Source organism: Pseudomonas sp. SWRI111, from assembly GCF_014268555.1.
GTDB lineage: Bacteria > Pseudomonadota > Gammaproteobacteria > Pseudomonadales > Pseudomonadaceae > Aquipseudomonas > Aquipseudomonas hamedanensis.
In genome coordinates, this window is sequence record NZ_JABWQQ010000021.1 from 57,672 (window position 1) to 102,137 (window position 44,466).

At 60.0% G+C, this 44,466-nt stretch carries 45 protein-coding genes (1 of these 45 cut by a window edge); 25 read left to right on the forward strand and 20 right to left on the reverse strand.

Translation table 11 applies throughout. The features are described from left to right. A protein-coding gene (locus tag HU755_RS21790; RefSeq protein ID WP_186636402.1) for a catalase crosses the window boundary here: on the forward strand, positions 1-632 show its final stretch. It extends 802 nt beyond the left edge of the window; only the last 632 of its 1,434 coding nucleotides appear in the window; its start codon lies off the left edge, out of view; its stop codon occupies positions 630-632. A 102-nt stretch (positions 633-734) separates the two neighbouring features. On the opposite strand, the gene HU755_RS21795 is transcribed toward HU755_RS21790, so the two are convergent. Next, entirely contained in the window at positions 735-1,310 is a 576-nt protein-coding gene (locus tag HU755_RS21795; protein ID WP_186619113.1) for a TetR/AcrR family transcriptional regulator, read from the reverse strand. Positions 1,311-1,450: 140 nt separating this feature from the next. Here HU755_RS21795 and HU755_RS21800 point away from each other — a divergent pair, with 140 nt between their 5' ends. Continuing rightward, positions 1,451-2,152, forward strand: coding sequence for a glutathione S-transferase (locus tag HU755_RS21800; protein WP_186636404.1), 702 nt, complete (start codon positions 1,451-1,453; stop codon positions 2,150-2,152). A 39-nt stretch (positions 2,153-2,191) separates the two neighbouring features. Here the strand turns inward: HU755_RS21800 and HU755_RS21805 are convergent, their stop codons facing one another. Beyond that, complete coding sequence (locus HU755_RS21805; protein WP_186546502.1) at positions 2,192-3,202, reverse strand: NAD(P)-dependent alcohol dehydrogenase; 1,011 nt, start codon at positions 3,200-3,202, stop codon at positions 2,192-2,194. Positions 3,203-3,351: 149 nt separating this feature from the next. On the opposite strand from HU755_RS21805, the gene HU755_RS21810 reads away from it, so the two are divergent. Further along, positions 3,352-4,266, forward strand: coding sequence for a LysR family transcriptional regulator (locus tag HU755_RS21810; RefSeq protein WP_186636406.1), 915 nt, complete (start codon positions 3,352-3,354; stop codon positions 4,264-4,266). Between the two features lie 28 nt (positions 4,267-4,294). Here the strand turns inward: HU755_RS21810 and HU755_RS21815 are convergent, their stop codons facing one another. Together HU755_RS21815 and HU755_RS21820 are read right to left on the reverse strand one after the other, a co-directional pair. Next, positions 4,295-4,645, reverse strand: coding sequence for a carboxymuconolactone decarboxylase family protein (locus tag HU755_RS21815; RefSeq protein ID WP_225922835.1), 351 nt, complete (start codon positions 4,643-4,645; stop codon positions 4,295-4,297). 112 nt (positions 4,646-4,757) lie between these two features. Then, positions 4,758-5,144 (reverse strand): MerR family transcriptional regulator, encoded by a 387-nt coding sequence (locus HU755_RS21820; protein ID WP_186636408.1) that lies wholly within the window; start codon positions 5,142-5,144, stop codon positions 4,758-4,760. Between the two features lie 375 nt (positions 5,145-5,519). Here HU755_RS21820 and HU755_RS21825 point away from each other — a divergent pair, with 375 nt between their 5' ends. Next, positions 5,520-6,488, forward strand: coding sequence for a DMT family transporter (locus tag HU755_RS21825; protein ID WP_186636410.1), 969 nt, complete (start codon positions 5,520-5,522; stop codon positions 6,486-6,488). Between the two features lie 9 nt (positions 6,489-6,497). Here HU755_RS21825 and HU755_RS21830 read toward each other — a convergent pair whose 3' ends face one another. Continuing rightward, positions 6,498-7,472, reverse strand: a complete 975-nt coding sequence (locus HU755_RS21830; protein WP_186636412.1) for a LysR family transcriptional regulator — start codon at positions 7,470-7,472, stop codon at positions 6,498-6,500. A 495-nt stretch (positions 7,473-7,967) separates the two neighbouring features. Between HU755_RS21830 and HU755_RS21835 the strand changes: the two genes are divergently transcribed. From HU755_RS21835 to HU755_RS21855, 5 genes are all read left to right on the forward strand, one after another. Next, a complete protein-coding gene (locus tag HU755_RS21835) occupies positions 7,968-8,618 on the forward strand; it encodes a response regulator transcription factor (RefSeq protein ID WP_186546519.1) in 651 nt (216 codons plus the stop codon). A gap of 316 nt (positions 8,619-8,934) precedes the next feature. Continuing rightward, positions 8,935-10,395, forward strand: a complete 1,461-nt coding sequence (locus HU755_RS21840) for a sensor histidine kinase (RefSeq protein WP_186546521.1) — start codon at positions 8,935-8,937, stop codon at positions 10,393-10,395. A gap of 40 nt (positions 10,396-10,435) precedes the next feature. Further along, positions 10,436-11,128 (forward strand): AraC family transcriptional regulator, encoded by a 693-nt coding sequence (locus HU755_RS21845; RefSeq protein ID WP_323790885.1) that lies wholly within the window; start codon positions 10,436-10,438, stop codon positions 11,126-11,128. A gap of 151 nt (positions 11,129-11,279) precedes the next feature. Then, positions 11,280-11,801: a hypothetical protein gene (locus tag HU755_RS21850; RefSeq protein WP_186546524.1), complete on the forward strand. Its 522-nt coding sequence runs from the start codon at positions 11,280-11,282 to the stop codon at positions 11,799-11,801. Between the two features lie 25 nt (positions 11,802-11,826). Continuing rightward, a complete protein-coding gene (locus HU755_RS21855) occupies positions 11,827-12,201 on the forward strand; it encodes a response regulator transcription factor (RefSeq protein WP_186619102.1) in 375 nt (124 codons plus the stop codon). A gap of 118 nt (positions 12,202-12,319) precedes the next feature. Here the strand turns inward: HU755_RS21855 and HU755_RS21860 are convergent, their stop codons facing one another. After that, a complete protein-coding gene (locus HU755_RS21860; protein ID WP_186546528.1) occupies positions 12,320-13,288 on the reverse strand; it encodes an MBL fold metallo-hydrolase in 969 nt (322 codons plus the stop codon). 388 nt (positions 13,289-13,676) lie between these two features. Here HU755_RS21860 and HU755_RS21865 point away from each other — a divergent pair, with 388 nt between their 5' ends. The 5 genes from HU755_RS21865 to HU755_RS21885 all read left to right on the forward strand — a co-directional run bounded on the left by HU755_RS21865 (position 13,677) and on the right by HU755_RS21885 (position 17,482). Beyond that, entirely contained in the window at positions 13,677-14,066 is a 390-nt protein-coding gene (locus HU755_RS21865) for a hypothetical protein (RefSeq protein ID WP_186636414.1), read from the forward strand. A gap of 179 nt (positions 14,067-14,245) precedes the next feature. Beyond that, positions 14,246-15,265, forward strand: coding sequence for a GlxA family transcriptional regulator (locus tag HU755_RS21870; protein WP_186546532.1), 1,020 nt, complete (start codon positions 14,246-14,248; stop codon positions 15,263-15,265). Between the two features lie 145 nt (positions 15,266-15,410). Beyond that, positions 15,411-15,785: a response regulator transcription factor gene (locus tag HU755_RS21875; RefSeq protein WP_186546533.1), complete on the forward strand. Its 375-nt coding sequence runs from the start codon at positions 15,411-15,413 to the stop codon at positions 15,783-15,785. 229 nt (positions 15,786-16,014) lie between these two features. Then, complete coding sequence (locus HU755_RS21880; RefSeq protein ID WP_186546535.1) at positions 16,015-17,217, forward strand: NAD(P)/FAD-dependent oxidoreductase; 1,203 nt, start codon at positions 16,015-16,017, stop codon at positions 17,215-17,217. Positions 17,218-17,236: 19 nt separating this feature from the next. Then, positions 17,237-17,482: a transmembrane sensor/regulator PpyR gene (locus HU755_RS21885; protein ID WP_186636472.1), complete on the forward strand. Its 246-nt coding sequence runs from the start codon at positions 17,237-17,239 to the stop codon at positions 17,480-17,482. 100 nt (positions 17,483-17,582) lie between these two features. Here HU755_RS21885 and HU755_RS21890 read toward each other — a convergent pair whose 3' ends face one another. Both HU755_RS21890 and HU755_RS21895 read right to left on the reverse strand, forming a co-directional pair. Continuing rightward, positions 17,583-23,066 carry an AAA family ATPase gene (locus HU755_RS21890; RefSeq protein ID WP_186636475.1) on the reverse strand — a complete coding sequence of 1,828 codons (5,484 nt, stop codon included), beginning with the start codon at positions 23,064-23,066 and terminating at the stop codon, positions 17,583-17,585. Between the two features lie 262 nt (positions 23,067-23,328). Continuing rightward, a complete protein-coding gene (locus HU755_RS21895) occupies positions 23,329-23,883 on the reverse strand; it encodes a TetR/AcrR family transcriptional regulator (protein WP_186636416.1) in 555 nt (184 codons plus the stop codon). A gap of 126 nt (positions 23,884-24,009) precedes the next feature. Here HU755_RS21895 and HU755_RS21900 point away from each other — a divergent pair, with 126 nt between their 5' ends. Both HU755_RS21900 and HU755_RS21905 read left to right on the forward strand, forming a co-directional pair. Next, entirely contained in the window at positions 24,010-24,630 is a 621-nt protein-coding gene (locus HU755_RS21900; protein WP_238350027.1) for a DJ-1/PfpI family protein, read from the forward strand. A gap of 115 nt (positions 24,631-24,745) precedes the next feature. Further along, positions 24,746-25,276: a DUF2867 domain-containing protein gene (locus HU755_RS21905; RefSeq protein WP_186636419.1), complete on the forward strand. Its 531-nt coding sequence runs from the start codon at positions 24,746-24,748 to the stop codon at positions 25,274-25,276. A 51-nt stretch (positions 25,277-25,327) separates the two neighbouring features. Here HU755_RS21905 and HU755_RS21910 read toward each other — a convergent pair whose 3' ends face one another. After that, complete coding sequence (locus HU755_RS21910; RefSeq protein WP_186636420.1) at positions 25,328-26,557, reverse strand: NADH:flavin oxidoreductase/NADH oxidase family protein; 1,230 nt, start codon at positions 26,555-26,557, stop codon at positions 25,328-25,330. A gap of 234 nt (positions 26,558-26,791) precedes the next feature. On the opposite strand from HU755_RS21910, the gene HU755_RS21915 reads away from it, so the two are divergent. Continuing rightward, positions 26,792-27,541 (forward strand): type 1 glutamine amidotransferase domain-containing protein, encoded by a 750-nt coding sequence (locus HU755_RS21915; protein WP_238350028.1) that lies wholly within the window; start codon positions 26,792-26,794, stop codon positions 27,539-27,541. A 107-nt stretch (positions 27,542-27,648) separates the two neighbouring features. After that, positions 27,649-28,575, forward strand: a complete 927-nt coding sequence (locus HU755_RS21920) for an acetoacetate decarboxylase (ADC) (protein WP_238350032.1) — start codon at positions 27,649-27,651, stop codon at positions 28,573-28,575. A 16-nt stretch (positions 28,576-28,591) separates the two neighbouring features. On the opposite strand, the gene HU755_RS21925 is transcribed toward HU755_RS21920, so the two are convergent. Then, on the reverse strand, positions 28,592-29,071 hold the full coding sequence (locus HU755_RS21925; RefSeq protein WP_186636423.1) for a MerR family transcriptional regulator: 480 nt from the start codon (positions 29,069-29,071) through the stop codon (positions 28,592-28,594). Between the two features lie 217 nt (positions 29,072-29,288). Between HU755_RS21925 and HU755_RS21930 the strand changes: the two genes are divergently transcribed. Continuing rightward, complete coding sequence (locus HU755_RS21930) at positions 29,289-30,119, forward strand: alpha/beta fold hydrolase (RefSeq protein ID WP_186636425.1); 831 nt, start codon at positions 29,289-29,291, stop codon at positions 30,117-30,119. Between the two features lie 94 nt (positions 30,120-30,213). On the opposite strand, the gene HU755_RS21935 is transcribed toward HU755_RS21930, so the two are convergent. The 4 genes from HU755_RS21935 to HU755_RS21950 form a co-directional block, all read right to left on the reverse strand. Beyond that, a complete protein-coding gene (locus HU755_RS21935; RefSeq protein WP_238350029.1) occupies positions 30,214-30,948 on the reverse strand; it encodes an NADPH-dependent F420 reductase in 735 nt (244 codons plus the stop codon). Between the two features lie 17 nt (positions 30,949-30,965). Continuing rightward, a complete protein-coding gene (locus HU755_RS21940) occupies positions 30,966-31,838 on the reverse strand; it encodes an oxaloacetate decarboxylase (protein ID WP_186636431.1) in 873 nt (290 codons plus the stop codon). Positions 31,839-31,863: 25 nt separating this feature from the next. Beyond that, positions 31,864-33,171 carry a C4-dicarboxylate transporter DctA gene (gene dctA / locus HU755_RS21945; protein ID WP_186636435.1) on the reverse strand — a complete coding sequence of 436 codons (1,308 nt, stop codon included), beginning with the start codon at positions 33,169-33,171 and terminating at the stop codon, positions 31,864-31,866. A 102-nt stretch (positions 33,172-33,273) separates the two neighbouring features. Beyond that, a complete protein-coding gene (locus HU755_RS21950) occupies positions 33,274-34,443 on the reverse strand; it encodes a mandelate racemase/muconate lactonizing enzyme family protein (protein WP_186636438.1) in 1,170 nt (389 codons plus the stop codon). 98 nt (positions 34,444-34,541) lie between these two features. Here HU755_RS21950 and HU755_RS21955 point away from each other — a divergent pair, with 98 nt between their 5' ends. Next, on the forward strand, positions 34,542-35,417 hold the full coding sequence (locus HU755_RS21955; RefSeq protein ID WP_186546549.1) for a LysR family transcriptional regulator: 876 nt from the start codon (positions 34,542-34,544) through the stop codon (positions 35,415-35,417). 61 nt (positions 35,418-35,478) lie between these two features. On the opposite strand, the gene HU755_RS21960 is transcribed toward HU755_RS21955, so the two are convergent. Next, positions 35,479-36,369 carry an MBL fold metallo-hydrolase gene (locus HU755_RS21960; protein ID WP_186636449.1) on the reverse strand — a complete coding sequence of 297 codons (891 nt, stop codon included), beginning with the start codon at positions 36,367-36,369 and terminating at the stop codon, positions 35,479-35,481. A 126-nt stretch (positions 36,370-36,495) separates the two neighbouring features. Here HU755_RS21960 and HU755_RS21965 point away from each other — a divergent pair, with 126 nt between their 5' ends. Both HU755_RS21965 and HU755_RS21970 read left to right on the forward strand, forming a co-directional pair. Continuing rightward, a complete protein-coding gene (locus HU755_RS21965; RefSeq protein ID WP_186636451.1) occupies positions 36,496-37,479 on the forward strand; it encodes a GlxA family transcriptional regulator in 984 nt (327 codons plus the stop codon). Positions 37,480-37,605: 126 nt separating this feature from the next. Further along, positions 37,606-38,058 (forward strand): thiol-disulfide oxidoreductase DCC family protein, encoded by a 453-nt coding sequence (locus HU755_RS21970; RefSeq protein WP_186636453.1) that lies wholly within the window; start codon positions 37,606-37,608, stop codon positions 38,056-38,058. On the opposite strand, the gene HU755_RS21975 is transcribed toward HU755_RS21970, so the two are convergent. Next, on the reverse strand, positions 38,041-38,538 hold the full coding sequence (locus HU755_RS21975; RefSeq protein WP_186636454.1) for a DUF2269 domain-containing protein: 498 nt from the start codon (positions 38,536-38,538) through the stop codon (positions 38,041-38,043). The genes HU755_RS21970 and HU755_RS21975 overlap by 18 nt on opposite strands. A 1-nt stretch (position 38,539) precedes the next feature. Continuing rightward, entirely contained in the window at positions 38,540-39,667 is a 1,128-nt protein-coding gene (locus tag HU755_RS21980; protein ID WP_186636455.1) for a saccharopine dehydrogenase family protein, read from the reverse strand. A gap of 163 nt (positions 39,668-39,830) precedes the next feature. On the opposite strand from HU755_RS21980, the gene HU755_RS21985 reads away from it, so the two are divergent. Beyond that, the gene (locus HU755_RS21985; RefSeq protein WP_186528194.1) at positions 39,831-40,046 is read left to right on the forward strand and encodes a PLD nuclease N-terminal domain-containing protein; all 216 of its coding nucleotides are present in this window, start codon (positions 39,831-39,833) and stop codon (positions 40,044-40,046) included. 258 nt (positions 40,047-40,304) lie between these two features. Further along, the gene (locus HU755_RS21990) at positions 40,305-40,781 is read left to right on the forward strand and encodes a hemerythrin domain-containing protein (protein ID WP_186619213.1); all 477 of its coding nucleotides are present in this window, start codon (positions 40,305-40,307) and stop codon (positions 40,779-40,781) included. Between the two features lie 472 nt (positions 40,782-41,253). On the opposite strand, the gene HU755_RS21995 is transcribed toward HU755_RS21990, so the two are convergent. The 3 genes from HU755_RS21995 to HU755_RS22005 all read right to left on the reverse strand — a co-directional run bounded on the left by HU755_RS21995 (position 41,254) and on the right by HU755_RS22005 (position 43,845). Next, the gene (locus tag HU755_RS21995; RefSeq protein WP_186636457.1) at positions 41,254-42,180 is read right to left on the reverse strand and encodes a LysR family transcriptional regulator; all 927 of its coding nucleotides are present in this window, start codon (positions 42,178-42,180) and stop codon (positions 41,254-41,256) included. Beyond that, positions 42,177-43,151, reverse strand: coding sequence for a quinone oxidoreductase (locus HU755_RS22000; protein ID WP_186636459.1), 975 nt, complete (start codon positions 43,149-43,151; stop codon positions 42,177-42,179). Before HU755_RS22000 ends, HU755_RS21995 begins: the two co-directional genes overlap by 4 nt. A 199-nt stretch (positions 43,152-43,350) precedes the next feature. Continuing rightward, positions 43,351-43,845: an anti-virulence regulator CigR family protein gene (locus HU755_RS22005; protein WP_186636468.1), complete on the reverse strand. Its 495-nt coding sequence runs from the start codon at positions 43,843-43,845 to the stop codon at positions 43,351-43,353. A 129-nt stretch (positions 43,846-43,974) separates the two neighbouring features. On the opposite strand from HU755_RS22005, the gene HU755_RS22010 reads away from it, so the two are divergent. Continuing rightward, complete coding sequence (locus HU755_RS22010) at positions 43,975-44,142, forward strand: DUF2986 domain-containing protein (protein WP_186636470.1); 168 nt, start codon at positions 43,975-43,977, stop codon at positions 44,140-44,142. Positions 44,143-44,466: the final 324 nt, after the last annotated feature.

Consider the following 44,466-nt stretch of genomic DNA (forward strand, 5'->3'; position numbering starts at 1 on the left):
CCTATCCAATCAATCCATTCGATTTGACCAAAGTCTGGCCGCACCAGGATTACCCGTTGCTCGAAGTCGGCCTGCTTGAACTCAACCGCAACCCGGACAATTACTTTGCCGATGTTGAACAGGCGGCGTTCAACCCGGCCAACGTCGTGCCCGGCATCAGTTTTTCGCCGGATAAAATGCTCCAGGCGCGTTTGTTTTCCTACGGTGATGCACAGCGCTATCGCGTCGGCGTCAATCACCACCAGATTGCGGTGAATGCGCCCCGCTGCCCGGTCAACAGTTTTCACCGCGACGGCCAGATGCGCACCGACGCCAACGCTGCCAGTACCCTCGGCTATGAGCCCAACAGCTATGGCGAATGGGTCGAGCAACCTGACTTTCGCGAGCCACCGCTGGCCCTGCACGGCAGCGCCGGGCATTGGAACCATCGCGAAGACACCGACTACTTTTCGCAACCGGGGGCACTGTTCCGCCTGATGAGTTCCGAGCAGCAAAACGCGCTATTCGACAACACCGCACGTGCGATCAAGGGCGCGTCGGCGCAGTCGATACAGCGCCATATCGAACACTGTACGCAGGCCGATCCGGCCTATGGCGCCGGTGTTGCCCTGGCAATTGAACGCTTGAGTTGAGCCCCCGCGTTAAGCGCAAGCAAAGCGAGAGGCGCGGCGCGGGGCCAGATTCCGAGGCCGCGGCTTTGATGGCTGACAGCGCTGATCAGGCTTGCGGGTCTGTCATGCAGACAGGTCCATTGAAATCAGCCCCGCCGCCGCATAGCTGCCGATCAATTCATCGAACAGCGCAATATCGCCTCGGCTCCGGGCGACCAACTGCGCGCCGGCCACCGCGGCGTAAATCGCCCGGGCGCGCGCCTTGCAGCGTTCTTCACTGGCCGACCCGGCCGCGGCCAGCACCTGCGTCAGCCATTCGATGTTGATTTCTGCGAACTTTTTCACCTGGTCTTTGACAGGCTCCGGCAGATCTTCGTACTCGGCGGCCATGAAGCTGACGAGGCACAGCCGATTACCGTTCTCCAGCGAGGTGCGAAAGATTGACGGGTACATCGCCAGGCAGCGTTGCGGCTCGGGATTGGCCTCTCGAATGTCGTGCAAAACCTTGGCCGCGTCCTGCCAGTAACGTTCGGCAACCGCCGCGCCGAGGTCGGCTTTGCTGCGAAAATGGTAGTAGATGCTGGCGTTCTTGATACCGACCACTGCGCCGATACTGCGAAAGTTGATGCCGTTGTAACCGTGAGTCTGCGCCGCTGTTTTCGCGGCATCGAGAATCGCTTCCCGGGCATTTTGGCTCATGTCTATGTCCTCGGTGATCCTCAATCAATGGGCGAAGTGTACCTTGCAAATGCAAGCCTGCCAATTGACAGGCAGGGGCTTGACACGATGCGAATCCGGTCGCAATCTTCGCCTACCAAATGACAGGCAGGTGTACCGAAATGACCGCTACTGCTTCGCAAAACAGTGTTCAATCCACTTCGATGTTGAAAATTTATGATTGGTACAACGGCCCCTACCCGGCCCGCGTGCGGATCGCTCTGGCAGAAAAATCGCTGTTGCCGCGCACCGAATTCGTTTCGGTGAATCTGTGGCGGGGTGAGCACAAAAAGCCGGAATTCTTGCGTTTGAATTACTCCGGTACGCTGCCAGTGCTGGAGCTTCAGGACGGCACGCTGATTGCCGAATGCACAGCCATCACCCAATACCTGGACGCACTCGATGGCAGCCCGACCCTCACTGGCCGCACGCCCGTGGAGAAGGGCTTGATCCAGATGATGACCAAGCGTGCGGAAATCGAGTTTCTAGATGCAGTGAGTGTGTACTTCCATCACGCAACACCAGGGCTCGGCCCAGAGGTCGAGCTGTACCAGAACGCCGAATGGGGCAATCGCATGCGCGACAAGGCTGTGCGGGGCATGCGCTATTTCGACGAGGTGTTGCGACGCCAGCCATTCGTGGCCGGCGACAGCTTCTCGATGGCGGACATTGCCGTGTTGGGCGGAATGATTTTTTCGGCGTTGGTGGAATTACCCGTGCCTGAAGAATGCTCGGCCCTGCGCGAGTGGCATGCGCGCATGCAAGAGCGGCCGAGTGTGCAGCAATGGCGGGCGATGGTAGAGCGCGGCGAGCCGCAAAGCTGAGAAACAAGAAAGGCGCCTTCATCGGCGCCTTTTTCGTGGTTAGCCCACCTTGATCACAATCTTGCCAAATGCGCCTTTGGCCAGATGCTCATAAGCTTCCCGAGCCTGCTCGAACGGATAGACCCGATCAATAACGGGACTGATGTTGTGTTCGGCAAGGAAGCGGTTCATCCGGTCGAACGAGGAGCGCGGCGCGACGGCGATACCGCGTATCGTGGTCTGGCGGAAGATCAGCGGCATCAGGTTCAGCTCAACCGTCTGCCCGGTCAGAAAACCGATCTGCGCGATGCGTCCGGACGCTTTGGTCGCCGCCACGGACTGATTGATGCCGTTGCCCCCGGCCACATCGAGCAGCAGATCCACACCCTTGCCCTCAGTGAGTTTCAGCACCTCGTCCGCCCAATTTGGCGTGGTCCTGTAGTTAATCCCGGCGACCGCCCCCAGCTGTTTTACGGCGCGCAGATTGTCATCGCTGCTCGACGTTGCGATGACTTTTGCCCCCAGCGCCGTAGCGATCTGCACGGCAAAAATCGATACGCCGCCGGTGCCCTGAACCAGCACGGTCTGGCCCGGTTGCACCGCGCCGAAATCGACCAGCGAGTACCACGCGGTGAGCGCGGCGATCGGCAGCGTGGCCGCCTCTTCATCGCTCATGTTGGCCGGCGCGCCGACGGCGCTGTCCTCATGAATGATCATGTACTCGGCCAGGCCGCCGGGCAGTGGCGAGCCGAAGCAGTAATCCGGCTCGTTCGGCCCCGGCTCGCCATCCAGCCAGCGCGAGTACAGATGCGAATTGACGCGATCGCCGATCTTGAAACGGCTGACGCCCTCGCCGATCGCCACCACCGTGCCGGCAGCATCGCTCACCGGAATCAGCGGTTTGGGAACCATGTGCGGTTCATAAATGCCATCGACGATGGCCTTGTCGCGAAAATTCAGCGAGACGGCGCCCACCTTCACCAGCAACTCGCCAGCCTTGGGCTGCGGGGTCGCCGCTTCTCCCAGTTGCAGATTGTCGAGTCCGAAATCTTTCAGTAACCACGCTTTCATGGCGAATCTCCAAATGCACGTCAATGACCGCAAACCACAGCGGGTTTGCCTTGAGGCACATGGTTCGCTTTTGCAGGCTGGCAATAAATGCCGAGAAAAAGACAGGATTGTTCTATCCTGAGGCAACAAACCTGCCTACCGGATCACCCATGGAATTACTCCAGTCAATGCGTCTGTTCGCCAGGCTGGCTGAGCTGGGCAGCTTTACCAAAGCCGCCGAGTCGCTGGACATCGGCCGCCCGCAAGTCACCCGCTACATCAAGGAGCTGGAAACGTCCCTGGGCGTGCGGCTATTTCAGCGCACCACGAGGAAAGTCGCCCTCACCGCTGAAGGCGAACAGTTCTACCAACGGGTACAAGAGATTCTCGCGGACATCACGGCGGCGACGTCCATGTTCGATCGCACCGGGGCAACGCTGACGGGGCGTCTTCGCATCGATATCCCCACGGCGTTCGCCCAGATGGATTTCATCAGCAGCCTGCGAACATTTACCGACAGCTACCCGGGCGTCAGCCTGGTGTTAGGCGTGACAGACCGGACGGTTGATCTGGTCGGCGAAGGCGTCGACTGTGCGCTGCGCATCGGTGAGCTGCCGGACTCGACCCTGATCGCCCGCCCGATCGCCATGGCCACCATGGTGACCTGCGCAGCGCCCGAATATCTGCGCGAACACGGCACGCCAGAGACCCTCGAAGATCTCGCCAGCCATCGCGGTGTTAACTTTCTGTCTGGCCAAAGCAACCGCACATTGCCCTGGCAGTTCTCGGTTGAGGGTGAACAGCGAACATTCGTCAGTCACACTGCAATCACTGTCACCGAGTCGAACGCCTACGTTCAGTGCGGCGTGTCGGGCTTTGGCATTATCCAGGCCCCGGGTATCGCAGTTGCCGAGCATCTGGCCAGCGGCGCCCTTGTGGAAATTCTCCAGGCCTTGCGGCCGGCACCGCGCCCGGTATCGCTGCTTTACCCCAGCCGCGCTCACTTGCCTGCGCAGGTGCAAGTGTTTATCGAATGGCTGCAGGTGCGATTTGCGCAGTTATACGCGGCGTGGGTGGTGGTTTAGATCTGGCTTTGCACCATGATCTGCACGCTTACGGCTTGACGCTGATCCCTCGAGCCGCGAAGACCTCACGGGCAGCGGCGATGCCGTTCAAGGCGCTGGGGAATCCCGCATAGACCGTCATTTGCAAGATCACATCAATCACTGCCTCGGGTTTGCACCCGACATTGAGCGCGCCGCCAATATGCACTTTGAGTTGTGGCTGTGCATTGCCCAGCGCGGTCAATGCCGCGACGGTCGCCAGCTCGCGAGTGCAGTAGTCGAGTCCGGGACGGGCGAATACATCGCCATAGGCAAAGCTCAGTATCCAGTCGGCCAGCTCGGGCGCCGTGTCCTTCAACGAGTCCACCACGGCCTGACCGGGTCCGCCGGTAATCTGCATCAGCGCGGCCTCTCCGCGCGCTCGACGATCAGTTGTCTCGATGGGCGCCGCGACGCTGGTAACGCTTGCGCCAATCAAAGTGGCGGACAGAAATTGAAGGAAACGCGGAAGCTTACGGATCATGGTGGTGCCCCTTTTGCTCGAGTTGGTGGTAGATCTGAATCTTGTTATCCAAAACGTCGAGGGACTGGCTCAACTCGCGGATCTGCGCTTCGACGTCGCGGCGATGCCGTTCCAGCAGCGCTCGTCGTTGTGCCAGGGTCGCGTCGCCCAACCGGCGCAGCTCGGCGTAACAGAGCATTTGCTGGATCGGCATTCCCGTGGCCTTCAGCCGCAGCAGAAACTCGGCCCAAAGCACGTCCTTCTCGGCATAGACCCTATGGCCATTCCCTGCGCGAACAACCGCGTCGAACAGCCCGATCCGTTCGTAGTACCTGATCGTGTGCGGGCTTAAATCAAGGCGCCTGGACAATTGTGAAATGGTCAGATTTGGATTCATGGGGATCACCGTAAATGTTTGAGTGCACTCTAAGTCAAGCGAATGTGTAGGCGTTTTGCAGCGCGCCTAAGGTAGCTCGCCAAGCCGCCATTGATACGAGGCGCCGCCGCACCGGATGAAAGACGAGGTCAGTGCTGATTGCGCCAGAACCACTGAAAAAATGTGCCGGGTTTTCGGTGCATAACACTAAGTCATACGATCTCTACGTTTTAATCCAGGCCTGGAAAATTATTTTCGCACCCAGTTTAGGGCGATTCGCATCCCCGACGCTCTTGCCCGATGTAACCGTATACGGTACAAAACGACCAAGTTGTACGATGACATAATAAAAATTCCTGCACCGCCAGAACGGCGTTGCACTGTTCGAGACCTGCCATGTCCAGCCCTGCCCCTGCTCACACCGTAGCGCCGCCCTTCCCCCGCCATCTCGCCGTGATCATTCTGTTGTGCATGGGCTGTGCGTTCGCCGGCAACCATGTGGCGGCACGGGTTGCTTTCGATGATGGTGCCGGAGTGTTGCTGGCGATTCTGATGCGCTCTGGCGGAACGTTGCTGGTGCTCGCTGGCCTGGTGCTGTGGCAAAGACAAAGTCTGCGTCTGCCTGCCGGCGCCTGGCGCTGGCAGCTACTGCTGGGCCTGTTGATTACCGCGCAGAGCCTGTGCCTGTACTCGGCCGTCGCACGGGTCCCCGTGGCGCTGGCGCTGTTGGTTGCCAACGTGTTTCCTATCCTGCTGGCGCTGCTGACCTGGACGCTGGGTGGACCGCGGCCGACCGCACGCACCGCCATGTTGATGGGGCTGATTCTGGTCGGGCTGGTGTTTGTGCTCGATGTCCCCGGGCGCCTTGCGACCACAACCCACGTCGGCCCGCAGTGGTGGCTGGGCGTCGGACTTGCCTTCTGCGCCGCCAGCGTGTTCGCTTGCGCGCTGTGGATCACCGATCACAAGTTGTCTCAAGTGCGCGGCTCGGCGCGCAGTCTGCTGACGATTTTTATCGTCTTCACCAGCGTCAATCTGGCGGGACTGACCGGCGCCCTCCCCGGCGGACTGAACCTGCCCGCCACCTCAACCGGATGGCTGGCCCTCGCCACGCTGGTGGTGCTGTACGGCACCGGTTTTATCGTGCTGTTCATTTCAGTGCCGCGACTGGACATGCCTCGCAACGCACCGGTCATGAACATCGAGCCGCTGGCGACGTTGGTGATGGGCTGGATCGTGCTGGATCAAATGCTTGGCACGGTGCAGATTCTCGGCGGGCTGATTGTGGTTACCGGGATTGTTTTGCTGACGTATCGCAAATCGGCGATCAAGGCTGATGATCTCGCTCAGCAACGAAAAAACTAGTCCGGCAACCTACCGCGCTGCCCACAACGATTGAGTGCCGTGCAGTGCCGGTGACGATTTCGGCACCACCTGTAGCTCGATCGGCGTACCGAGAAACGCCTGACAACGCGAACGCAACCAGCGCTGGCCGGCATCGTTGTGTGCCGTCCCGCGCCAGGCCATGGACAGGTTCTGCGTCGGCAGCGGCAAGGGGACGGCCTCGGCCCGGATGCCCTGGGCCAACGCCATCGCTCTGGCAACATAGTCGGGAACGATGGCGAGCATTTCGCTCTGCGCCAAGAGCCTCGGCAGCGCGCTGAACTGCGGTACCGCCAACACCACTTTGCGCCGCCGCCCCAACAGACTTAACGCCTGATCGGTATCGTCAGCGGCATTGCCCATCGGGGACACAACGATATGCGGACGTGTACAGAACTCCTCCAACGTTACCGAGCCGGCGCAATTATCGGCACGCAAAAGCATCGGCCGGACGACACGCAGACTCTTGCGCCGCGCACTCGCCGGCAGGTCGAGCATATGACTGATGCCGAGGGAAATTTCCCCATTGAACAGGCGTTGCGACATTTGCTGCTGATCGACGCGCAGCACCACCAGTGAGATGTTCGGCGCCTCTTCCCGCAGGTGCCGGAGCAAGCGCGGCAACAACGCGTATTCGACGTCATCAGACAGCCCCACCTGAAACGTCGCCTCGCTGGCGCCCGGTTCAAATGATTGGCAACGGCTCACTGCCGCGGCAATGCCGTCCAGCGCCGGGGTCAGATTGATGAATATTTCCTCCGCCCGCGCCGTCGGCTCCATGACTCTGCCGGCACGAATGAACAACGGATCATCGAACAACTGGCGCAAGCGTCCCAGCGCGGCGCTGATCGCCGGTTGGCCAAGGAACAGCTTTTCGCCGACGCGGCCAACATGACGCTCGTGCATCATCGTTTCAAATACCACCAGCAGATGAATGTCGACGCGACGCAGATCATTTCTGTTCATGGACTTCACCACCCGGCACGCAGCCTTTGAGTTCAACAGACAGCAGCACCTAGATTACGGCCCCGGTTGCCAAGCGTCTTTGGTACATCGGGACAGGGCGATCATGCGTTAGGTGAAGGCTTCTATACGTGAGTATGAAGTCGAAAAAAACGCGTGTGGACCCGCTAGCGAACTCGTTCATGCGTTGTATCGGCATGCGTCAATGGCGGTTTTTCCGGGTTTTTTGTCCTAGCCGATGACCTCGTCGGGCAACTAGGATGCTGAACCGATTATTGGCTCCCGAACGAACAACACCCATCCGCCCGCATGATTGCACCCCGACGATCGCTTGCTCTGCCCTGCCCGTTCGCTGGCGGTCGACAGGGCGCGCGCCAGCGCCTTTGGTCAGGGGCCAACTGGCCCGTTGCGGGATCAGCGCTAGAATCGAGCTGGCGATTTTTGCTGTCGATTCGGTATTGCCAGGCCCGGTCAGTCAAAACCTTGGGAACAACAGCAATGAACAATCATCCCGTGCATAACAGCAATCCAGGCGAGCCCGTGGTTTTCATTGTCGACGACGATGCCGGGCTGCGCGAATCCCTTGGCAGCCTGTTGCGCTCGATCGGCCTGCGGGTCGAGCTCTTCGCTTCAGTCGCTGAATTCATGAATCACCCGCGCCCCGATACCGTCAGTTGCCTGGTGCTCGATGTGCGCCTGCAAGGCAGCAGTGGCCTGGATTTCCAGAGTGAGCTGGCGGCCGCCGGCATCAATGTACCGATTGTGTTCATCACCGGACATGGCGATATAGCCATGACGGTGCGCGCGATGAAGGCCGGTGCCGTGGACTTTCTGACCAAACCGTTTCGCGAGCAAGATCTGATCGACGCCGTGTGCGCCGCGCATACCCGGGACAAGCAACGGCGCGAGTCCGGGCGACATGCCGAGGAGCTACGTGCGCGCCATGCCACGTTGACGCCCCGCGAGCAGACGGTCATGGCGCTGGCGGCTTCGGGCTTGATGAACAAGCAGATCGCCGGGGAGATCGGCCTCAGTGAGATCACGGTGAAAATCCACCGCGGCCAGGCCATGCGCAAGATGGGCGCGCGCTCCTTTGCCGATCTGGTGCGCATGGCGGAGGCCATCGCCGCGCAGTCGGCCAATCGCTGACCGCGCCGGCCCGGGCGGTGTGGCGAGGTCGCACCGCCCGCGGCTAATACCTGGGTATAGCCCCGTTATACCTAGTCATACGCGCGTTGACCCAATGTAGCGGTGCCCGACTTCAAGGCGTTGCCCTACCATCATTACCCATAACAAAAGCGGCCCAGGTGGGGCTTATGCATCATTACGCAAGTGGCAATACAGCCGCCTCCCGAGAGCAGCGCTACACATTTACTTCTGCGTCATTCTGCCCGTCACCCAAGTTTGCCCGGCATCCGCCACAGGTTGCGCGATGCCGTCCGATAGCAAAAAACCGGAATAACAAATGTCTATCTTCAAACGTCGCGCACAGTTTTTTTGTTCAGACGCCGTTGCCTGGCTGGCGGCCATTGCCGTGGGCAGCATGATTTTCACCACCAACTCATACCTCGACCTCGATGTCGCGCCGACGCTGTTCTACATCACCCTGGTCTTCATGTCGGCGAATTTCTTTCCGGTGCCGTTGTTTATCGCTGTGGCCGTAGGGTGCGTCATCATTCTGACCGCCAGTTTCATTGCTGACGCAGGCTACCGCGACCACCGCTTGATCGCCGCTTTTGTCCGGTGCCTGATCGCCCTGACCACCATTAGTCTGCTGGCGCTGCGCAGCAAACGGGCCACTGAAACGCTACGCCGCAAAGAGGCATTTTTCATGGGTGCACAGAAGCTCAGTCATACCGGCAGCGTGGTTTTCACCGTCGGCGCCGAGCGCAAATTCAACGTGTCGTGGTCGGACGAATCGTCTCGCATCTTCGAATACCCGCCCCTGCTTACGCCCACGCTTGCGTTGATCAAGGCCAGGACTCACCCCGATGACCTGGCGCTCATCGACGGTGTCCTGCGGCAGGCGGCGGAACACCGGGAGCTGATCGAGCTCGAGCATCGACTGGTGATGCCCGACGGCCGGATCAAGCACGTACAAATGATTGCCAGTCCGTTGATCAAACAGGGTGGCCGTAGCGAATACGTCGGCGCCTTGATGGATGTCACGGCCGCCAGGCAAGCCGAAGAAGCGCTGTTCCATTCCCAGGCAACCCTGGCCCATGTCACACGGTTGAGTTCCATGGGCGAGTTGGCCGCCTCGATCGCTCATGAAATCAATCAGCCGCTGGCCGCCGTGATCACCAGCGGCGAGTCGTGCAAACGCTGGATCAACCGGCCCGAGCCTAACCTGGAAGAAGCGCGGCGCTCGCTGGACCGGGTCATCCAGAACTCTGCGCGCGTGTCCGACGTGATCACTTGCATCCGCGCTCTGTCGCGGCACAGCGAAGTACAACGCAATGTCGAACGCTTCGACGACATCGTCAAAGACTCGTTGACGCTCATGCAGCATGACATCGCGCTGCACGAGGTGCGCCCACACGCACAACTCGAAGCACCCGGCGCATTGATAAAAGGCGATCGGGTACAGCTGCAACAAGTGATCATCAATCTGATCATCAATGCCTGCCAGGCCATGGCCAATGTGCACGACCGACCGCGTATGTTGCGCATCAGCACCTCGCTGCAACACAACGAAACCGTGCTCGAAATTGCCGACTCCGGCAGCGGCATCGCCGAAGATATTCTTCCTTCGTTGTTCGACCCCTTCTTCACCACCAAACCCAAGGGCCTGGGCATGGGCTTGTCGATCTGTCGTTCAATCATCGAGTTCCACGGTGGGCGTATCTGGGTGGAGAGCACCGAAGGGGTCGGCACGCAGTTTCGCTTCGCGATACCCACGCATGGCCTGCGACACGAGCAATGAATATTTCTACCCCGCCAGGCGAATACGAGGGCTTCGAGCTGTGACTACCTCATACAACCCATCACAGGCAGTACCGGGCAAACCGCGCAGCGTCATTTTTGTCGCCTATGCGCAGATGGGCCTGCTTGACCTGACCGGCGCCCAGACCGTTTTCTGGGCCGCAACCCGTAGCCTGGCTGACCTCGGCCTGCCCGGTTACACCTTGCATACCGCCAGCCTGCAAGGGGGGCCGGTACGCACCGCGGAAGGTCTGGTGGTGCAAACGGTGCGCCTGGATGATCTGGCGCGGGGGCCGATGCATACGCTGATCGTTCCTGGCTCGCCGCACATTCGCCAGGCATTGGTCGACAGTTCGCCGCTGGTGGAATGGCTGCGCAAGGCTTCTTCTCTCGCCAGTCGCACCACCTCCGTCTGCAGCGGTGCGTTTTTCCTTGCCCGGGCCGGTTTGCTGGACGGCCTGCGCGCAGCGACTCACTGGGCCATGGCAGATCAGTTCGAGCGCCTGTTCCCGCGCGTCGAGCTGGATCGCGAAGCCATCTTCGTCGAGCAGGACCCGCTATGGACTTCGGCTGGCGTCAGCGCGGGAATCGATCTGTCCCTGGCCTTGGTCGAGGCGGACAACGGCCGCGAGGTGGCCATGCAGGTGGCGCGGCGCATGGTGGTGTACTACCGACGCCCGGACAATCAGGAGCAATGGAGCCCGTTGTTGCAATCGCAGTATGGGACACAATAACTGCGCGCCCATACTCTGGTATGACGGGCCTGACCCCATGTGCTACCCCACCGTCTTCAGGTACGAATGTCATCGACGGTGCCTCGACTTAAGCTGGTCATCTCTTACGAAGCCACGTATCGCGCCTGCGCGCCAGCCTGAGACGGTTGCCATGAACGCTACTCAAACGCTCTATAAAGTCAGTCATCCGTTACGCATCAGCCGCTACGGTGCGCATACCTCCTTATCCACTGTCGAGCGCATTGAGGCCATTGATGCGCTCATGCAAATGCTCGGTACGACGCTGAGCATCCAGGCGCAGCTCGATTACCTGGAGCAAACACTTCGCAACGTCAGTTTCCTGCCAATACGGCAGCTGTTTCGCCGGCTGGCCCGCACCACGGCTGACTACGCGGGGTTCCTCGCCACCGGCATCGCTGACTTGGGCGGCTACGCTGAACCCGCAAGCCTCTACCGCCTCAACGATGTCGCACAGAGCCTGGGGTTTGCCGATTGCCTGATTGGCATTCATGACGGCATGCGTCGGCTACGGACAGCCGATGCCGTTTTACGTGAATATCAAGAAAGTGCGGACGCCAACAAAGACTCTGCCAGTAAACGGTTCTTTGAAGAGTGCTTGCGGCGCAATGCGCAACTGCTCTGGCAGATCAACAATAACTTGCCCCATGAATAATCAGGGTAAAAACGCCAGGTTTCCCATGTTTGATTCGGCCATTATTTCTGTCGTTGATGACGACGAGCTTATTCTTGTATCACTGAAAAGCTTATTGCGTTCTTGTGGTTATACGGTGAAAACCTATAACAGCGCGCTGGCGTTTTTGCGGTCCGATGATCCGCAGAACAGCGATTTCCTGGTATCGGATATTCAAATGCCCGGCATGTGCGGAGTGGAGTTATACGAGGCACTGGCGGCCAGGAATATCCATATCCCTACGCTGTTCATCACGGGCAAACCCGGGCTGCCACCACAGTTCAGTGTCAAGGTCAGAAAGCCGGAAGGGTATTTTTCCAAACCGTTCGATACCCAGGCACTTCTGACGTGTATCGAACGAGCGTTGCAGCGTCGGCGCTGACCGCGCAGACCCGTTCTTTGCCCGACAGCTGCGACACACTGCATGCATTTGACTTGCCTTGAGCAACGATCAAAATTTTGCAGTGTGCCGCAGCCGCTACAGCATGTGCAGGGGCAAATCAGTAATCCCAGAACGCCGCGATCCAGCGGAACGCCTCGCCATCGACGGCCACGCGGCCCACCGAGGGGAACGGCAGGTGGGTGGCGACAAACCATTCGCCGCTGGCGGCCGCCTCGCGCATCAGGCGCATGCGGACACGGACCGATTCCTCAGGATCATGCTCAAAGCCGTTGTGCCAGTCGGGATGTTCGAAGGCCACTGGAAACAGCGCATCGCCGGCGAAGGTCAAACGCTCGCCACCAGAGTTCACGTAGACCACACTATGCCCGGGTGTATGGCCACCGGTGAGTTTCACCACCACGCCCGGTGCCACCTGATACTCGTCGTCAAATGTGCGCACCTTGCTGCGGTAGGTATCGATGAACTGCCTGGCGGTGGCGCGCAATACGTCAGGCACGGGCGATGGCATGACTGTCTGGGTGAAATCCGGCGTCTCCCAAAACGCCACTTCAGTGGCTGAAACGTGAATGCGCACGTCTGCACGCAGGCGGTTTTTTACTTCATCGACGAGCAATCCGCCGACATGATCCATGTGCATGTGAGTGACCACCACGTCCGTCACCGATCCAAGATCAATGCCGGCCGCTTCCAGGCGCTTGGGCAATTGCCCGGCCCGGGGAAAGCCTGGGAACTGCCCGCCCAGCCCGGCGTCGACGAGGATGATCTGCTCGCCACTGCGCACCACCAGGACATTCAGGGCCCAGTCGAATGCGTCGGGGCCCAGGTACATATCCTTGAACCAGGCGGCGCGGGCCGCCGGGTCGGCGTTGGTGGACATGGTCGACGTGGGCAGCGGCAGCACGCCGTCGCTGATCACCACCACGTCGATGTCGCCCACCCGCAGTGCATAGCGTGAAGGCACCAGTTCCTGCACACCGCCGAAGGTAGATGCCGTTGGCTGGCGAGACGCGGCCTGTTGCTCACTGCCTTGCTGATAGGCAACGGAATGGTTCAGATACGTTGACATGGTCGCACTCCTTTGTACTGATACGGAAAACCATCGGGCCAATGCCTGTCTGGAGAGAGCGTTTATCAACGCTCCTTGCCGAAGAGTGTGCGCCGCGACCACACCCGCAAAAATCATACGCGGGTATAAGAATAAAGCCTGTTTAGTGGATTGAACCGATATCGAGGCGGCGGCGAACCATACCAATGTATAAGTGCCACCCCCTGCACTCACCGCAGTGAGAAACCTGGCCGCTACATCGGACCGTTACTGTGACTTTATACTTGAGCATAGGTCCTTAACACCTATGAACGCCCTGCCCACCCCATTGCATAAGCGCCTGAAGTTGTCAGCACTATAAAATTGCAAGTGCTGTTGAACATCACCATTTCACAGGATGGGTAAATCAATGAAACTTGCAAACTTACTGTTCAGTTGCGCCTTAATGACCGCCATCGGTGCTCAGCCATCGTTCACCTACGCCGCCGAAGTGCGCAGCGGCGGTCGCGCAGAAGGCGACCGAGACGCGTCGGCGCCATTGCTTCAAAACACGCTTCACAAGGCCCGAGAACAGAGCATCGCCGCCGACGGGTCTGATCGAACCCCGCAGAACCGGGTCGCCGAAGGGGGTGCCGATCGCCTGCACGAACGCCAACTGGCCGCCGACGGTGCGAATCATCTCAAGCAGAACCGGATTGCTGAAGGGGGCTCGGATCGCTTGCTGGAAAGACGTGTAGCGGACAACGGCAACAGCACTGCCTATCGGGCCGTGCCTGGTTTCTGCATGGCCTGTCGTTGAAGGCCCGCCCTCTCCCTGACGCTCGCTGCGTATTTGCATCGTCAGGATGAGGGCGCTCTTACCGCCGCGGCTGCGGCTGGCGCACAGGGAACTTATGACTTATAACCGTCAATCCGGCAAACCCACGCACCCGTGCCCTTGTTCGCCAGCCGTGACGACAACAGAGCCCTGACGCCGCCATGAATTCGATGCTGCCCGACACTCCCTCGCTCAACGCTCTGCGCACGCAACCGCGCACCTTGTTGTTTCTGGCGTATCCGCGAATGGGTCTGCTGGACCTGACCGGTGCACAGACTGTGTTCTGGTCTGCCTCCAAAGCCCTGGCGCTGCGCGGTCTGCCGGGATACAGCATGCACACGGCCAGTGTGCAGGGCGGATTGATCGCCACCGCCGAAGGCCTGTCGGTCCAGACCACCTCATTGAGCCAGCTCAACGATGTGAGCATTGATACGTTGCTCGTGCCCGGCGCGCCGGATATTCGTCAGGCGTTGATAGACAATCGCGCGCTGGTTGGCTGGTTGCGTCAGGCAGCGCCCAAGGCCAAGCGCGTCGCCTCGGTTTGCAGCGGTACGTTTCTGCTGGCTGAGGCCGGCTTGCTCAACGGTTTGCGGGCGACCACACACTGGGCAATGTGCGACACGCTCAAGAGCGGTTTCCCGACGGTCAATGTCGACCTCGACGCGATCTTCATCCAGCAAGGCACGCTGTGGACATCGGCAGGCGTGACCACCGGCATCGACATGGCACTGGCGCTGGTCGAAGCCGATTGCGGCCGCGACATTGCCCTGGAAGTTGCGCGTGAGCTGGTGGTATTTCTCAAACGGCCCGGCGGTCAGGCGCAATTCAGCCAGTTGCTGCAATCGCAGACCGACGACCGTGGCGGCTTCGACGACTTGCACCTGTGGCTGAGCGACAACCTCGGCGACAGCCGCCTGACAGTCGAAGCGATGGCCCGCCAGGCGCAAATGAGCACCCGCAACTTCGCCCGCGTCTACAAGCACAAGGTCGGTCGGACACCCGCGAAAGCCCTGGAACTGTTTCGCCTTGAAGCGGCGCGACGCTTGCTCGAAGACTCGCAGCGCAACATCGATCAGATCGCGCAGCTGTGCGGCTTCGGGGATGAAGACCGCATGCGCTATGCCTTCCAGCGTCACCTCTCGATCACGCCGCGCGAATACCGCAGTCGATTCTCACGCTGACGACTTGCCGCCCGCCACGGGTACTTGGTTAAAGCTCAAACGAATTTCTATACACACGTATAAGTACGCCGCCCGCGTGAGCGGCGTATCTTGCCGACATGGCGGGCGTCCTTGCTGGGCTACCCGCAAGAGCCCAGGGAAAGAAATGGCCCACACTGCTGTTGTTTCGGTTGTCGATGACGACGAGTCCGTGCGCCTGGCACTAGACAGTCTGCTGCGGTCCAACGGCTACACCGTGCAACTGTTCGCCACAGCCGAAGCGTTTCTGGCGTGCCCCGCCGCGCACAACACCCGCTGCCTGATCTCGGACATCCAGATGCCGGGTCTGTCCGGGATAGAAATGCATGACCTGCTCTGCGCTCAAGGAGCGCGCATTCCGATCATATTCATTACCGGCTACCAAGGATCTCCTCCCCAGGTCAGCGCGCAATCAACTGCACCGGTGGCCTACTTTCCCAAGCCCTTCCCCTGCGGCGAACTGCTGAAGTGCATCGACGCCATCGTCAACCGGCCCGACTGACTCGCGCCAAGGGTTGCGCCTATACCCACGTATACCCGCCTCACACTTAGGCATGTCGCCGCTGACCCTATGTAGAAGTGTCGCTCGCGTCCTTCCCCGATAGCATCATCTGCAGCGAATCGAACCGCCATGGTTGATTGCAGCCAGGACATCACACGGGGCCGCACGACGGTCCGGCGCGAACCGACAGCCCCCATAAACGATTCATTTTTTGTTCAGGAGTCATCCGATGAAACAGCACATTCTGGTTATTGGCGCAGGGTTTGGTGGCGTCTGGAGCGCCCTGGGCGCCGCCCGTCTGTTGGACCAGCATGACCGTAACGACGTGCAGATCAGCGTCCTCGCCCCCCAGGCAGAACTGCGCATCCGTCCGCGTTTCTACGAGCCGGATGTGCACACCATGACGGCGCCGCTGGGTGATCTGTTCGAGGCAGTCGGGGTGAAATTCGTCAAAGGCGTTGCGGACAGCATCGACACCGAGAACAAGCGCGTCACCTACAGCGACACCTTCGGTTCGCAGGGTACGCTGAATTACGACCGTCTGGTGCTGGCTGCCGGCAGCCGCGTTATCCGGCCAGCGCTGGAAGGCGTGATCGAACACGCTTTCGATGTCGATCAGATTGAAGAAGCCGCGCGACTGGAAGCCCATATCAAGTCGTTGAAGAATGTGCCACCGAGTGCAGCGCGCAACACCGTCGTGGTCGCCGGCGGCGGGTTTACCGGGATCGAAACCGCGACTGAAATGCCGGCCCGCTTGCGCGCTGCATTGGGCGCCGACGCCGATATTCGGGTGATCGTGGTGGATCGCGCACCGCAGATCGCTGCATCCCTGGGCGATGGCATCCGCCCTGCTATTGTCGAAGCGTCGAAAGCACTGGGCGTGGAATGGATCGTCAACGCATCGGTCGCGTCGGTCGATGCCGGTGGCGTGACCCTCGCCGATGGTCAGCGCATCGAGGCCAGCACAGTGATCTGGACCGTCGGTTTCCGTGCCAGCCCGCTCACTGAACAAGTGGCCGGAACGCGCGACCTGCAAGGCCGGCTGCATGTTGACGGCAACCTGAGAGTGCGGGGACATGACCATGTCTTCGCAGCGGGCGATACCGCCTACGCCGCGACCGACACCCTCGGCAATTACGCGGCGATGTCCTGTCAGCACGCGATCAGCCTGGGCCGTTATGCCGGCAACAACGTCGCGGCCGACTTGCTGGGTGTCGAACCGATGACCTACAGCCAGCCCAAGTACGTGACCTGCCTTGACTTGGGGGCATGGGGCGCTGTGTACACCGAGGGTTGGGATCGCCAGTTGAAACTGATCGGGCCAGAAGCGAAGGAGCTCAAGACCCAGATCAATACGGTGTGGATCTACCCGCCCGCCGCTGATCGCGCTGCCGCGCTGGCTGCCGCCGACCCATCGATTCCCGTGGCATGAGCCGTTGGCAATGATCGACGTGTACGGCTTTTTCGACAATGCGCAGCGGTTGTTGAAGCTGTCGCATGTGTTGTTGATCGGCGGGCTGGTCATGCTGATCGTCGGGATTGTCTTCGCCTATTGGCTCGACGCGCATCTGCGCCTTGCGCAATTGGTGGGCGCGCATGCACTGACGATCCTCGGGCCGACGGCAATCAAAATCGGCTACGTCATGCGCTTGTTGAGCTGTAATCGGCTGCGCCTGGCAACCGGCTCCGCTGCCTGATCCGAAAGTTTCGTCCATGACCGGTACAGCGCTCTCCTTGTTGTGCCGGCACTTCCCAGACGCCCGCCATTGATGTTTTTGGCGGGCGTTTTTTTGCCTGTCAGAGTGGCTCTTCAGCGGGCAGCACGAACTGCACCACGGCGCCGCAAGGCCGGTTAGCGCAAGCCCAGAGCTGGCCGCCATGCACCTCGATGGTCGAACGGCAAATCGCCAGGCCCATGCCCAGCCCACTGGGTTTGGTGGTGTAGAACGGCGTAAACAGGTGCTCGCTGGACTGTGAGCCGAAACCCGGTCCGGAGTCGCTGACACTCACCCACACCTGCCCCGCCTCGTCGCGTTGCGTGCAGATGAGTAACTCGCGAGGGCCGCCCACCGTAGCGCTCATGGCTTCCAGTGCGTTCATTATGAGGTTGAGCACGACTTGCTGCAGTTCGACCCGGTCGCCATTGACCGCCGGCAGTTCGGCTAACATGTCGACGCGGATCGCGACCGCGGCCTTTTCGGCCTGACCGCGAATGATTTCGATGACTTCACCAATCACTTCATTGAGGTTCACCGACTCCCTGGGCTGTGGCGCCTTGCGAATGAGTCCGCGGATGCGCGCCAGCACTTCGCTGCCTCGATTGGCATCTTTGACGATGCGCTCCAGACACAGGCGTACCTCCTCGACATTCGCCGGCTGCGCCGTCAACCAGCGCACGGCCGCCTGTGCACTGGCCAACGTCGAGGCCAGCGGCTGGCTGACTTCATGGGCGATCGACGCGGCGAGCTGACCCATTGTGGCTACGCGACAGGCATGCGCCAGTTCTGCCTGAATCTCGCGATAACGCTGCTCGCTGTCGTGGTGTTGTGCTTCAGCCTGCTTGCGCTCGGTCAGGTCGAGGACGAACGCCACGCCTTTTAGTTGATCGCTTTCAAGCAAAGCAAGGCCGACAAGCACCGGCAAGCGACTGCCATCCTTACGCAAATATTGCTTTTCGAACGGCGCCGCGCGGCCCGTGGCAAACGCTTGCGCGAGCGCGCGCTCACTGACAGGCAAAAATTCCGGCGGGGTCATATCCCGCCAGCGCACCCGACCGCACAGCAAATCCTCGCGCTCGTAGCCAACCATGCGCAGAAACGCATCATTGGCTTCCACCACCTCACCCTGAGCCGACCAGAACAGAATACCGATGATATCGGCGTCGACGAGCCGACGGATCTTGGCCTCACGCAGCTGGACATCGCGGTACAGACGCGCGTTGACCAACGAAATCGCAGCCTGGGAAGCGACCAGCTTGAGCGCGGCGATTCGCGAGGCGCTGAATACCCGCGTGCTCAGGTTGTTTTCCAGGTACAGCGCCCCCATCAACTGCGCCTGATGCAGCAACGGCAGGCACAGCACCGACCGTGCGCGATGTTCGCGAACGTAAGGGTCGTCGGCGAACGGCGGTTCGCTCAAAGCATCATCGAGGAACAGGTTTTCCCGGGTCCGCAGCACATGAAAGAGGATTGACTGAGGCACCATGGCGGCGCTGACCGGCCCCTCGCGCAGGGACACTTGTGTAGTGTCATCATGGACCATTGCCTCGGCCGTGATACGTTGCTCGCCTGCCTCCAGCAGAATCAGTAAACCGCGCTCCGCGCCGGCCTGTTCGAGCGCGGTGCGCATGACCATTTCGATCAATTTCTCCAGCACGATTTCACTGGACGCCGCTTGCGATACCTTCAGCACCGTGGCCAGATCAAGACGTTCGACGGGTGTGGCAATCGTACTGGTAGGACCGGGCAACGTTTTTTCCGCACGCAGAAACGCATGGCTGGCCTCCAACTGCTCAACCTTGCCGTCGGCGCCCCAGCGCTGATAGGCATAACGAGCGTCTTGCAGGTACATCCGGGCGATCCTGGTCAGGCCACGTTCCGTATAAAAGCGTGACGCCAGTTCGTTGGCCAACGCTTCGATGTGCACAAAACCGCTGGCCTGCGCCAGATGGATGGCCTGTTCATAATGCTGTTCGGACTCCAGCGCGCGCCCTTCGAGGCGAGCCATTTCTCCCTCCAGGAGTGTGGCGTGGCTGGCGTAGTTCTGCTCGCACAGATCGGCCCATGTTCGCAGTTGTCGATAATGAGCCGCCACCCGTTCAAGTTCGGCTCTCGGCTCGCCGGCAGGCGCGCTGTTGCACTGAGCGGCCAGGGTCAGGGCGCTGTAGAACGCGTATTCAGCCTCTTCGATAAACAGGTGCGAGGCATGCAACAGTTGCTGCGCGGCTTGCCCTGCCCGCGCCGCGGCTTCGTAGTCGCCAGCAAGATAACGCGCCTGCAACGTGCGAATCGAGCGCCAGCAGGCCGAGACCAGCGACGTCGCGGTGCGGCGATGCCGTTTGCTGGGCGCCGTCGATCGTCCAGGTTCCAGGCTGCCGAAAAGTCGCGTCTGGCCACGCAGCATCTGAATAAACGCCAACTGCGTTTCGATGAAGTCGACACCTACGGCGAAGCCGATTTTGCGGGCGTAAACCAAGGCCTTTTCGGCCTCTGCCTGCACATCGGCCAAGGGCTCGCCAGTGGCCAGCATATTGGATACCAGACTGTTGCCGGCAAAGGCGCCTACCGGTAGATCACCGGTCCGGGTGGCAACCTCGAACACCTGACGTAGCGGCTCAACACAGGTACGCACCGGCTGCATCCAGCGCTGGGCAAACAACAGGAAAGCCAGTTGAGTGCGCGCCTGATAGCGCTCGAGTCCGCGCCGCTCCACCAGTCGACAACCCAGCTCGGCAAATGCCTGCCCGGCCGGATAGTCGGCAAAACGTCGACCGGCAATTCGTGACACGTTGGCATAGGCCACACACGACGCATCACTATTACCGAACTCGATGCTCAGGTTGATCGCCCTGCACATCGCCAACCCCGGCAGGTTGCCGTCCATATGCAACGCCGCCACGATCAGTTTGGTCAAGGCTTCCAGCGCCGCCAGGGCAATGGCGTCCTGCATGGGTGGCAGGTCGATCAAAGATTCGATGCTGCGGCTACCCAGTTGTCGGCTTATTCGCAGGAATTCGTCGCGCACCTCCTCGTCCGAGGGATGGGGCGACCATTCGATGCCCAGATGGCGCAGAAACGCCAGACACACCGTCACCGCGTTCTGGCTCTGATCCATAATCAGGTAGAGATCGACTTGCAGGCATGCCACCTGTGTTCGTTCCTCCACTGTCACGACGCGTTCGCACAGACGCTGCAGACGGGCTTCGGCGGCCAGCAGTTGCCGGGTCAGGAATTCGCACCAGGCCCGACCAAACTCAAGGGCGAAGATCAGCCCCCGATGCCGGCCCCAACAGGTTTCGTCGAGCAGATCAGCACCCTGGGTAAAGTACCTGAGCGCCGAGGCATACGCCGTCGAGGCTCTGGCGCGCTGGCCCGCCAGCAGGTTCAATTGCGCCAGTTGCTCGCGCTCCGACTGGCGAGCCATCAGCGGCGCACCGCGATTGAGCTGCCCGACAATCTCGAAAATCGTGTCGATGCATTCGTCCTTTGGCGCCTGATCAAGGAGTAAACGGCCGATCCGCAAATGCTTTTGCGCTCGCGCGTCCGGCGCGATCAACAGATAAGCCGCCTCCTGGATACGGTCGTGGGCAAAACCGTAGGAGTGGTCCTGGCGCGTGATCAATTCGTCACGGATAGCGGGCCAAAGTACCAGGTGAACCTGCGGCGCAGGCATCGCAAGCACGCACGACAAGGTGTCGACGTCCGCAGCGTCGCCCAGACATGCCAATTGCTGCAACGCTTGCTGCGTGCGCAGTGGCAGTTGCACCAACTTGCCCACCATCAGGTCGACAATGTTGTCGGTGTAGCCTTGAGCGTGAATAAGATCGGCATCCCAGCGCCAGCGTCTGCTCTCCTGGTCGAACGTGAGCAGACTTTCATCAACGAGGGTCTTGAGAAAGCGGATGACGAAAAACGGATTGCCGGCGGTTCTGTCCAGAATCAGCTGTGCAAGTGCCGCGACATACGCCCGGTCCGCTTGCATCGCATCGACGAGCAACGTCTCGACGTGTGCAATGGCCAGCGGTGCCAGACAAATTTCATGCACTGTGCCGCCCGCGGATTTGATCGACTGCAGCCTGGATATCAAGGGGTGCGAGGCGTCGACTTCATTGCTGCGATAGGCACCGATCAGCAAAAGATGATTCATCTTCGAACGAATCAACATTTCCTCGAGCAGATTGAGCGTTGCGGCATCCAGCCACTGCAGATCGTCGAGAAACAGTGCCAGCGGATGTTCCGCTCGGGCAAACACACCGATAAATCTGCTGAACACTTTCAGAAACCGTCGTTGCGCCAGGGCGGGCTCCAGATCGGCCAGCGCCGGGGGCTCACCAATGATCAATTTCAACTCCGGAATCAGGTCCGACATCAGCCGCGCATCGGCACCGAGCGCCGCCCGCAAAGCATCGCGCCAACCCACCATTTGCGCATCGCTCTTGCTCAGCAAGGTGCGCACCAGGCTCTGGAAGGCTTGTACCAATGTTGCGTAAGGCACGTCGCGTTTGTACTGATCGAACTTGCCGCTGGCAAACAGCCCCCTTGCCGGCACCAGCGCGCGATGCAATTCGTTGACCACAGAGGATTTGCCGATCCCTGAATATCCGCAGACCAACGCCAGTTCGGGCCGTCCATTGCCGGCCATGCGTGCGAACGCATTGACGAGACTCTCGACCTCTGACTCGCGTCCGTAGAGTTTCTCGGGAATCAACAAACGGCCGAATGTGCCTCGTTCATCCAGGGGAAATGCTTCGATGTGCTGTTGCCGTTGCCAGTGCGTCAAGCAGCGGCGCAGATCCTGTTCGACCCCCATCGCGGACTGGTAACGTTCTTCCGCGGTCTTGCCCAGCAACTTCATCACGATCTGCGAAAGCACTTGCGGCACGGTGGCGACCCGCGCGCTCGGCGACAGGGGTGTCCGGGCGATATGGCAATGCACCCATTCCATGGGATCAGCGGCGCTGAACGGCAGGGATCCGGTGAGCATTTGGTAGAGCGTGACCCCAAAGGCATAGAGGTCACTGCGCGAATCGACCGAGCGATTCATCCGCCCCGTCTGCTCCGGCGCCATGTACGCCAGAGTCCCGGCCAGGGTTTCAGGCGATTGCGCGACCTGCCGTTCGCGTGGCAAGCGCGAGGCCAGGCCGAAGCCGGTCAGACGCGCGTGGCCATCGACGCAATCGACGAGAATATGCGCAGGTTTGATGTCTTTGTGGATCAGGCCGCAGCCGTGCATCCTGGCCAGCGCCTCGGCAATGCTGATCGAGGCGCGCAGAAACGTCTCGACATCCATCGGGGCGCTGAGCAATTCGGCGAGCAACACGCCGCCGGGATCTTCGAACACCAGATGCACCCGGCCATTGTCGTGCAACAATTCCACAGGACGGATCGCCCATTGACTATCGAGTTCATCTTTCAATGAATACTCATGAGCCAGACGGTCCAGGCTTGAGCGACCAGGCTGTTCTGCCGCGGTTGACGCCACGAGAACCGCAACAGAACCATCCCCCGCCGCACGTCTGCCACGGCAGAGTACCCGCTCGGCGTCGTCCCATAGAATCTGCATGCCTTCGTTCATAGCGTTCGCAGCCATTGGTAAACGTTTGATCATCAGGCCCCGACAAGTGCCTGCCACTCGCCGACATTGCTAAACGTAGTCGAGAGAAACACAAAGAAGAAAATCGACTGAGAATCCTTGCAGTAAAACCGATGCGCGGCAATCAACCATAGGTGTTAGCGCAGGCACGCAATGCAAAGCGGAGAGGCATTTTGATCAGTGAGCCGTTATCGCATGGAGTCGTGGCAATCTATGGAACGTGGGACATGATTCAAATCCGCCACCCTGAACGCGCCGCTTCGAACAGTGAAAAGGCTCGACTCAAAAAACCGTTGAAGCGCGCAGCATCACGCCGCAGCCCTGTCTGTTGACCCCCAATCAGGCACAGATGAGCCATCTGCCCGACCAATTCTGCTTCACCTGGCAGATGGACGAAGCGGCGGCACGTCTGAATGGCGAAGTCCAATCGCCTCGCGTCGACGCGCTGCTGAAACTCGCTGACCAATGGATCGTGCAGCGACCAGGCGCGGATGGAAATTTCCCGCCCGGGTTGTTTCTCGGCGGCGATACTCAAGTAGCGTTTCAAGGTCTCGCCCGCGCTACGGCCGTGGGCTGCATAAGTGAGCATGCGCTGCGTGTAGTCTTCTTCCCAGGCGGTCAGCAAACTGCGAACAAAATCTTCGCGATTGCGGAAATGGTGATAGAACGATCCGCGGGTGACATTCAATCGGCGCGCCAGACTTTCGGCGGAAACGCCCATGTGCCCTGCGTGGTCGAGGGCCTCAAAACCCGCCGCGATCCAATGACTGCGCGTCAGTTTTTCCATCAGTCAGTGCGCTCCATGTTTAGCGCCATACAGGCTGTGTATGGCGGACAACCGATTGATACGCTGCGAACACCTGCAGAAATGGCCGTTGCGTTGTGCACGCCAGCACGTTTCATGGAGTTCGCCTTGAAGAAAATCGTTCTGGTTGCTTTCGACCAATTCACCGATATCGACTTGTTCCTGATGTGGGACATCTTAGGCCGCAACACGCAAGACTGGCACGTGCGGATATTAGCGGCCAGCGCGACCGTGCGATCGGCGCACGGCCTGCCGGTTTCAGTGCACGGTCCGCTTTGCGAGGCCAACAGTGCCGATGCGGTGTTGTTCGTCAGCGGCAAGGAAGGCATACCCGCGGCCCTGGTCGCCGCAGATTTCCTCCCCGCCTTTGCGCTTGACCCCAGCCGCCAGCGCATCGGCGCCGTCTGCGCCGGAGCTTTCATTCTCGAGCGGCTTGGGCTGCTCAGCGGACAAGCGACGACTCACCCGCAGGCACGATCGGGTTTGCAAGCGCTGGGACTTGAGTGTCTGGATCAGCCGCTTGTCTCTCAGGGGAACGTTGCGACCGCCGGCGGCTGTCTTGCGGCACTCTATCTGGTGGGATGGCTGGTGCAATCCTGGTTCGGTGTCGACAAGCGCCGCGCAACATTGCTTCCTGTTCTGCCAGCCGGGCAGCAAGAGCTCTATGATGCACTGATCGGGCTCAGTATCCGCCAGGCAGAAATTGGCGTTTCGGCAGCATCCCGTTGATCCCTCCCCGCTCAGCGAGGCTATGGACCTCATCGATGCGTGGGCATTCGTATGCGCACGACCGCCACATGGCATGCCTTTTCATTAGCCGGTAGAAACTCAGGAGAGATACCCGATGCCCCAGGAATTTGAGCCCGTTATGGCTGTGCCAGTCCCCTCGGGGTCCAGCGTCGCCCACTTTTACACGTCAATGAATCTGGCGGACGCTTTCGCGATTCGGCTCCCTGCGGGCACCTGCGGCGATGCGGATCTACTGGCCCGATTCATTCTTTCCAACCAGCCATCCTGGGTCGGATGGCTCATGCAAGTGCGAGACACCCTCGTGGGCTGTTTCGGTCTCAAGACAGCCAGGCAATTGGCAGCGCTGGCTGATCGGGTGGCTATCTTCAAGGTATACAGCACCAACCAGACTGAGATCGTGTTGGGAGAGGATGACAAGCACCTCGATTTTCGGATATCCATCCTGTGTTCTGCAGAGGCAGAGCCTGACGGCAGTCGCCGACTGGTTTTTTCAACGGTGGTCCAGTGCCACAACCGTCTGGGCCGGGCCTACATTTTCGTTATTGCCCCGTTTCACCGCTTGGTTGTCAGGGCCAGCCTGCGTCGTGCCGCGCGCCTCGGCTGGCCTCTGGCGACCTCTAGCTAAATGCAAGTGTGCATGCCCGCCGACGTTCTCGGACGCGGGCAAGTCGTCGACTCAAGAACGCCTCTGAATCCAGTGCCTGTATTGGCGAGTGCGACAGGCTGCCGCGAGCTGTTGCAGAACCAGCGCGCGTAACGGCGACACATTCGGATCGGGCTGTTTATTTCGACTCAGCCTGGTCAGTTGAAACTTGACGACCGCCATGTTTGCCAGCGAAGCGATGACTTTGTTTTTCCAGGTGATCGGCGGTAATTGCGGAGCGCTATTCTTGCCCGCCAGCCAGTCCCGCGGCAGGTCAGGATCAATCGCCAGCGCCGTTCCGATGCCCACCATGTCGACGCCGCTCTGGACGACCTGTTCGGCGATCGCACGTCGACGTATGCCGCCGGTGACCATAACCGGCATCGTCGCGACGGTGCGGATGTCACGGGCAAACTCGACGAAATAAGCCTCGCGCGCCAGGGTCCGGCCGTCACGCGCGTCGCCCTGCATGGCGGGTGCTTCGTAACTGCCGCCGGATAACTCGACCAGATCAACACCCAGATTGTTGAGCAGCAGCACCACTCGTCTGGCGTCGTCGGCGGTGAATCCGCCACGTTGAAAATCGGCAGAGTTGAGTTTGACGGCTACCGCAAATTCCCTCGAAACCACAGCCCTGACCGCTTTGACAATCTCGATCAGCAGACGCGCGCGGTTGTCCAGCGAGCCGCCCCACTCGTCGGTTCTGCGATTGGTCAGTGGCGACAGGAACTGGCTCAGCAAATAGCCATGAGCCGCATGAATTTCCACACCGGTGAATCCGGCTTGTTCGCCCAGGCGAGCGGTGTTGGCAAAACGCTGAATCACCTCTGCGATCACGCTTGCAGTCATCACCTGAGGCGTGGCGAAACGCTTGGACAGGTTGCCCAGCTCCAGCGCCACCGCCGACGGCGCCCAGGTCTGCTGGCCAAGATTGGCTTGCATCTGCCGTCCCGGGTGATTGATCTGCAACCAGAATTGCCCACCGCCGGATCGACCAATCCGCGCCCAGCGCTTGAACTTGTCCAGTTGCCGATCGTCCTCCAGCACCACGCCACCCGGTCCGGTCATGGCACGCCCATCGACCATCACGTTGCCGGTGATGAGCAGACCTGCGCCACCGTCGGCCCAGGCTTGATACAGGCGCATCAGTTGTGCCGAAGGCGCTTGCTCGGCGTCCGCCATGTTCTCTTCCATGGCGGCTTTGGCGATGCGGTTCTTGAGGGTCGAACCGTTGGGCAGTAGCAGCGTGTCGAACACATTCATGGGGCAGTCCTCAGTTGACGTCGGGGCAGCTTAAGATTGAAGTCAACTTTAAGGTCAATGGCTGTTTTTCCATGGCCGTGCGCTTTCGATATCGCCGAAAAAATCTGCGTTTGCAGGGATTGACCTTAAAGCGAGGTTTAAGGTGAGCATGCACGGACAGCAGGTTTTTACGGACTCCAGACGATGCTCAAAACCCTTGTTTCCTTTGCGTTGGTACTAATAGGCGGTGCTTTCATGACAGTTGCAAAGGCTGAGTCAATTGCTTCCCCCGTCGTTGCCACGAATCGCCAGATTCTGGTGATCATGACCAACCACTCGCGCTATCCCTCACGCAGCGATTCCACCGGGCTGTGGCTGACCGAGCTGACCCACTTCACCGAGACCGTGGAAGCGGCCGGCTATACCACGGTGTTTGCCAGCCCCAAAGGCGGCGCGGTGCCGCTGGACGAACGCAGCCTCGGCTGGTTGTACATGGACAAGTCGGCGCGTGAACATTTGCAGTCCCCGGCCTTTCGCACCCGCCTGCAAAACACCCTGCCGGTCGCCGATGTCGATCCGTCCCGTTTCGGTGCCATCTATTTCACCGGGGGCCACGGGGTGATGTGGGATTTCCCTGATAACCCGGACCTGCGTCGTGTCGCCGAAACCATTTACAACCAGGGCGGCGTAGTCTCGGCCGTCTGCCATGGCGTCGCGGGCCTGCTGGACCTTAGAGATGCGCAAGGCCAATTGCTTATCAAGGGCAAAAACATCACCGGTTTCTCGGACCGCGAAGAATCGTTATCGGGAATGAAACGTCAGGTGCCGTTCTTCCTCGAGGACCGACTGGTCAGCCAGGGCGCGCGTTACCGCAAGGGCTGGCTGCCGTTCACTTCATTTGCCATCACCGACGGGCGCCTGGTCACCGGCCAGAACCCGCAGTCGCCCAAAGCCGTGGCTGAAGCGGTACTGGCCGTACTTTCTACCGACAACACAACTCGCTGAACCCTCAAGCCGCTCCTGGAGAAACCCGATTGAAACCGACACGCGCCGCTTTAACCGGATTGCTGTTCTGCACCGCTGCCCACGCTGCGTTGGCGCAGACGCCTGCGATGACCAGTCCGAACGACACTCACACCATCGATATCGCCGGTCATCAGGTGCCGGTGGTCAAGGGCGGTCTGTACGACCGTTATCGCTCCAACCCGCCGCTGTCGGTGATTGCCGCCGAAGTCCCCGGCGTTGATTTGAGCTGGTTCAAAGGGCTGGCAAAGAGCAAGGTCGACATGGGCTTTGAGTCGTACTCGCCAAATTTCTATTACCAGAACAGCCGCGTCACGGCTGTTTATACGGCGGATCTGCAGCGGCTGCGGACATTGATGCCGCCTGAAGTGCTGGCGACCGTACAGCCCCTGCAAATCTGGCCGGGTCGCGGATTGATCGCAGTGACCGCGTACACCTACGAGCATTGCGATAACGACGCGTACAACGAGATCGCCGTGTCGATCATCACCAGTCAGCCGGGCAAGGCCAATCTGGGTCCGCTCACGCTGGTGGGCCAGTCGATGTCGCAGGACTTCTGGGGGTATGTGCTCAAACTCCCGGTCAATACCGAGCTGGCGAGGGTGCGCGGTGTGGTCGGTTACAACCTGCCGAAATGGCTCACCGGCATTGACCGCAAAGAAGATGCGCAAGCGGTGGTGTATGAGATTGCCGACAGCCAGACCGGCAAGCTGGACGTGTCCTTGAAAGCGAGGAAGCTTGACGAACTGTCCCGCGATGTCGATCTGGTCACCAGCAGTTTCACCAATCTCGATCACCAAGGCCAATTAGCCTATGGCTACGCGGTTTCCAGGCAGCTGAGCCATGGCACCAGCCGCGATGCAGAAGCGGTCACACTTACATTGGGCGACGGCAGCTTGTCGAAATACCTGCGCTCGCTCGATCTGGGGAAAATGATGAAGTATGAATACGTGCCCGAGTTCCAGAGCGCGCTCTATGCGCCGAAACCGCTTGCGAGCCTGACTGACCCGCGCTGAAACCGCTAAATGCCCGTCAGGCTCTGGACGCCTGACGGGTGCTTTTCTTTCTGGACGATGTAGCGCCACGCTGAGCAGACGCAGTGCCCAGCCCCTCTTCGCGCAAACGATTGATCACCAACTGCGCATTGTCCGCACAGGCCATGCCTTCTGGCTTGTCCTCAATCCCCTTGATCACCTGCAGAAGCTGAGCCTTGTTCTCGGCCAGGCGCTTTTGCAGCACTTCGATTTCACTGACCTTGTGCTTGAGACCACTGAGCAACTCGTCGTGCTGCCAACCCCCGGCGTTGACTGGCATTAGCTGACGGACTTCCTCCAGGGAAAATCCCGCAGCCTGTGCGCCGGTGATGATCTGCAAAACCCATTCGGTTTCCGGTGCATAGTCCCGGTAGCCGTTAGCTTTGCGTGCGACAGAGCGAATCAGGCCACTGGCCTCGTAGAAGCGGATGCGTGACGGAGCCAATCCGCTGATTTTTGCCAGTTCGCCTATTCTCATCATCCACCCGAAGAAACTGTTGACCTTAAAGTTGACTTTAAACCTAAAGTCATCGGGCGGCCAGGCGGCGCTATCGCAGGGTTTGCTTGACGTCTGGAACCCGTGGGGGCGATCCCTCCCCCGCAACAGCCTGGCGGATGGGTTGCACGTTGCTCTCAAGGGCCATGATCAGCACACGCTCCGGTCACGGTCTTCACTTCATTCAGGAGAAGCGAACATGGCGTATGTCACGACGCAAGACGGTGTTGAGATCTTTTACAAAGACTGGGGCCCACGGGATGCCGAGGTCATCTTTTTCCACCACGGATGGCCACTGAGTGCGGACGATTGGGACGCACAGATGCTGTTTTTCCTGGCGAACGGTTACCGGGTCGTCGCACACGACCGGCGGGGTCACGGCCGCTCCAGTCAGGTCTGGGACGGACACGACATGGATCACTACGCCGACGATGTGGCGGCCGTGGTCGACCACCTCGGCGCGCAAGGGGCAGTGCATGTCGGGCATTCCACTGGCGGTGGCGAGGTCGTGCATTACATCGCCCGCCACGGTGAAGACCGGGTCAAGAAGGCAGCGATCATCAGCGCCGTGCCACCGCTGATGGTGCAGACCCCGGACAATCCTGGCGGCTTGCCCAAATCTGTGTTCGACGACTTTCAAGCTCAGGTACAGGCCAACCGCGCGCAGTTCTACCAGGACGTCCCCGCTGGCCCGTTCTACGGCTACAACCGGCCTGGTGCGACAGCCTCCGAAGGCATCATCCGCAACTGGTGGCGCCAGGGCATGATGGGCAGCGCGAAGGCGCACTATGACGGCATCGTGGCGTTCTCCCAAACCGACTTCAGCGAAGACCTCAAGCGCATCAAGATCCCCGTCCTGGTGATGCATGGCGACGATGATCAGATAGTGCCTTACGAAAATGCCGGGGTGCTGTCAGCCAAACTCCTGCAAAACGCCACGCTGAAAATCTACCCGGGCTTCCCGCATGGGATGCCCACCACCCACGCCGAAACAATCAATGCCGATCTGCTGGAGTTTGTGCGTAGCTAGCCCGACCGGGGCGGGGAAAGCCCGCCCCTTCTATCGGTAAACCATTGCGTTTGTTGCTACGGTGACCAGTCGCCGTCCCCGCCAGCCCTTGCGATCACGCCGTCATTTCGCGATTGGTGGCGACAATCTGCTCATGGGTGAACTCGCTGCCGGGCGTCATGAAACGAGTCATCAACGCATCCCGGTTCAGCGGCGATCGAGCCTTGTCCGCCGCATCGAGCGCCAGCTTCAGGGTCGGCAACGTCAGCTCGGTGCAGTACGCCGCGGTGCCGGGTTGCTGACGCCACGAGTCGTGGAGAGTGCCCGCAACCAACGCGGTAAAACCCGTATCCGCCACCAGACTCTGCACGAGGGCCAGAGCGCCGGGATCATCCCCGGCGACCGGTAAGGCAATACGCGCCGCAGCGCCGTCAGGTTGGCCCTTTTCAGCCAGCGTGGCGGCGAGCGCGGCGTTCCAGGCTTTGATGACCGGGCGGCCGATCTGCTCGCTGACCCAGACGCTCTCGGGCTTGCCGTCATCGACATCCTTGATCGCCCCGTCACGCTGCGGATAGTAATTGGAGGTGTCGATGACAACGACCGATGCAGGCACCTGACTCAGTGTCTGCTTGAGATCCGGGTATTTTGCGAAGGGGATCGAGAGAATGATGACGTCCACCCCGATCACCGCCTGCTCTTTGCTCACCGCGTGTGCGCCGATGGCGTCAGCAAGATCCTGAATACTGTGCGGGTCTTTCGAATTCGCCAGTTTGATGTGATGGCCGCACGCAGCCAGCTTGCGCGCCAGCGTCGCGCCGATGTTGCCGGCGCCGATAATGCCAATGTTCATTTCAGTAGACTCCTGCATCAATTCGAAGCCTGTGCTGACTTCAACCAGTTCATTGCCCACTCGCGGTAATCGTCCGAGCGCGTATATCTCTCGAGCAGCTCGGGCAGGGAAAGTTCGCGCCCCTGCACACCACTTTGCTCGCGCAGCGTCGCATATGTCGCTTCGATCGCCGACAGATAAGGCGCATGCCCGTTTACCACAATCCGCACGTTGGCGGCGCTGAGCCGCTCGATATCGAGCAGTGCAGGGTTGGCGTAGCTGATCAGCATGATGGGCACCGACAGATGCGCCGTCAGCGCGTGCAGGTGCTCGAAGTCCTCTACGCCGACAAGGCAGATCGCATCGGCGCCGGCCCGTTCATAAGCATGCGTGCGCGCGATGCAATCTTCAGTGCTGGTCACGGCTGCGTTCGTGCGGGCAATGATGCTGAGCGCCTGATCCGAACGGGCGAAGCGCGCAGCGTAAATCTTGCTGGCGGCCTCTTGCGTCGCGATCAGACCCTGCGCCGGCGCGCCGTAACGAGCCGGCAGGTGGGTATCCTCCAACGTCAGCGCGGCGACTCCGGCTTTCTGCAACTCTGTCACGGTACGCATCACATTCAGTGCATTGCCATAGCCGTGATCGGCATCGGCAATCACCGGAATCTGGCTGACCCGCCCTACCCGGCCGACCTGTTCGACATACTCATCCAGAGTGAGCAAAGCAATGTCCGGCGCGCCGAGCACTTGCAGCGACGCAACGGAGCCGCCCTGTATGGCCACCTCAAACCCCAGGTCGGCGGCCATTCGCGCCGAAATGGGATCGAACACCGAAGCAGCAAACTTGCAGACGGAGCCGTGAAGCAACTCGGCAAACGCCTTGCGCAAGTCATGGTGGGATCGCTCGATCATTTTTCGTTCCCCCGGCATTCGCCGATTACTTCTGCACCAACAGGGCTTTTCTCGCCGCCTTGTCGTGCTTCATCGCCGCGATCTCACGTTCGCACGCCTCGACATCAAACGAGTTGTCCCACTTGGCAATAGCGATGGTGCCGATGCCGTTGCCGATCAGGTTGGTCACCGCTCGCGCCTCGTTGAGGAAGCGGTCGATGCCCAGCAGCAACACCAGTCCGACCAAGGGAATCGAATGGATGGTGGTCAACGTTGCCGCCAGCGTCACAAATCCCGCCCCCGCTACACCGGCCGAGCCTTTGGACGTCAACAGGAACACGCCGAGCAGAATCATCTGATCCATGAACGTCAGAGGCGTGTTGGTCGCCTGGGCGATAAAGATCGCGGCCATGGTCAGATAGATGCAGGTGCCGTCCGCATTGAACGTGTAGCCGGTGGGCAAGACCATGCCGACCACAGACTTCTTGCAGCCGAGCTTTTCCAGTTTGACCATCATTCGCGGCAGCACCGCTTCGGTCGAACAGGTGCCCAGGGTGATGAGAATTTCATCCTTGAAGTAACGCAAGAACTGCATCAGCGGCATGCCTGACCATCGCGCTACCGCGCCCAGCACCACGACAATGAAAATCAGTGTGGTGATGTACAGCGCCACCAGCAACTGCCCCAGCGACAGCAAGGTGCCGATGCCATATTTGCCAATGGTGAACGCCATGCCGGCACCGGCACCGAGCGGCGCCAGACGCATGACCATCGCGACGATCTTGAACAGGCCTTGCAGGAACAGGTCGATGGTATTGATCAGCGGCTTGCTGGTTTCGCCCATTTGCACCAGAGCAACCCCCATCAACACCGACAGCAGAATCACCTGCAGCATGACGCCATTGGAGAACGCACCGAGAAAGGTATGCGGAATGATGTTGAGGAAGAACTCGACGAGACCGCCCTGCTCGCTCGCCGCCTGACTGTATTTGTTGACAGCGCTGCCATCGAGGGTGCCGGCGTTGATGTTCATGCCGGCGCCGGGCTTGACCACGTTGACCACAATCAGGCCGACCACCAGGGCGATGGTGGAAAGAATCTCGAAGTAGATCAGCGCTTTCACACCGATCCGTCCGACCTCCTTGATGCTGCCCATCTTGGCGATACCAACGACCACCGTGCCGAAAATAATCGGCGCCAGGAGCATTTTGATCAGCTTGATGAAACCGTCGGCAAACGGCTGCAGTTTGGCGCCGATATCCGGCACGAAGTAACCAATGGCGGCACCGATCACGATACCGATCAGCACCTGCACATAGAGCTGGCTGTACCAGCGCGATTTTGAAGTTTCCACGAGAGCACCTCATTTTATTGTTGTGATGGGCGTGTGGCGTTGGCGTCGAGGATGACACCTGAAGTGGCGGCCTCATTCACCGAGGCCGCAGATGAAACGGAATCAGCCCTCGCCCAGTTCACGCATCACGGCGTAGAGCGCAGACTTGGCTTCGAAGCCGACCCCCGGGATATCCGGCAGGCCGACATAGCCGTTTTCGACACGAATGCCGTCGGCGAAGCCACCGAAAGGCTGGAACACGTCCGGGTACGATTCGTTGCCGCCCAGGTGCAGGCCGGCGGCGATGTTCAGCGACATCTGGTGGCCGCCATGGGGCACGACGCGGCGCGAGGACCAGCCCATTTCTTCCATCACTTTCAGGGTGCGCATGTATTCGACGAGGCCGTAGGACAGCGCGCAATCGAACTGCAGATAGTCGCGATCAGCGCGCATGCCGCCGTGGCGCAACAAGTTGCGCGCGTCCTGATGGGAGAACAGGTTTTCGCCGGTGGCCATCGGCAGTTCGTAGTGATTGGCCAGTTCGGCCTGAAGCGCATAATCCAGCGGATCGCCGACTTCTTCGTACCAGAACAGGTTGTACTTTTTGATCGCTTCGGCGTAAGCGATACCGGTCTGCAGATCGAAGCGCCCGTTGGCGTCGACCGCCAGGCGTTGGCCGTCACCGACCACTTCCAGCACCGCTTCGATGCGACGGATGTCTTCGTCCAGCGGCACCGCGCCAATCTTCATCTTGACCACGTCGTAGCCACGATCCAGGTAGCTCTGCATTTCCGCCTTGAGCTTGGTCTGGTCTTTGCCCGGGTAGTAATAACCACCCGCCGCGTAGACCCAGACTTTGTCATCGGCCACGCCGTTGCGGTAACGGTCGGCGAGCAGTCGATACAGCGGTTTGCCTTCGATTTTCGCGACCGCATCCCACACCGCCATATCGAGGGTGCCGACCGCCACCGAACGTTCGCCGTGGCCACCCGGCTTTTCGTTGGTCATCAGGGCTTTCCAGATGGCGAACGGATCGAGGTTATTGTTCTCGTGATCGATCAGCGTCTCCGGATCGGCTTCAGTGACCCGCGCCAGAAAGCGATCGCGCATCAACGCGCCCTGCCCGTAGCGACCGTTGGAGTTGAAGCCGTAACCAGTGACCGGTTTACCGTCGCGAATCACGTCCGTGACAACCGCGACGACCGAGCAGGTCATCTTCGAAAAATCGATGTAGGCATTGGCGATGGGCGACGCAATGGAGACGGTTTTTTCACGGATATCGACGATACGCATGACGGGTTCCTCTTGTTGTGGTGGCCCCACGTTATGCTTTGCGATGACACCCGCCCAATGCTATTAATGCCGCGCCCTATGCACAGGAGGCATTGCCCTTGGAACTGGTATGGCTTGAAGATTTTTCCGCGCTGGCCGAGTACGGCAGCTTTGTCCGGGCCGCTGAAGCGCGGCACGTCACGCAGCCGGCGTTCAGTCGCCGCGTGCGTTCGCTGGAGAATTGGATGGGCGTCGACCTGTTTGTGCGCACCCCGCAGGGCGCGACGTTGACCGAGGCCGGCAGACAGATTTTGCCCAGCGCCCAGGAAGCGGCCCGGCGTCTATATCGACTGCGCTCCGAGGCGCAGGAAGTCGCCGGCATGGCGGCCAAGCAACTGCAATTTGCGGCCACTCACTCGCTGTCGTTCACGTTCTTTCCGCGCTGGTTGCGAAGTGCAGAGAATGGCGCGCCGATCGATGCGGTACAGCTGCATTCCGACAGCATGGCCGTGTGCGAGCAGATGCTGATTCATGGCCAGGTGCAATTTCTGTTGTGCCATCGTCACCCCGACGTTCCACCGCTGCTGGCACCCGATCAGTTCATTGGAAAAAAGGTCGGCGAAGATGTACTCGTGCCGCTGGCAAGTCCTTCCGCGCAGTGCGGAACCGCCCCTGAAACCCTGCCCTATCTGGCCTATACCCACGAATCCGGTCTGGGCCGAATCGTAGCGCACAGGCTTCACGGCAAGGCCGATTATCTACACCTCAAGCCGTTGTTCAGCAGCCACCTGGCCGCGGTGCTGATGTCCATGGCACTGGAAAGCAAGGGGGTGGCGTGGCTACCGAAAAGCCTGACGGAACAGGAAATGGCTGACGGTCGTCTGGTCAGGGCACTTGATGAAAGCTGGGACATTCCCCTGGAGATTCACCTGACGCGCCCGACCGCGCCGATCAGTCCTTCAGCCGAAGAGTTCTGGGCGAAATTGGGCGAGTGATGTACCAATCGTCGCGTAAGCCCGGGCGCGTCGGCGACACGCCCGGGCAGCGGTGAATCAATCAGAACTGCAGCGACGCACCGTCCGCCGGAATGTCCACGCGGCTCTCAATGCCATGCTTTTGCACATAGCTGTGCAATTCGTCGCGGGTCAGGGACATGTGGTTGATCGCGTCCATGTGCACGGCGACGATTTTCGCGTCTTTTGCTACCTGCGCCGCTCGCAGGACGTCTTCCTCGCCCATGATGATCGAGCCTTCATAGCGACTCACTTTCGCCTTGCCTGCGTTGAGTACGATCACTTGAGGCTGGAATTTCTCAATGGCCTGATCGACGTCCTTGCGCCAGACGGTATCGCCGGCCAGGTAGAGCGTCTTGTAGCCCGGCGCCTGGAAGACCATGCCCATGGCTTCGCCCAGCCGTTTGGCCATGGTCGGCACCGCATACATTTCGTCAGTGCCGTGCTGGCCACCTATTTTGCTGATTTTAACGCCGCCGAACTCGGCTTCATTCGTCAGCACACGCACATTCTTGAAGCCTTGCGAGCGGATCAATTGCGCATCTTCTTCATGCTGGGCGAACAGAGGGATGTCTTTTGGCAGCGCTTTCTGCGCGGCGTCATCCCAATGATCAAGGTGCGTGTGCGTAACGATGACGGCATCGACGCCTGCAATTACTTGCTCAGGGGACTCGGTCAGGTCAACCAGCGGGTTACGCAGGTTGCTGCGGTAGGTGTTTTCGAACCCTGGATACGTGCCCTTTTTGGCGAGCATGGGATCGATCAGAAAAGTCGTGTCGCCGTAGGTGATTTTCACCGTGGCGTTACGTACTTGTTGCAGATTCAGCTTGTGTGCGGCTTCAGGCTTCGACCGCGTTTCGGTCTCTGCGAACGCTGGTGCAGTCACCGTGGCGCAAGCAATGCTCAGGGCAAATGGAAGCGTTTTGAGTGTCATGGAAATCATCCTGTTCGTTAATGAATGCGTCCATTTTTGCTGAAATCTGCCGTAGCCAACAGTGGCCTGAATGACATTTACCGATATAATCGGGCCAACTCGACACAGTGAAACCGAGACTTCCTTATGCCCTCCATCCGTGTTGCCGTACTGGCGTTCGACGGCGTCAGCCTTTTCCACCTGTCGGTGCCGGGCATTGTCCTGGCGACGGCCAATCCGGCGTCCACCGAGCCCCGTTACGAGATCAGCTACTGCGCGGAAGTCCCGGGCATGATCAGCAGTGACCAAGGCATTGGCCTGGCGATCGGCCATGGGCTGGAATTGATGGCGGTGTCCGACGTCATCATCATTCCGGCATGGGGCGGTCGGTCGATCAGCGCTTCTGCAGCGCTGGTGCAGGCGCTGCAAAATGCCCATGCCGAAGGCAAGTTGATCGTCGGTTTATGCCTCGGCGCGTTTGTGCTGGGCGATGCTGGCTTGCTCGATGGCAAGGAGGCGACAACGCACTGGGCGGCACGCGACGAGTTCGCGCAACGTTTCCCCAAGGTTCGGTTTCGCCCCGAGGTGCTGTACGTCACCGACGACAACCTGATGACCTCGGCGGGTACCGTGGCGGCGATCGACTGCTGTTTGCACCTGATACGCCAGCGCTTCGGTGCCGATGTTGCCAATCACACGGCGAAAATGCTGGTCACACCACCGCACCGCCAAGGCGGCCAGGCGCAATATGTCGAGCACCCGGTGCCACAGCTGTCGAGCGAAACGCATTTTTCTGAAGTTCTGGCCTGGGCCCGCATGAACTTGGGGGCGAACCTGTCGCTGGACCTGTTGGCGGAAAAAGCCAGGATGAGTCGACGCACCTTCACCCGTCGATTCAAGGAAACCACCGGCACGACGGTGTCCAAATGGCTCAATGCTGAGCGCGTGATCAGAGCGCAGGCATTGCTGGAAACCACAGATTTGCCGGTCGAATGCATTGCCGGGGAAGCCGGTTTTGGCACGCCGCTCTCGTTGCGGCAACAGTTTGCGGCTCACTTGGGGACGTCGCCGTCGGACTACCGAAAGATGTTTTGTCTAGGGATGAAGCGGGACAGCGGTGCACAAACGTGATGAGCCCGGCGGCTTGTTTTGTCCGGGTTCGAATCGATTACAGCGGCGCGGCAGCCTCTCACTGTCGAACCTGCGCCTGTTGATCGAGGTTATCATCGCGACAACTGCTGCCAAGGACATCCGCCCATGCCCTCCACGAAAACCCGCCCCATCCCCGCACCGCTGCTGCAGCCCGGCGAAACCGTGGTGCTGTTTGATGGCGTGTGCAAACTGTGCAACGGCTGGGCACGGTTTCTGATTCGGCATGATCGCCAGCGCCGTGTGCGCCTGGCAGCGGTGCAGTCGCCCGAGGGCCAAGCGTTGCTGGCGTGGGCCGGTTTGCCGTTGGATGAGTTCGACACGATGGCAGTGATTCGTGACCGGCAGTACTGGGAGCGTTCGGATGCGTTTCTGGAAGTGGTCGGGCAACTGCCTGGACGCTGGCAACCGCTGAAGCTGCTGCGCGTTTTTCCGCGTCGCCTGCGCGACTGGGCTTACGACCGCATTGCGCTGAATCGCTACCGGCTGTTCGGCAAATACGACACTTGCCTGCTGCCAACAGCAGATCATGAAAAGCGTTTTCTAAAAGCCCAGAGTTAAGCCGATCAGTTGCAGCGGCGTCATCTTCGTCACCATCATCAACACGATGGCAAACATCCCGGCGAACCCGCAAACGCCCATCCAGAACCACCATCGATACACGCTGGCGTAGCGATCCTCCAAGGGCTGGCCGCTCGCCTCGGCGCCCACAGCCATTGCATGCAGGCGTTTTTGCAACAACAGCACCGGCAGCCACAGTGCGCCCACGCAAACGAAGATGACCAGCGAGGTCAGCAGCCAACCGGTACTCATGGGCAATCCTGAAAGGCGCATCAGCAGATAGCCAGTGATGATCTGCACGAAGCCTGCGGGCGTGGTGATCCATGCATCAAAGCGCACGACCATCCGCGCCACATGCGCAATCACTTGCGGGTTGCCCGTGCGGCTGGCGGCGATCAGGTAAAGATACGAGCCCATGCCGAATCCGAACAGGAAAACTGCGGCAATCACATGCAGATATTTGATGCACAGATACAGCATCTCAACGCTGCCCTTGCGAGAACTGCACCGACAGGCTCAGATTGGCCGGATCGTTGATTGCCGCCAGGTATTCGGCGACGCTGATTTCACCCACGCAAGGCCGTGCGCCGGATTGAGGCACATAGCCCGAGGCCATTTTCACGGCCAGGGCCACGGCGGCGCAGCTGGGAATTTCCGGGCCTTTGTCATTCAACGCGGTGAGTTGAGCGGTCATGGTCAGCGGCTTGCCATCAATGCCAATGCCACGGACATCGATGTACATCGCGCTCTTGCCATCGCCGAAACGTTCGAACCGCATGCCCAGACGATGCAGCCTTGCTGCCCAGCGGGCATGATCACGCACCAGGCCGAACCGCAGGGCTTGCGCCAGCAATGCGTTGGCCACGCCGCCGAGCTTCAGGCCGGCGCCGGCCTTGAAAATCAGGGTCTGCGCGCCGTAGCGACGGGCGAAAATATCCATATCCGGCACATCGACATTGGCGAGTAGTCGCGTGCCCAACTGTGGCATCTTGCGCAGGGAAAGGTCGAGCCAGCCCAGCACTTCATGCACCTGGCCGTGCCTGAGTTGCCTGATCGGTTTGCCGGCGTAGGCCAGCACGCCTTCCACCGTGGACAGCCCCGGCATCTTCGCCGAGGAAGAAATGCCATGCTCGATCGAATCGATGCATGAGAAACGATGGCGCTGCTCGTCGATGATGGCTGACGACAGCGTCGGCACCGAACTGCAACCGCTGAGGATCGCCACGCCCGCCTGTCTGGCGCTGGCATCGAGCGCACCAATGCCGTTGACGAAGGTGCGGCAATCGGACAGGTCGCAGTAGTTCACGCCGGCACCGATGCAGCTTTCGGCGACCGCGTAGGATTGCCCTTGAAACGGCCCGCCGGTATGCACCACCAGTTGAATGTTCAGCGCGCTCAACGCGGCTTGAAATCCAGCGCCCATCGCATCACCGCACCACCCTTCGCAGGCACGGCCCGACTGGGCTTGCAGCTCATCAATCTTGAGTTGCAACTTGCGCGCATCGCGCCCCGACAGCACCAGCTCAACCTGCGGCATCACAGCCAGATGCCGACAAACGATGCTGCCGAAATTACCGTAACCACCGACGACCATGACCCTGAACGCCATCTCACTGTCCCTGTTCTATCTATCGTGGTTTGGAGGATATAGGGCGCAGCGGCGATCAGAAATGAAATTTGAAACCGGATATGGCAACAGCCGCTGCCGTCTAAAAAGAATGAACCCGGCGCCGCTTGCACCACCTAACCCATAGACCATCAGGAGGTAGCCTATGCAAATCGAAACCGTGTGGATCGTATTGGCGGTCATTCTCGTGCTGATCGAGCTTTGGGCCATCAACCGGGTGCGTAAAAGCGAGGGGAAATCGAGTAATAAAGGCGTGTGGATTGTGTTGATCGTGTTCGTGCCGTTGTTCGGCTTGATCGCCTGGGCGTTGGCGGGGCCCAAGCATGTCGGTCACGGATCGGCTTCCCAAGCGAACCGATGAGGCGGCGGGTGCATGCCCGGTCCATTCGTTGCAACAAAACCAGCCCGGCACTCGCCGGGCTTGTTATCTGCAATGCCTGATCGAGGGCATTCATGCAGGCTGCACGAAAGCGCAAGAGCTTAACCGCGCCAAAGCCTTGTAATACCGGGGCTGGCGTCAAACGAAACGTTGGCACGACTCCTGCGAAAGCTTCAGGGAATACACAGCAGCGCCAATCAGACGCTGTGTTCTATCCGTGAAAAGCAGAGGCCTAAAATAATGAATGCCATCGACCTTCTCAAAGCCGACCATGAAAAAGTAAAAGCCATTCTCAGCCAGTTGAGCGAGTCAACCGACCGGGCGCTGAAAAAGCGCGTCGAGTTGCTGGGCAAACTGGAAATGGAAATCACCATCCATACCCGCCTTGAAGAAGAAATTCTTTATCCCGCCTTCAAAGAGGCCGGCAGCAAGGAAGAGGACGTCATGTACTACGAAGCCAAGGAAGAACACCGCACCGTGGATTCGCTGGTGCTGCCTGACCTGAAATTGACCGATCCGGGCACGCCGGAATTTGCCGGTCGCGTGAAGGTGGTCAAAGAGTTGCTGGAGCACCACATCGAGGAGGAAGAAAAGGAAATGTTTCCTCAGGCGAAAAAACTGTTGGGCAAGGCGAAGCTCGACGAACTGGGTGCGCAGATGGAGGCCATGAAGGCGAGCTACAAGAAGGAAATGGCGGCAGGCAACATGGCCGCATAAAGTACTGGAACACAGAGGCCCGGCAGCGTTGCGGGCCTTTTTTGTGTGGATTTTGTGGGTTGCCTTGAATCCCGAGTACACCTTGAAATCCTGTGGGAGTGGGCTTGCTCGCGAAGGCGTCGGGTCAGGCGATTCATTTGTATCTGGAGGACCGCTTTCGCGAGCAAGCCCGCTCCCACAGGTTTGTTTGGGTGTCAGCAAACTTGCGGCACTGCAATATCCATGTGGGAGCGGGCTTGCTCGCGAAGGCAATCTGTCAGCCAGAACAGTGTTGACTGACCCGGCGCTTTCGCGAGCAAGCCCGCTCCCACAGGAGTTTTTGGGTGTCAGCAGACTTTGCGGCACTGCCAATATCCATGTGGGAGCGGGCTTGCTCGCGAAGGCAATCTGTCAGCCAGAACAGTGTTGGCTGATCCGGCGCTTTCGCGAGCAGGCTCGCTCCCACAGGGAATCGGGAATCAGTTTGTCGCGATCAAACCGCCCACGGTGGCGCGGGGTCAAACTTCGCTTCGAGCCACTGTTTGAAGGCCACCACCGCCGCTGCCGGAAACCTCGCCGAGGGCCGGACCAGGTAGACGCCGCCGGCCGTATCCAGTTGCCAGTCCGGCAGCACCTGAGTCAGCGTTCCGGCGGCAAGGTCGCGGCTCATCAGCCAGTCGCCGGCACCGAGAATACCGGCTCCGGCGCGGGCGGCGGCGAGCAGCGACTCGCTGTCGCTGGCGGTCAGGTTGCCCTTGGGCGTGAGGGTTTGCAGCTCGTCGCCGCGATGCAGTCGCCACAACGGGAATGACGCCAGCCCGCTAAAGCGCAGGCAATTGTGCTGGAGCAAATCCTGCGGTGTTTGCGGTGTTCCGTGAGCATCGAGGTACGCCGCCGATGCGCACAAAATCCGTCGATGATCGCTGAGTTTTTTCGCGGTCAGGCGATTGTCGTCCAACTCGCCGATACGGATCGCCGCATCAAAACCCTGCTCGATGATGTCGACCAGGCCCTCGCTGTAGTCGGCAACAATCGAGACCTGCGGATAAGCCTTGAGAAACTCCGGCAACAGCGGCCCGAGCCACAACCGGCCCATCGCGGCCGGCAAGGCGAGGCGCAAGGTGCCGCGCACTTCGTTGGCACCCTGCACCGCTTGCTGCTGCGCCTCGTTCATCAGCGCAACGGCTGCACGCAGGCGCTGTTCCAGTTGAGCACCGGCCTCGGTGATACGCACCTGGCGCGTCGAGCGCTCCACCAGGCGAACCCCCAGGCGTTTTTCCATCGCCGCCAAGCGTTTTGAAACGATCGTGGGATGACGCTGCAACAAGCGACCGGCCGCGACAAACGACCCTTGCGCGGCGACGGCCAGAAAGGCAGCGATCTCGTCGCTGTGTTGATTGCTCAGAACATCAAGATTCATGGTTTTAGAATGATCGCTCCCGATGATCGCCCCGACTCCAGCTCGGCGTGCGCGGCTGCGGCGTCGGCCAGTGGATAGCGCGCCCAGATCCGCGGCGTGATAATACCGGCGGCGACGGCGGCCAGCACATCTTGTGCACGCTCCTGATACTCAGCAGCGCTTGCAGTGTGCGCTGCCAGTGACGGACGCGTTAGAAACAGCGAACCCTTGGCATTGAGTGTCGCCAGTTCCACCGCTGACGGCGCACCGCTCTGCGCGCCGAACGAGACCATCAAGCCGCGGGGACGCAAGCTGTCCAGCGAAGCCTGGAAAGACACCCGGCCGATCGGGTCGTATACCACGTCGACCTTGCGCCCGTCGGTGATTCGCGCCACCTCGGCGGCCAGGGTTTCAGCATCAAATACCAGCACCTCATCGCAGCCGATCGACCGCGCCTTGTCGACACTGGCCGGTTTCGATACCACGCCAATCACCGTGGCGCCCAAGTGTCTGGCCCACGGCACCATGATTTCCCCCAGACCACCCGCGACGCCATAGAGCAGCATCGTCGTCCCCGGCCCCACCGGATACGTCGACTTCAACAGATACTGCGCAGTAATGCCTTTGAACAGCACTGCAGCAGCCTCATCGAAGGACAGTTCATCGGGGATCTTCACCAATCGATCCGCCGGAAACAACCGCGCCGAGGCATAACCGCCCAAAGGTCCGGTGGCATAGGCAACGCGATCCCCGACGCTCACGTGGCTGACCCCCTCACCGACCGCGGCGACACGGCCCGCGCCTTCCAGGCCAAGGCCCGAAGGCAACGCCACCGGCACCGCGCCTTTGCGCTGGCTGACGTCGAGAAAGTTGACGCCCACAGCCTCTTGTTCAAGCCAGACTTCACCCTGCCCCGGCGTTTGCACGCTCACGGTGTGCAGGTGCAGGACCTCGGGGTTGCCCGTTTCGGTAAAGCGGATTGCGCTCGCCATGCTTATCTCCGTTCAGTCATTAAGCGTTGCACCCAGTGTGAAAGCTCAAGTCTGGACGAACAAGCCGCGCTTTTTGCAGTTCATTACTGCACCAGTTGCAGCTATAACAACGCAACCCCTCCAGTGCAAACAATCAGAGTGAAAGGGAAAACAACTGACTGGGCGGCAGACAAAACGGCTGCCGCCTCAGGAGGCAGGTTTAATCGAAAGCGCCGTTGAGCACTTCGTAGATCAACCCGGTGGCCAGCGCGACGAGGATCAGGTCCGTGCCCACCTGCTGCCATTCATAGCCGTCATAGTGCGGCAAATGGCCGAGCAAACGCCCGTCGAGTTTTTTCGCGATACCCGGTGGCAGCGGTTTGCCGCGCGCCAGATTCTTTTGAATGCCCGGTGGCAAGGGTTTTCCGGGATTCCAGTATTCGCCGCGATAGCCGCCGATGACGCCGAGGATGTTGCCACGATCGACACTCGGTCCGCCGCCGTGGTTACCGGAGGATTTTTGCCCTTTGTTGCCCGACCCTTGATTGCCGTGGTCCTGCATGTTCTGCGGCTTGCCCTTGCCATTACCCTGGCCGCCCTGATTGCCCTGCCCGCCCTGGCCTTTTCCGTTACCAGGGTCCGCCAGCGCCGTGACACTGCCAACTACCAGCGCAAGGCAGGACAGCGCTGTAACCAGTCTGCGAGCTTTTCTCATGTGCGGCTCCTTCAGTTCGGGGGTGCTTTAAAGCATAGGCGTTTGTGTTCGGCCTGGTGCTTTTTTTCTTGCTGGGCACACCGGCTTGCGTCAGGATTCGCCCCCTTCCCCACCCCGATTGAAACGGCCATGAATCGTCAGAAAAAGCTGCAGCAGTTGTTCAAGGAAAAAGCCAAAAAGGCTAACGCCAAGCTCGCGCCGAAAAAGCCCAAGTACATTTGCAAGGCGGATCGTTTGAAACTGGAAGCCGAAGCCGAAGCCGCCGCGCAAGCGACTGCCAACAATACGGATAGCTGAGCAAGCGCGCTGCGTCATCAGGCTGTCTGCCGTGACGTCAGCCCCCTCAAATCGCTGTGGAGTGAGCTTGCTCACGAAGGGACCGGGCCAAGGTTCATCCAAGTTGAATACCGCTTTTCGCGAGCAGGCTCGCTCCCACAGGGATTAGCGTTGGGCACTCAATTTGCGGACCGCCACAAAACAGTGTGGGAGTGGGCTTGCTCGAGAAGGCGTCAGGTCAGGCACATCACCTTGACTGGCACACCGCTTTCGCGAGCAGGCTCGCTCCCACAGGGATTAGCGTTGGGCACTCAATTTGCGGACCGCCACAAAACAGTGTGGGAG

Coding starts and splice junctions, on each gene's coding strand:
- HU755_RS21795 (WP_186619113.1), bottom strand. CDS start 1,310: ATGAGCCAAAATGCCCGGGAAGCGATTCTCGATGCCGCGAAAACAGCG.
- HU755_RS21800 (WP_186636404.1), top strand. CDS start 1,451: ATGACCGCTACTGCTTCGCAAAACAGTGTTCAATCCACTTCGATGTTG.
- HU755_RS21805 (WP_186546502.1), bottom strand. CDS start 3,202: ATGAAAGCGTGGTTACTGAAAGATTTCGGACTCGACAATCTGCAACTG.
- HU755_RS21810 (WP_186636406.1), top strand. CDS start 3,352: ATGGAATTACTCCAGTCAATGCGTCTGTTCGCCAGGCTGGCTGAGCTG.
- HU755_RS21815 (WP_225922835.1), bottom strand. CDS start 4,645: ATGCAGATTACCGGCGGACCCGGTCAGGCCGTGGTGGACTCGTTGAAG.
- HU755_RS21820 (WP_186636408.1), bottom strand. CDS start 5,144: ATGAATCCAAATCTGACCATTTCACAATTGTCCAGGCGCCTTGATTTA.
- HU755_RS21825 (WP_186636410.1), top strand. CDS start 5,520: ATGTCCAGCCCTGCCCCTGCTCACACCGTAGCGCCGCCCTTCCCCCGC.
- HU755_RS21830 (WP_186636412.1), bottom strand. CDS start 7,472: ATGAACAGAAATGATCTGCGTCGCGTCGACATTCATCTGCTGGTGGTA.
- HU755_RS21835 (WP_186546519.1), top strand. CDS start 7,968: ATGAACAATCATCCCGTGCATAACAGCAATCCAGGCGAGCCCGTGGTT.
- HU755_RS21840 (WP_186546521.1), top strand. CDS start 8,935: ATGTCTATCTTCAAACGTCGCGCACAGTTTTTTTGTTCAGACGCCGTT.
- HU755_RS21850 (WP_186546524.1), top strand. CDS start 11,280: ATGAACGCTACTCAAACGCTCTATAAAGTCAGTCATCCGTTACGCATC.
- HU755_RS21855 (WP_186619102.1), top strand. CDS start 11,827: ATGTTTGATTCGGCCATTATTTCTGTCGTTGATGACGACGAGCTTATT.
- HU755_RS21860 (WP_186546528.1), bottom strand. CDS start 13,288: ATGTCAACGTATCTGAACCATTCCGTTGCCTATCAGCAAGGCAGTGAG.
- HU755_RS21865 (WP_186636414.1), top strand. CDS start 13,677: ATGAAACTTGCAAACTTACTGTTCAGTTGCGCCTTAATGACCGCCATC.
- HU755_RS21870 (WP_186546532.1), top strand. CDS start 14,246: ATGAATTCGATGCTGCCCGACACTCCCTCGCTCAACGCTCTGCGCACG.
- HU755_RS21875 (WP_186546533.1), top strand. CDS start 15,411: ATGGCCCACACTGCTGTTGTTTCGGTTGTCGATGACGACGAGTCCGTG.
- HU755_RS21880 (WP_186546535.1), top strand. CDS start 16,015: ATGAAACAGCACATTCTGGTTATTGGCGCAGGGTTTGGTGGCGTCTGG.
- HU755_RS21890 (WP_186636475.1), bottom strand. CDS start 23,066: ATGCAGATTCTATGGGACGACGCCGAGCGGGTACTCTGCCGTGGCAGA.
- HU755_RS21895 (WP_186636416.1), bottom strand. CDS start 23,883: ATGGAAAAACTGACGCGCAGTCATTGGATCGCGGCGGGTTTTGAGGCC.
- HU755_RS21905 (WP_186636419.1), top strand. CDS start 24,746: ATGCCCCAGGAATTTGAGCCCGTTATGGCTGTGCCAGTCCCCTCGGGG.
- HU755_RS21910 (WP_186636420.1), bottom strand. CDS start 26,557: ATGAATGTGTTCGACACGCTGCTACTGCCCAACGGTTCGACCCTCAAG.
- HU755_RS21915 (WP_238350028.1), top strand. CDS start 26,792: ATGACAGTTGCAAAGGCTGAGTCAATTGCTTCCCCCGTCGTTGCCACG.
- HU755_RS21920 (WP_238350032.1), top strand. CDS start 27,649: ATGACCAGTCCGAACGACACTCACACCATCGATATCGCCGGTCATCAG.
- HU755_RS21925 (WP_186636423.1), bottom strand. CDS start 29,071: ATGAGAATAGGCGAACTGGCAAAAATCAGCGGATTGGCTCCGTCACGC.
- HU755_RS21930 (WP_186636425.1), top strand. CDS start 29,289: ATGGCGTATGTCACGACGCAAGACGGTGTTGAGATCTTTTACAAAGAC.
- HU755_RS21935 (WP_238350029.1), bottom strand. CDS start 30,948: ATGAACATTGGCATTATCGGCGCCGGCAACATCGGCGCGACGCTGGCG.
- HU755_RS21940 (WP_186636431.1), bottom strand. CDS start 31,838: ATGATCGAGCGATCCCACCATGACTTGCGCAAGGCGTTTGCCGAGTTG.
- HU755_RS21950 (WP_186636438.1), bottom strand. CDS start 34,443: ATGCGTATCGTCGATATCCGTGAAAAAACCGTCTCCATTGCGTCGCCC.
- HU755_RS21960 (WP_186636449.1), bottom strand. CDS start 36,369: ATGACACTCAAAACGCTTCCATTTGCCCTGAGCATTGCTTGCGCCACG.
- HU755_RS21965 (WP_186636451.1), top strand. CDS start 36,496: ATGCCCTCCATCCGTGTTGCCGTACTGGCGTTCGACGGCGTCAGCCTT.
- HU755_RS21970 (WP_186636453.1), top strand. CDS start 37,606: ATGCCCTCCACGAAAACCCGCCCCATCCCCGCACCGCTGCTGCAGCCC.
- HU755_RS21975 (WP_186636454.1), bottom strand. CDS start 38,538: ATGCTGTATCTGTGCATCAAATATCTGCATGTGATTGCCGCAGTTTTC.
- HU755_RS21980 (WP_186636455.1), bottom strand. CDS start 39,667: ATGGCGTTCAGGGTCATGGTCGTCGGTGGTTACGGTAATTTCGGCAGC.
- HU755_RS21985 (WP_186528194.1), top strand. CDS start 39,831: ATGCAAATCGAAACCGTGTGGATCGTATTGGCGGTCATTCTCGTGCTG.
- HU755_RS21990 (WP_186619213.1), top strand. CDS start 40,305: ATGAATGCCATCGACCTTCTCAAAGCCGACCATGAAAAAGTAAAAGCC.
- HU755_RS21995 (WP_186636457.1), bottom strand. CDS start 42,180: ATGAATCTTGATGTTCTGAGCAATCAACACAGCGACGAGATCGCTGCC.
- HU755_RS22000 (WP_186636459.1), bottom strand. CDS start 43,151: ATGGCGAGCGCAATCCGCTTTACCGAAACGGGCAACCCCGAGGTCCTG.
- HU755_RS22005 (WP_186636468.1), bottom strand. CDS start 43,845: ATGAGAAAAGCTCGCAGACTGGTTACAGCGCTGTCCTGCCTTGCGCTG.
- HU755_RS22010 (WP_186636470.1), top strand. CDS start 43,975: ATGAATCGTCAGAAAAAGCTGCAGCAGTTGTTCAAGGAAAAAGCCAAA.